The following is a 56,293-nucleotide window of genomic DNA, read 5'->3' as shown; positions in this document are numbered from 1 at the left end:
TTATAGCGGAAGCCGTCTGCTCCTTAATTAAGTATCCGGCGTAAAATAAGGGGAGATTTTCCCGCTAATTGCAAATTTCAGCTCATATAGGAGTAAATAGAGGGAGTTTTTCCCCTTATATGTGAAAAAACAGCTATTTTCAAATGTTTTAATGTATATAAGGGGAATTTTTCCCTCTATTTAAGCTATTTCAGTGATCTCTATAGTAAATAAGGGTAATTATTCCTTCTATTTCTTAAAATCCATTGTCCCTTGCTGATAAGTGCCTCTGATTACTATTCCTTTCCAGACTTTCAGTGCCCGTGGAACAGCCTGGGTCATTTTTTTACAAGAGTGCCAAGCGGAAAAGAGGTGACAAACGATCAGCCAGAGAATAGTCATAAACAATACTTACCTTGAAGTACGGTATGAAGGCGGCGATGGCCCCCTGGTCGTAATTCTGACAGGGATGGGCTGCTCCTTTGAAGAGTGGCACGACATTATCGAAACCCTGCTGCCGACGAACCGAATACTGACTTTTCACAGGCAGGGACTGGGCCAAAGTGATATTGGCGAAGGAGTATGCAGCACAGAATCGGCGGTTCGGGACTTAAATGAACTTCTCTCCTATTTTAAAATTGAAGAACCGTTTTATCTGGTGGGCCATTCTTATGGCGGACTGTGTGCCCAGCATTTTGCAAAGGTGTTTCCCGAGCGGTTAGCGGGAGTGATACTGGTGGACTCCACGTCCGTTGATTTGAAGGAATTGGATGCGCTGGATACACCCGTCCTGAATGAAGAGTCCGATGAAGCCTGGATTGGAAAGTGCTTGGATTATGCCCAAAAAGACAAGGAGGAATTACGGGAAATCATGAAGCCTGCCCTGTCTGAACAGCACCTTCAATTCCCGACGTATGTTCAAGAGAGGTTAATAGACTTTCAAATTACCTCGACCCTTTATAAAGCGATGGCTTCTGAAATCCAGCAATGGAAGAATGATGCCGAGGTGATAAAGGAGTTAGGGGGATTTCCAGATGTTCCGTTAATGGTCATTGGCAGGGATTCAGAGTTTACAATAAATGCTGAGTTGAATTCCGGGATACCCTTAGAGGAATTAAGAAGATTTGAGGAAAAATGGAGAGAACTTATTAGTATTCAAGGCAGCCTGTCTCCAAAGAGTGAAGTGATTTTTGCGGGTAACTCCGGACATTCTGTCTATCTTGACCGGCCGGATCTTATCGTGGAGTGTATCCATAGAATGATTTCCTGTGGAAAGCCAAGTAAATAAACCTTCAATACATGGAGGGATAAAATGTTCGTAAAAGTATATCAATATCACATCCAGAAAAACAAAGAGAAAGAATATATCAGAGTTCAAAAAAAGCCGCAGAAATTTATAAACGCTACATAAGCTTTGAAACCACCTATCTTAAAAGGTGCGACGATGGGACGAAATGGATGGAAATCACGAAATATAAAAGCGAAGAGGAGTATCAGAGAAGTATTGGTCTCATTAATGAAGAGGAAGAGATACAAGAACTTTTTGAAGAGTTGCAATCTCTTCTAGTCAGCGGGAAAGAGGAAATCACGGAAGAGAATTTTACTGAAAGATTATTTTAATAGAATTTGGCTGTACCTGGGGCTGCCAACTCTGTTGAAAGTGAAAAGGTGAGGAAGATGATGGCGGATAAGTCAAGTAAAATCATAATGACAGGTATTTTGATATGTTTAATTATAATAGCTTTTAAACCAGTTCCATCCTTTCAATCGAACATGCCGGCGTCGCTGGATGTGTCGAATGGGGAAGCTGTCGTACAACTGGGGGAAAATAGAATTGCCGTTGTGGACACCAATTTAAACTCTGGCATGCGTGGAGAGGTTTTCGCGCTTGAGTTCAATGAGGAAGAGGAAACCTTTGACCTGATAGGAAGATACAACTACGTTGACTTCTTCCATAACCCCCAAAATTATGATCAGTAGCAGATGGACATAGTAGTACAAGGCTTGGTTCTTAATGGACCGGGCCTGTTTTTTTGAAAAAACAATGTGTTTCCCGATAGGAAAGGGAGCAGGTTAGACAGGCGTGCATCTGGGTAAAATTAACTTTTCTTAATTTTATGATAATATAAGAGAGGGAAGGGGGACGTGATCTTGAATCCAAAGTGGCTGGAATGGGCTCAGAAAATTCAATCGCTGTCGCAGGCCGGCTTGGCATTTTCGAAAGATGCTTATGACCTGGAGCGGTATGAAGAATTGAGGAGCCTCAGTATAGAAATTATGTCAGAGTATACAACTGTTGAAAAAGAAAAAATCAAAGACTTGTTCTCACATGAAAAGGGCTATCAGACTCCCAAGGCAGATGTAAGGGGAGCGGTGTTCGAGGATAATAAAATCCTTCTAGTTAAAGAAAAAATCAATAATAAGTGGTCCTTGCCGGGAGGGTTTTGCGATGTAGGATTGTCTCCCGCAGAAAATGTCATCAAGGAAATCAGGGAAGAGTCGGGATACGAGGTTACATATAAGAAACTGCTTGCCCTGCTGGATTATCATAAGCACCCTCATCCGCCTCAGCCTTTCCATTATTATAAAATTTTCATTCAATGCGACATCATCGCAGGGAATCCGAAAAGTGGCCTTGAAACGAGTGATGTCAGATTCTTTGAAGAAAACCACCTGCCTGAATTATCTCAAGGGCGCAACACAGAATCCCAGATCCGCCTTCTATTTGAATTTCTGAAGAATCCCAAGAAGGAAACGGTGTGTGACTAATAAAGAGTAATCGACAAAAACCGGGGCGTGACTGTCACGCCCCGAATCCAAAGGAGAAGAAAAGCATGCTTGATATGTTTCGATACAATTGGCAGGTAAGGCAGGACTGGTTTGAGTGGTGCAGAGAACTGCCGCAAGAGGAGCTGGCGAAAGAGCGGATCGGTGGCATGGGCAGCATTCTAGCTACACTGTTTCATGTCGCAAATGGTGAACAGATTTGGATTAATTCGATGCAGGGAACACCAGTCATTATCAAAGAAGGCGTAACCTCACTTGAGGAAGCGGTAGAGTTCACGGAATTGACCAAGCCCATTACAGAGCCGTTCCTTCAATCTTGGAACGACGAACTTGCCGTGAAGACGCTGACCAAGAAGCGCAGAGATGGCAGCGAGATTACCTTCACCTATGAAAAAATCATCAAGCATCTGATTGCACACGAGATTCATCATATCGGCCAGCTTTCTATTTGGTCCCGAGAGATTGGCCTCAAACCGGTATCAAGCGACTTGATTTTCAGGGACTATTAGTTTCTTGCTTGGAAATTTGTGCAGATATATCCGGTTGGGTCAGGGGAGACACTTAGAGCTAAAAAATAGAGGGAATAATTCCCCTTATTAGATAAGTAGCAGGGGAAAACAGCATAAATAGAGGGAAAATTTCCCCTTATTTGACTAAAATCACTAGTAAAGAGGTTCTTTAATTTGAATAAGGGGAAAAACTCCCTCTATTCACTAACAAAATGAGTTGAAATCTGCAAATAAGGGGAAAAACTCCCCTTATTTTTCCCGAGAGTCACTCAATCAAGAACATGACTCTTAATTTCGCCTGTTTCTAAAGTGTGCCGCACAAAGATCAATCGACATATTTCGGGGCGTGACTGTCACCACCCGAAACGAAAGGAGTACACCACCTTGAAGCGTTACTTTATTGAAAACGGCACGATGCCAATACATATTACAGAATGGGGCAGCGAGAATGAGCCGGTCATTTTCTGCCTGCATGGACTGGGCAGCACGAGCCTGAGTTTCATTGATGCAGTGGAAGAACTGAAGGATGGATACCGGATTATTTCCGTGGATGCACCCGGTCACGGTAAGACGCCGCCTTTTGCAGATAGGGAAGATTACGAGATGCCGAGGATGGCTGAGTGGATCAATGATATTATCGATCTGCTTAATATCGAGCAATTCTATTTTCTATCCCATTCATGGGGAAGCTTCGTCCATCTTTTTTACCTGAAGAAATACGGCCATAGAGTCAAAGGATCCATCCTCATAGACGGAGGCTACCAGAGCAAGAGGCATTCGGGCAAATCAGCCCAAGAAGAAATGGACTACTATAGAGAAGATTTCGAACAGACGTGGGCCACTTGGGAGGAATTTCGGGAACTTGTTAAGAGTGAAACACTGGTATGGACACCGCCCAAGGAAAAAGCTGCCGAGGACCTCGCGTTGAAAAAGGACAACCGCTATTACTGGCATGCGCGGGGAACGACCGGAGCAAATATCATCAGAGCGATGCACAAAGATGATGTGGAAGACATTTTTGACAGCATGCCGCCGAGTATTCTCCTATTAAGGGCAACACTGCCGGAAACGATGGAAGAGGACCGCAGCCTCCAGACAGAACGATTTCAGCAGAAAACCGGGGCCGAAGTGATCTTGGTGCCCGAGGCCAGCCACCTTCTTCATTGGGATAAGCCGGAAGTTGTGATAGAAGAAGTGGAAAAACGGTGGAAGACAGAGAAATAAAGAGCCTCATGCACCAGCCGGCCGTTAAAAAATAAGCCTGTATTTTTCAGAGGGCACTGGCCTCAAATCAATGGTTTTTCTGAAACTTAAAGCCCCCCTGCCTCGTCTACACATTAAGAAACAGAGGGGGAACAAAAATGAAGCGATTCGCACTTATATTGATATTTTCTAGTATGTATCTGCTGGCAGGTTGTTCTGCAGAGGAGACCAATGGTGAAAAGAAAGAGGAAGCCACCATGCAGTCCACGGAAGCTGCCAAGATGAAGAGTGCCGATATGGGTGCTCAGAAAGCAGCTCCCGTCGAGTTCTCAGAAAATGACCAGACATTCCGCATTCTTTCTATTCATGATGAAATTCTTGAATACACGGATACTGTCCTCGAGGATTCTTCTTTAGTGAAAAAAGACGTCTACACGGATAAGGTCGTCATACCGCTTGAACAAAAACTTTCAGACGTAGATGCCAATCTCTACACGGATTACTATACGTTTTTATCACCCAATACCAACATCGAAAAGCTGCAGGCATCGGCTGCCGAGATGAAGGAGCAGCAAGAAAGAATCAATGGATTGGTTAAGGAAGCGGCAGGGGCTGCAACGGGCCTTTTGGCAGGCACAGATAAAACAATCCTAGTAATACCGGCGGATCCCACGAATGTTTTCGTGGTGGATAAGATGGAGGGGGTCACAGGCGGAGCATTATCTGAAAACCTAATCCTGTTACAAATAGATCCTTCCTTCAATGAAGATATTCTCAAATATGCAGTGGCTAAGTTCTATTTATATGCTACGCAAATGGAGTATGGGGCCAACTACAGTGAAAACCTAGTGGAGGCATTTGTGGCGGATGGAAAAGGTGATGCATTTGCTTCACTCGTCTATCCCGGCGTATCCCCAGCCTGGACGGAGCCTTTATCACGAAGGATGAAGGATAAAGCCTTCGAAGAGTTAAAAGAGAGTGAAAATGAGTTTACGGATGGGCTGTACGCGGAATTTAACGGGTTTGCCAGAAGAGGTATCCCGTTATGGACCAACTTCAAGCTCGGTCTTGAAATCACACAGAGTTACCTGGAAAATCACCAGGATATGTCCATTGAGGAATGGACACAGCTGCCGCCGGGAGACATTATTGCGGGCAGTGATTTTACAGAGGAATATAAGGATCTGCAAAACATTACAGACTAGTGTTTCAGCGAGTTGGAGGGGGCAGCATGAAGACATCCAGTTTCATCGGCCGCTTCCACTTTTGCAGCAACGAAAAAGGTAAAACAGAATGATACGCTCATTGAGCAGAACAAGGAAATCATCTCTCGTTTGGATGACATCAAGAACAAGTAACTGTCTTAAACAATCGTTTGGTTAAAAATTGAGAGGGGAGTCCTGCAATGGCGATTCAATCAGAAAGGCTGGTATCCCGTCCCTATACAGATAAGGATTTCAATTTTCTGGTCACGTTATTGTCCGACCCTGAAATGATGAGGTTCATTGGGAACGGAAGTACAAGGGACGACCAGGGCAGCAAGGAATTTCTCGCTTGGATTTATCGTACATATGAAGCAGGAGAGAGTCTGGGCTTACAGGTTTTAGTACGGAAAGAAGACGGAGTGCCAATTGGTCATGCAGGGCTGGTTCCGCAGAAGATTGAAGGAGAGAACGAGCTTGAAATCGGCTACTGGATCGCCAGGAAGTACTGGGGAAATGGCTATGCCACAGAAGCCGCAGCGGCTCTTCTGGAACACGGCCGCAGCACCCTGGGAATCCAGCGCTTCATCTCGCTGATTCAGCCGGGCAACGCAGCTTCTGCGCAAGTTGCACAAAAAATAGGCATGCTTCTGGAAAAGAGGATTGTGCTCGGTGGAAAAGATGTGAATGTTTTCTCTATAACTTGAAACAGGAAAGCCGCCCATCCAACTTAATGGCTTCCGTTTTCGAGTGCTTTATTGTGCACAACTGACCTATGGATTGGCTGCTCTATATCATTATTAGTAATTATCCGGTAAGGGTGGGCAAAAAAGGAAGCTGCTGCCCTTTATTTATATAAGTTGTCCTAATCACCTTTATGTCTATGACGTTAAGCAAGGGGGAGAGATTTTGACAAAAAATAAAATGATGATACTTGCTGTTTTTTCAATAGGCTGTATATTACTTCTTGCTTATAAAGTCATTAGCAATCAGGATTATTCCTACTTAATAGGAGTGGTTAGCATAGTTGTTATCTTCTTTATCAAGAAGAGAGGGCCCGATAGGAAAACTGAACGTTTAGATTAAAGAAAGTTTTTGCTGAACAAGCAGACGCCTTTTGTTAAAGTAGTGGGCAGGTTATAGATGAAATTGTTATTTCTAAAGGTGAGGTGAAGAAATGACTATATGGAAAGCGTATTTAGTTACAATAATTGAAATTATTCTATTTCTAGTTTTTGGATTTTTACTAACTGAAAATTTTCTAAAAAATATTTATGAAGGTGCTGGAATAAGATTTATAGGCAATGTTTGGGTTGTATGGTTTGGTTTATCTTTTATGCTTTTTGGATTATATACAATCATACTCTCCTCTGTAGCAAAAGAAAGTCGATTATTGAAGGAAAGGTTAACCTCAAAAACATTTTGGGTAATAGTAATTGCATCTGCTATTGGGGTATTTGTTCCATTTTTTTTAGGAGAAATTCCTTTTTAAGTCTTCATCAGACGTGGGCGTTGGAGATAGTAAAAATGAAAGAACATATTCACTGAGCGGTTGCTATTATGCAATTCGCTTTTTTAATTTGAAAAGTAGAGTATTGGGAATGATATTGTATAAACATTATAAGAGAAACGAGGTAGTTTGATGAAACTTATTTCAAGTTTATTGCTAATTTTATTTTTCAGTACTGTTTTCTCCTCAATAGCCTTAGCTAAAGAAATTAAATATAACCACAATAGCATCTCAGTAGCTGAAGTACAGGAAGAATTGAATTTTAAAGTGCTCGTTCCAAAAGAAATTCCTGAAGAGTGGACTTTGGAAATAAAAATTCGCAATAACAAGGAGGAAAATTCAAACGGCATTAAATTGCATTATATGGATGAAAATGATGAAAATTTAATACTGGGAATAGAAGAAAAAAAGATCTCCAAAAGCGCGATCAGTAAATTGGAAGAAGAGTTTTCAATGAGAGATAGAATAAAAGTAAATGATGCCCCAGCTTATTATCAAGAATGGGCTAACAGTGGAAATAGTTAAATGGAAAGATAATAAGCGGGGGACTTTTAACTTGGATACAAGATGAGACATATGTGCAAATGGACAGTTCTTCTCTATCGAAAGATGAAATGGTTGAGATTGCAAGAACTATCAGGTGAACCGCACTTGTATCTTCCGCTAAAGAGGGCTTTAAAGGGAGATCCCTCAATACAAGCAAAAGACTCGTCAAATAACGAGTCTTTTTAGCTTCTATCTGCTGCCAAATAAGGTGTCAAATTCATGGCCTTATAGCTTTAATGTTTAATTTTAGCCCCTCAAAACCAAATGACAGCCTTTCCGTTACTCAATAATCAGCTTCCAATAGTACTTCCCTATTCTTACTGTAAATGACAATCGTATAAGGGTCATCCCCAACGGCTTCTTTTGCTTCCTCTGATTGGATGAATTCATTAACCGTTTTTTCTGTTCTTTCTGCCAACTCTTTTGCATCGCTGTCAGAAGCAGGTAGCTGGAGAGTGATGAAGATCGTCATTGGCTCTGGATGGTTGGAGTATCCGACCCCTTTGACCTTATAATCTTTTCGGCCCATCAGGCCATCAGAGATGGTGGTGATGACCGGCTGCCATCGGCCTTCCTGCTCCTGTTTGTCCATATCACTTTTGGTAAGAGTAAGTTGCACGGGTTCCAGACCTGCCTCTTGAATCAGGTTATCCACGATGGATTTCAACTCTTCTGTTCTAGTTTCTGTCTCGGGGATCTGGAGTTCGAGCGTTTTTCGCTCGTTTGTATAGGATCCCCCAACTGAAAGGATGTTAAAATCGGATTCTTCCAAGCCATCATGGATGACGTTCAGCAGGTTCCTTGTCATCTTTTCATCCTGTTCCTGTTCGGGTGTGGGCACGAAAGGTTTTTGATGGTACACATCGATTGTAAGAGCATCGTATCCATGAGCGGCGAGCAAGTCTTCCACCCGCTCTTCGATTTCTCCTTTTACACTTTTGTAGTAATCTTCAGACCCTGTAACAGCCACTGTGAACTCTTTCTTTGGATGATAACTCATTCCTGTGGCGTCTACTTTGTATTCTTTCCTCAATTCTTCGCTAATCGTCAGAAAGGCCGGTTCCGATTCGAAAATCTGGTTCAAAAACGGAATCTTCGATGCAACTTCGGCCATGGCTGGTGAGACAAAGGCAGAACCTATGAACAAGCAGAAGAGAGCGGCAGCTGTACCTGCAGAATAAGCAGATTTTCGCGCGAAACTCCTCCTCTTCTTTTTTCCGCGCCGGATGGCCGAATGGATTGCCGCGTCCAGTTTTTGCTCGGGAACAGCTATTTGCTCAACTTCATTTTTAAAGGACTCTTTCATTACATACACTCCTCTCTTAAATCGATTCTCAGTTTGTTGATTGCCCGATGCAGGTTCGTCTTGACCGTTCCTTCAGGACAATCCAGCATGTTCGCAATTTCATTGACCTGCAGGCCCTTGTAATAGCGAAGGATGATGACGGTTTTATACTTTTCCTCCAGGCGGTCCAGGGCATCTACCAGATCAAGGTTTTCCGCGATAGGCACCTTTTCATTGGTTTCATAACGCTCGATTTCCTCAAACGGAATGATGTTCTTGTTTTTCTTGATGTAGTTGAGTGCAGTATTAATGAGGATCTTGGTCAGCCAGGTGGTGAAATAATCTGGTTCCTTCAATTTTTTAATTGAGACGTAAGCTTTATAAATCGTTTCATGAACAATATCAATGGCATCATTTTCATTTTTCACATAGAGATAAGCCATTCGGTAGAGCTTGTTCTTTTCCTCTTCAACAAGTTCCTGGAATGCTTTATCATTGCCTCTTTTGGCCTTTTTGACTTTTGAAAGCTGCGGCATTTCAAGTTTCCCCCTCTCTTTACAACCGTTAGACATCAATTCTATGTAAAACGTTTCAAAGAATTTTTTTTATGTAAAAAAGGCATATCGTGATAAAAGCTCGAATAGTAGTTTTATCACTTATTTTACATGGAGAGGTGCCTTTTTGGTGGATTCATTTGTGAAAACTGATCGTGAGAGTCGTGCAGCCCCAATTAGTGGCAGTTGGCTGTAGATGGTTTTTAAAAAGGCGTTTTCTCATAGATTGTGGCTGTTTAAAAGGAACGGATTTCCGCTCCAATCCTTCTACGTAAAAAAATTAAATATAAAAAAGAGTAATTACAGAGAAAAAGGAGAAACGAATATGAAACCTAACACTTTACCAAAAGTAAATCTGAGAGAATTATCAAAAGAAGACGTGGAGGACCGCTATCAGTGGTGCCTTGATGTGAGTGTGACGCGCCACCTGAACATGCCCAACAAGTATCCGCCGTTCACCAGGGAGGAAACCCGGCAGTGGATCGATATGTGCATCAGCCGCAGCAACGGCTATGAACAAATGGCGATCGAGACCGGGGACGGGATCCATATCGGCTGGGTCGACTTAAAGAACATTGATAAGCTCAATAAGCATGGAGAGCTGGGGATTGCCATCGGTGATAAAAAGTATTGGGGAAAAGGATACGGAATGGCGTCGATGAAAGCCATGCTGGAGTATGGATTCACCAAGCTGGGTCTCAACAAAATCTGGCTCCGTGTGGAGGTCGATAACGAAAAGGCGATAGAGTCCTACAGGAGAATGGGGTTTGTCGAGGAAGGCATCCTTAGGGAGGACCGCCTTAGGAGTGATGGGTATGTGGACAGGCTCAGGCTGAGTATCCTGAAGTCTGAGTTCCAAGCATAACAGATTCTAATGCCCGGTCATTAGAATTCGGTCATTAACTCTTTATCCTGTAATGGTTACAATAGCATGTGAGGAGGGATTTCAATGAATCTTACATTCAGAGAAGCCGGGGAACAGGACGTCGACACGATTGTGAAAATGCTTTCTGATGACATCTTGGGCAGCAAGAGGGAGCGTTATGAACATCCGCTTCCGGACAGTTACATACAAGCCTTCAAAGCGATTGATAAGGATCCCAATAATGAATTGATTGTGGCTTGCCTTGAGGGGGAAGTCATTGGCGTCCAGCAAATTACTTTTACACCATACCTGACTCACCAGGGCGGCTGGCGGGCAACGATTGAGGGAGTAAGAACTTCCTCGAGGGTCCGCGGTCTGGGAGCAGGGACGGAAATGATGGAGTGGGCGATTCAGAGGGCAGAAGAAAGAGGCTGTCATCTGATCCAGCTGACCACAGACAAACAGCGTCCCGAAGCGCTCCGCTTCTATGAAAAAATAGGATTTGAAGCAACGCATGAAGGGATGAAACTGAAGCTGAAGTAACTGCTGTTTTCGAATTTTATTGTAAATTCCTGGAGCAGGTTTTTTCCGGGAATCTGTCTTAAAAATTCATATTAAATAGCAGAAAAGTTTACGAAAAGAGCTTACATAAAAGGGGAAATAGTTATGATACATATTTTAAAAGCGGAGCCGGAGCATGTGGAGGGAATTGTAAAAGTCTGTTCAGACGCGAACCGCGCAACCTATAAAGATATCTATAGTGAAGAATACATCGAGCGGGTGATCAAACAGTACTACACGTCTGAGAGAATTCTGGAGGAAGTCAGTGGTTCAAGCAGAAATTGGGGAGGCTACTTTGTGGCTCTCGATGAAGGTGAAGTGGTCGGCGCAGGCGGCGGCGGAATGACCGGTGATACGACAGGAGAGATTTATGTTCTGTACATGGCTCCCGACAGGCGGGGTGAAGGCATTGGAACTCAGCTGCTAGAAGCAATTACGAGGCAGCAGAAGGAAGAGTTCCAAGCCGGGGAACAATGGGTTTCCGTCCAGCAAGGAAACACGAAAGGAATCCCTTTCTATGAGGCAAAAGGCTTCACCTTTAAACATGAGGAGCCCGGTCATGGGAATGAAGAAGCAGAAAACTATATTTCCTTGAGGTTCAGCCGGAAGATTTAAAGGGGTGGGAAGCTAGATGGAATTGTTAAAGAAGACCCATCGGGAATTTGGAGTTTATGCCATTTGTTCGGAAGGTGATAAGTTATTGGTCATCAACAAAAGCAGAGGTCCCTATATCCATGGTTTGATCTTCCGGGTGGAAGCCTTGAAGCGTGAGTTTACAGAGGAAACAGGGCTTACGGCTAAAATCAAGGAGCAGATAGGCGTACAGGATTTTATATTTCCTTGTGAATGGAAGGAATTCAGCCATGTTCATCACATTGCGGTATTCTATTTAGTGGAGAGGACCGGAGGCGAGTTAGCAGAGCCCGAACAATTTGACGGACAGGATTCATCAGGGGCGGAATGGATCTCCAAAGAAGAGGTAACGGCTGAGAATTCGTCACCGTTAGTCGTAAAAGCTATGGAATGGCTGCGGAACAGAGAAATAGACATGGAGACACAGCATTTTGAAACCTGGGAAATCCAAAACTCTAAGTCAGAATGAAATATGTTCGAATCAAAGCAAGCTCAGGAAAGCCTGAGCTTGCTTTTTTCATCCTCTTTTATCTAACCGCCTGACATTAGCGGGAGACGTTGGGCCTGTTGGAGTAGTACTCGAGGAAGGAAGATACTCGCCGGCTACGTAAGGACCGGCCGGAAGTTGATAATAGGGGTATTTTTGTTTGACTTTATCGATATCCAGGAACTTCTGTAAAAAGTAGTACTTATAGATATGAGGAGGAATGTAAGGCGGGAAATAGGGCGGGTAAAAAAACACTCTCACGGCAAGTCGCTCCATTCTTTTTTACCAGTATATTTCGAGGCTTTGAAAAGGCATGGACGGATGCCCGTGCTGAGTGTATAGCCTTTCTGCCCTTTAGACAACATAAGGGGAAAAGGAGTGGATGATTTGAGACATTTAAAAGCTTTTTTTGTAAAATTTACTGCCTGTTTTGCCCTTCTTGCACTCATCCTAGGTGGAATTTATGGTGTTACTCTTGGCGAGGTGTTTATGATTTCAGTGGTCCTTGGAGCAATTGGCTATGCAGCGGGAGATTTATTTTTGCTGCCGAGGTCAAATAATAGAACAGCTTCACTAGCCGACTTTGGTCTCGCGTTTGTCGTGATTTGGGCAATGCTGGCCAACATGACACCTGTTGAAAATGTGCTGCTTCCGTCACTGCTGGCTGCTGCAGGCGTGGCGGTTTTTGAGTACTTTTATCACAAGTATCTGTACCGGAGTGTGCTGGGAGACCGCATTGACACTGCTGATCGAGCTCAGGGGAATCTTCAATTACAGACAGAGACTTCGGAAGAACTGACACCGGACAAGCGGGATATCCGGAATGATGAAGGAGATAAATAAGCAGGGGGCCTCTCTGAAGAAACACCGTATAACAAATAATGGAAACTGTAAAACAGAGTTTGAAATATCAAAATACTGGGAACATATCTCTCAAAGCAGAAGCACTTTTTAAACTAAGAGTGCCAAGCTTGAGATTTTAGAAGCAAACCGACTGTCAGATAGAGTGCACATTGTTGTCAATGCCAAGGTCACACTAATGAACAGAAAGGGTGAAAAGTCATGAAGGAAAGAAACCCGATCAGCAGCACAGAGGTACCGCAAAATCGCGATGAGCTATTCGGACTTGATAAGCAGGAAAGCCTGCAATCCGCTAACTTTGCCACCAACGAGAATTCCTACCTGAATGAGAATTATCAGGACGAGCTCGAGGAGTAAGCTATATGTGAAAAGGACGGCTCTTTCAAAGAATCGTCCTTTTTTTGGTCAGGCGCTTTACTGCTTCACCGCACGACCAGGGACAGTCACTTTTCGCGCGGTGAAGCAATAAAACGATTAATTGATGAAATGAGTGAGAGTATGGCTGAAAGAAAGAAAAGAAAAAGAAAATTGATACAGGCACCGTCGCACCGTCAATTAAGTGCCTGCAATTGGTCGCCGGTCCTGGTCAAGGCCAAGCCGTTGAGGACTGAATCCATGCGGACAGAAAGGGCGCCCCGCATTTCCCGGCACTGAGCCTCTATGGTAAAGTTAAGAATAGAATCAGAGAGACAGTGAAAGGGATGAGAGAACCTTGTATATCGTACACTCAACATTTGTCGTGCCGGATGAAAAGGCGGATGAAGTCATTTCGATCTACCATTCGCGTTCCCGTTTAGTGGATGAAGCGGATGGATTTCAGCGTTTCCTGCTGCTGCAGAATGAAAAGAAGCCGGGCGAAATCACCGTTCATATGGAGTGGGATTCCAAGGAGCAGTTCATGACCTGGATCCAAAGTGAGGACTACAAGCGGATTCATGATCTCGAAAAGAAATATCCTGATCAAGAGCTCGCCTCCATCATTCCATCCATCCACAAGTTCAAGGTGGTCGCAGTATGAGCGATATCGGAAAGAAATACGACGAGGTCATCAGCCGCTCAGTGAAAGAAATTTATGTGAAGTACCCTGAACTGGATGAAAAATTTGGTGAGCGGGGCCGCCAAAAGTGCTATGAGGACAATGTGTATCATTTTCAGTACTTGGAAACCTCGGCCGGACTCGATTCCGCTAAAGTATTTACAGACTATGCACTGTGGCTCAACAGCGTCCTGGTCAGTCGCGGCATGTCAACTGACCATCTTATTGATAACTTCCGCAGCATTATCACCGCGCTTGAAACTTCTCCTGAAGTCGAGAATGGCGATAAGTTCACTGACCACCTTCACCAGGCCATCTATGCACTCGAAGAAAGTGATGGAACGGAAGAAGTGGACCGTCCCAGTTTGTAAAACTACATATATTGATACAGACACTGAATCCCTTTTGGATTTAGTGTTTTTTTGTCCTCAGGCTATCCGCCGGTTAAAGCCTCTTCACCGATAATAGTCCAAATCTCGCTGATAAAAAGCAGAAACCGTTACCGCGATAAATCCCATAAAGCCGCCGATAAACACCGCTCCCTAACTCTGCCGCATCATCCCGCATAACCTGCCCAAACGCCAAAAATAAAAACCTTTTACCAAAATAACCCTTGCCAAATCCTGAGAAATAGAATATAGTACATTACATCAGTAATGCACTAAGGAACGTGAGAAAGAGGAGGTGCTCGTTTGATCCTGAATTCTGATAGCATCAAACCAATCTACATCCAGATTGCCGAGTGGCTGGAGACGGAGATCCTCGGAGGAAGTATTGAAGAGGACGCGAAAGTTCACTCTCAGTATCAATTGGCAGAAATGCTCAACATCAATCCGGCGACTGCGGCCAAGGGCCTGAACCTGCTCGCTGATGATGGAATCCTATATAAGAAGCGGGGGCTTGGCATGTTTGTATCGACAGAGGCGAAAAGCATCATCCTTTCAAAACGGAAAACCAAACATTGGCGAGATTGGTGGAGGAATTGGTCAAAGAGGCTGAGCACCTGCATGTCGGTGAAGATGAACTGGTCGAGATGATCAGGAGCACCAAGAGCAAATTAAAGGGGGAAGGAAAATGAATGTAGTAGAGTGCCGGGGACTTGTGAAACAGTATGGACGGAAGAAGGCATTAAAGGACGTCTCTTTCATTCTTGGAAAAGATAAAATCACAGGGTTGATCGGACGCAACGGTGCAGGCAAAACTACGCTCTTGAAAGTGATTGCCGGATACATTAGAGAATCTTCAGGAGAAGTTCTCGTTTTTGAAGAAAAACCATTCAATAACCTGAAAGTGTCGGCAAACATGATTTTCGTTGATGACGAAATGAATCTTCCCCCGACCATGACCCTGGAGGAAATCCTGGAGACAGCAGAAGATTTCTATCCTAATTGGGACAGGGATCTGGCCGGCCGGTTGTTTGACTATTTTTCCTTCCAGCCCTATCAGTACCATAATGGCCTTTCGAAGGGAATGAGGAGCACGTTCAATATGATTCTTGGACTCTCTGCCCGAACACCTCTCACAATTTTCGATGAACCGACAACTGGGATGGATGCGGGTGTACGGAAGGATTTTTATCGTGCCCTTCTCAAGGATTATCTTGCTCATCCGAGGACGATCATCCTGTCGAGTCATCTCCTGAACGAAATGGAGGACATCCTTGAAGACATTTTATTAATAAAAGAGGGAGAAAAATTTCTGCACATGCCGGTCGAAGAGCTGAGGGAATACGCAATTGGCGTCAAAGGAAAAGACGCTGCCATGCGGGAATGGCTGGAGAATAAAGAAATCATCCATGAAACGAGCCAGAGTATGGCCGGGACCTTTGCGGTGGTCCGCAACAATTTTTCAGCCGGTGAATTTGAAACAGCGAGACATGCGGGCCTGGAATTTTCGCCAGTCACGGCAGATGAAATTTGTACATTCCTGACCAGCTCTACAAAAGGGGGAATCGATGATGTATTCAACTGAGGTTAGTATGTGGGATGTTGTGAAAAAGCAATTCCGCTTTAAGTGGAAGTCGTTTCGGGGGATGTTTACCTCGCTTATCGTGCTGGAACTCATCGGTATTTTACTCTCCTTTAATGGTGATGGGATGAGCGGAGGAGGATCGAATTATTTCGATCACACCTTAACGTATTATAGCGGCAATATCCTATTCGGCTTCGTGATGATATGGGCATTCATTTCTGCCATCCTCATGACTACCAGAGGATATCGTTACGATGATTATTCCTTCGTGACCGACAAATTGACCAGCCATTTTTCCAATATCTTATTTTTGCTGGCCGCAAGCTTCCTGGCGGGATTTACTGTACTGCTTGCCAATCGTGTTGTGATTCTGATTGTCTATTTTTACCAGGATGAAGTGAGTATGACCGGACAGCCGCTGACCGTCGAAGGAGCTGTTTCCGGAATGATGGGCATTACTTTATATATCTTCATGCTCGGTTCTTTAGGATATCTGGCAGGCAGCCTGGTTCAAGTCAGCAAAACATTTATCCTGATTTTGCCGGCTGTGATTATCGGAGGGATATTCTATGAAGCAGCCCTTACCCGTAATCAAACGCTGGTGCCAAATGTTTTCAGCTTCTTTGGGATGGAAAATTCGATTATGTTGTTTTTGCTGAAGGTCCTGCTGGTCTCCGGGCTCAGTTGGCTTGCGGCCATTGTGACTTCTATGAGATTGGAGGTGAAGTAGGATGTTTTTTTCCTCACTAATGTCCATCTTATTTATCGCCGGCATCCTTGTTTTGGTTTTCTTTTTGGCTAAACCTGCTTCAAAGATATTTCTTAAGGGCAGAAGGGGCAACTGGGTGTTTGGCAGTTATATGGCGCTCCTTTTTATAGGAGCTGTCATATCCTATCTGGTTCCGAACAATCCTTATGGAAGTGAACCTTTAACAGAGGAAGAGATGAAGGTTCAAGAGAAGAATAATGAAGAGCTTTATAGTCTGGTATGGAAAGGCAGAATAGATGAAGCTAAGGGAGCTGTTCTGCATAAAGATTGGGAGCTGAAGTATGAGGGGGATGAGTTGATGGTCCCTTATGAAGATGGAAATTATTATCTTCGTGTGCTTGTTGAAAGGACCGATCGAGGCGACGGAGTCATTCAAGCCGGCCACTATTCCGGCACAACATTCATTGATAATATAGACGTCACCTCGAAGGTGCCTTCGCCAGAGCTGAGAATTGTTGATGGCAACCTGCAGATCATTCCTCCTGCTCGAGTGGAGGCGAAGGTTGCCAAAACTGGTTATCCTTATCCTTTCCATCAATTTGCAGACGGCTATAGAATGTTTGAAGATAACCGGGGTTCCTTCTATGGAAGTGAGATTCTTTACTTGCGTGTCCCTTCAAATGTGAAGGTGAATGGGGAAGTGGAGTATGTTGGGAGTTAGTTAGTCAGTTGGTGCGATTTTTAAAACTGGCTCTTTTCGCAAAGATTATGGTTGTTTAAAAATAATGGACTTCCGCTCCAATCCTCTTAGGTAAAAGGCTGGAGGGCAAATTAGCTTTATTAAAAATAATCTTTCAGGAAAGAGTCTCAAAAAAAGAGACTCCAAAATTTTATATAGATGAAATGACAAAGATTATCATTTATAAAAAAGGTGATATCCAAAAGAGAATGGTTCCACACTTCTAAAAAGAAGAGGAGGGGCCATTCTTTTTTAGTATGATAAATAAAGAAGGTGCAACTTTTTCCAGTCTTTAGCCGTTATTTAAGTGAAAGGAGGGGAGATATGGATATTCAACAACTGTATAAGCTGTATATTCAGGATGTGTATCGATATCTTCTCTCCTTGTGCAGGGACAAGAGCCTGGCAGAAGATCTTACGCAGGATACATTCGTAAAAGCTTATACTGCCTTGGAAAATATCGAGCCGGATGCAATGAAATCCTGGCTGCTGAAAATCGCATACCATACGTTCATCGATTACGTCAGGAGGAGCAAGAAAGTGACCTTTGAAGAGCCGGACTATTTTACAGGTTTTTCAGAAGGAGGTTCGGCTGAAGATGAGTTCCAGAAGATAGCTGACAAAGAGGATCTTTATCAAAAGCTGGACCGTCTTAAGCCGCTGCAAAAGAAAGCCATCATCCTCTGTGATATACAAGGGTATTCCTATAAAGAGGCAGCAGCCGCGCTCTCCATAAAACAAAATACCTTGAAATCCCACATTTTCCGCGGAAGAAGCCGGTTGAAGCTGTTTTATAAGAAGGGAAGTGACGAAGAATGAGTGAAGAATGGAAGAAGAAACTGAAAGCTTATTATGATGGAAATCTATCAGAAGAAGAAGCCGATGAGATGGAAAAAGAATTAGAGAAATTGGATATGTACCAGGAAGTCATCTCAGAAGAGGTAGGGGGCGAAACGGAGAAGGAGGGCCTGCCTCCCGAGAAGGTCAGCGAAATCCTGAAAGAAAGCGTCCGGAATGCACGGTTCTCTCTCATTTCTTATGTGACCATGATCATTCTTCTGATTCTCCCGATTATGACGATGGCAAGCTATATTTATTATGGATGGGGAAATCGAGCGAACGAGTTGATCGATGTAGCGGCCCAAACCATCTATATAACAGAGCCTAATGTCAGCCTTGAAGAAATGGACATTGAGGAAAAAGTGGGTTTGTTCACCCTGGATGTCAGCATGGACCTTTATAAAAGAGTAGGGAAAAATGATATAAAGCTTGGTGACTGGGTTGTCTCCTATGACCTGGATAAGCCGGAGTTTCCGGAGAGAAATTACATCATCGAGAACCCGCCGGAAGAAATTCCTTATTTTGATGATAAAAAACTGTATCACCCTGATGCGGTAGTGACTAACAGTGAGAATGATCCTTGGGGGACTCTGGAAAAATTGCCTGAAGGGACAGTGGCGGAAGTATATGTATCGTTACGGGAACTTAGGGAGCCTCAACAAATGGCTGATCTAACGGAGGACCTTGATGTGGAATGGAGATGGTATGCCATTGATACCGGCCTTGAAGCGGAAGGCAAAAGTCTCGAAGGCGGATACCTGCCTCCCATCGGATTTCCGGCGCAGACAGACCCTGATGCTTGGTCGCCTTATCATAACCAGCAGCCGAATGAAGAACAATTCATGCAGAGTCTGAAATTCCTCGAAAAATATGAGGAGCAGGCGGTAAGAATCTCCCATGCCAAGTGGCTCGACCTGGACTACCGCATTGATCACATTGAAAAAGAAGGCCTGTATTCCTATGGAGGTGTCCTCACCGGACCGGTCAAGGAAATCTTAAAGATGAAAGACAATGAATCTGTGCGCCAGATACAAATAGGAGAGGTGAGCTTATGGAACTGGTAAAAAAGAAAACGTCAAAGACGAAAGAAACCAGGCTCGGTGTCTATTCATTTGTCTGCGCGTTAATGTCCCTTGCCTACCTGAACATATTCCTCATAAGAATGGATGAAATGGGAGCGCTGTTTAACTTCTTCTTCATGTACCTTCCTATAATTGGAGCAGGGCTGGCCCTGTTCAGTTTTATCAGGATTCGCTACAAAAAAACCTTTGCACTGTGGGCGCTCGGATTATATGCTTTCATTTTCATCTGCATTGTGGTGATTTTCTTTTTCGGCTTCACCATCAATGCCAAACCATAAAAACTCGCCTCTCCGGCGAGTTTTTACTCATTTTTGTCGGTATGATCCTTTAATTTAGCCAGGTTGGCTATCAGGCCGACCAGCCCGGCAACCGCGAAGATCAGCGGCAATGCCGTAAACTCCTCTGTCCGCTCCTCAAATCCCAGACGGTAAACGCCATACGAAAAGATGATGAAGCTCCCAATTAACGCTATGCTGAGTTTCTTCTTGGTGTTCACACCATCACTCCCGATAGTAGTAATGAGGTCATTTTAACATTATATGGGGATGCGGGCAGATTTGAGGTTTTTATGTTAATCAAACGTTTGATTAATATTGGATGGCAGCATTGCTGCGTAGGTATTGTGGAGATTTGGAGCTTATCCGCCGATTTATGTACCCGCCGCGGAAGAGTGGATACATATCTAAGTGGAACCTGGTCCACTCATGTACCCACCCGGTAAGAGTAGATACATATCTAAGGGAAAAACGGTCGACATATGTATCCACCGCCGAAGAGTGGGTACATATCTAAGGAGAAACGGGTCCACTTATGTACCCACCCGGTAAGAGTAGGTACATATCTAAGGAGAAACCGGTCCACTCATGTATCCACTGGGGCAGAGTGGGTACATATCTAAGGAGAAATTGATTCACTCATGTATCCACCCAGGAAGAGTAGGTACATATCTAAGGAGAAGCGGGCCCACTCATGTATCCACCCAGAAAGAGTAGGTACATATCTAAGGGGAAACGGGCCCACTTATGTACCCACCCGGTAAGAGTAGATACATATCTAAGGGAAAAACGGTCGACATATGTATCCACCGCCGAAGAGTAGGTACATATCTAAGGAGAAACGGGCCCAGTTATGTACCCACCCGGTAAGAGTAGATACATATCTAAGGGAAAAACGGTCGACATATGTATCCACCGCCGAAGAGTGGGTACATATCTAAGGAGAAACCGGTCCACTCATGTATCCACCGGGGAAGAGTAGCTGCATATCTAAGAAAAAACCGGCCCACTCATGTATCCACCGAGGAAGGGTAGATACATAACTAAGGGGAAACCGTTCCACCCATGTATCCACCGCTGAAGAGTGGCTACAAAACTAAGGGAGAACCCGTCCACTCATGTATCCACCATCCTGGAAGCACTCAGCTAAACTAAACCAAAAACATTTTCACTAAAAATAATGATAAAGCTGTGTCATATATAAATTCCAAAGAGAATGGGCTGCAATTGCAGGTATGAGCGACTTTGTTTTATAGACTGTATAAGTTAAAAGAAGTCCACCGATCAAAATGAAGATCCAGGTAGCTGAAAAATGAATGAATGCGAATAAGACGGCGGTGATGCTGATGGCCCAGATTGGCTTCAGTTTTTTTAGCAAAATCGTCAGCAAAATTCCCCTGAACAAAATCTCCTCCCATATAGGAGTAAGTAATGTGGTATAAAGGGTGGATCCTAAGCTGAAGGCTTCAACCCGCGGGTTGGTTAAGTAATAGATGTTCACTCTGTCCAGCACCACCTCATAGTGGATACAAAATTTTAAAAGCAGATAGGGGGTCAAAAAAGTAAGCAGTATAAGAAGATAGCTCTCGGGCTCTTTCATCGCCCTGAAGTTAACCAAGGGAGCAATGAGCTGCCGAACCGGTTTAATAGATAACGTAACGGCCATGAAACAGGCGAACCAAATGAATCCTTGAGCTCCATTGAAAAGGTTACTTGGCAATGACAGCTGGCTGATGAAGTAGCCCGTGGCTGCAAGAATTAACAGGTAAAGGATCAATGTTAAAGGCTTTAGTGAGGAATTCCCTTTTATGAGGGATGTTTCTTTGTTTGCCTGTAATGGGACAGACATAAGTACTCTCCTCCTTTGTGGTAAAATAATACAATTTAAGTTTACCATAAATTTAGGAGGTGTTAGGTGTTTCATAGAGATCCTGACGGGAAAACAGATAAAAAGTCAGGAGGGATGTTCCATGTCAGGTAAAGAAGAAAAGAATGAAAACCTACGAGATGTAGAACGTGACTTTCAAGAAGAAAAGAAGAATGAAAGTATAGCAGACCAGAGCAGGAAGCCTGATCAGCAGAATCGTCTGAAGGATCAGGAAAACTTAAGAAGATAGAATCGAAAAAGGAGATAAAGCCAAGCCGGTTTTATCTCCTTTTTAATGATAGAAAAGTATAGTATCATAAAGGAGCCTGGCCATCAGGCAATCTTTGTTAAGGGAGGCGTTCAGTATGATGAAAAATAACTATGTATTCAACAATTGTAAACACAAGGGGATCACGCCTCATTAACAAAGATTAAGAAGCGCTCCCCAAAATCGGAAGGGGAAAAATAAGATGAATGTAAGAATCGAAGAAATCAATGCAGAAAACTGGTATGACTGCTGCAAGCTTGATTTGACTGAAGAACAGGCAAGCTACATGGAATCCAATGCGATTTCCATCGCCCAGACAAAATTTGAACCATCATTGAAAGCCTATGCCATTTTCTATGACGAGAGAGCTGCTGGTTTTCTCATGTACAACTCTGTCAAAGAAGAACTCGAGGGGTATTGGATCTATAGGAGCATGGTGGATAAAGCATACCAAGGAAAAGGGATAGGGAAAACAGCTACCGAGCTTATGCTGGATGAAATGGCGAAGCTGCCGGACGCAGATAAGGTTGTTGTCGGCTATCATCCGGATAACAAGGGAGCGGATGCCCTTTACAAGAGCCTTGGCTTTGTGGACAACGGAGATCGATTTGGCAGGGAAATGGCTGTTGTAAAATATTTATAAATAGCGAATGAAGGACGGCTCTTATCTCCAGGGCCGTCCTTTTTTCTTTAGAAACGGATGGTTGACCACATCCGCTTTGTAATCCAGGCGCGTATCCCTATCTACTTCAATGACCTCCAGAAAATCATTCGCCCTTAGATTATTGAGCATTCGTTTGCTTCCGCCAAATAAGGAAAAGTCCAAATCAGGATCTGTATACAGGCACCAGTCCCTGTTTTCATTCCACCAATAACTCGGGGAGCCGACATGTTCACTGCTCTCATATAAATTCAATACGCCATCCAGATCACCGTAGAATAGATAGCCGTTTCCATGAGACTCGTTATAATAGGCAGCTGCAAGCAAGCTGTACTGAAAATAGCAGGAATCAGATGTGAAAGATTTTATCAAGGGGATAATTTCCTCTAAGGTTTCCTTATCCATGGTCCCTTCATGAGGAAAGAGCAAATACTGAGGTCCGCTGCCGCCATGAAGGTGAACAATAGAATGAGAGCTAATTTCTTTTGTGTATATTAAATTGTATTTTAAGGCTAGATCTTTAAACCATATCCTTTCTCCTGTCTCAACTTCAATATCTTCACCGGGAACACATTCACTCCATAAGAGTTTTTCATCTGCTATTTTCAGGTTTCGGTAAAAAGGATGCATGATTTTACAATAATGACTGAATCTATTGGGAATGAAATTAAGGACACGGCTGCCATTCCATTTGTCAAAGTCTACGGGTTCTGTCTCAGCGGCTATCCAGTGAAAAGGAGCAAAATCAGATAGTTTTTTCATTGAAACCTTCTTCCTCTGCAGGGAGATTCATGTTTTTACCTCACCATAAAATTTACCAGTTGGGCGGAACTTACAGCTTTTCGCAATCAACGGTTCAATTATGGTACAATCAGTTACGACAAAATGAGCGAAGGAAGTAATACGATGAGCAAAAGAGCACCCGTTAACAAAAACGATTATATAGAGGATGCCTATTTCGAGGACCTGACCCACGACGGAAACGGGGTCACGAAAGTCGACGGCTATCCATTGTTTGTACCGAATGCCCTCCCTGGTGAGCGAGGAAAAGTGAAAGTCGTGAAGGCCAGCAAAAACTATGGCTTCGGCAAATTAGTCGAGCTTCATGAGGAAAGCCAGTACCGTCAAGAGCCGCCATGCCCGATTTATCATCAATGCGGAGGCTGCCAGGTTCAGCATATCTCCTACGAAGGCCAGCTGAAGGCAAAAGAAAAGCATGTCCGCGACGTCATGGCTCGTATCGGCAAGCTTCCGGAAGTGCCGGTCCACCCGACACTGGGAATGGAAGATCCATGGAGATACCGCAACAAAGCAGCCGTTCCGGTAGGAGAAAGAGAAGGCGGTCTGGTTGCTGGTTTCTACCAGCAGCGCAGCCACGAAATCATCGACATGGACCGCTGCATCATCCAGCATGAAAAAAATGACGAGATCGTCCAAAAGGTAAAAGAAATCTGCCAGAAATACGGAATCCGTCCATATAATGAAGAAAAGCACCGTGGAACACTAAGACACATCATGTCCCGTTACGGATACCAGACAGGCGAAGTCATGGTGGTTCTAGTGACACGCACTGCAGACCTTCCGAATAAAGATAGAATCGTCGAAGAAATCGTGGGCTCCATTGAAGGAGTAAAGTCGGTCATCCAAAACGTGAATTCTAAGAAAACAAACGTCATCATGGGAGACCAGACGGATGTCCTTTGGGGAGAAGAAGTCATCTATGATTACATCGGAGACGTCAAGTTCGCGATTTCAGCTCGTTCCTTCTATCAGGTCAACCCTGATCAAACAAAAGTGCTCTATGAAAAGGCGCTGGAATATGCCGACTTGAGCGGAGATGAAAATGTTATCGACGCCTACTGCGGAATCGGAACCATCTCTCTGTTCCTTGCTCAAAAAGCAAAAAAGGTATACGGAGTCGAAATCGTCCCGCAGGCGATAGAAGACGCGAAGAAAAACGCTGAACTGAACGGCTTCACCAACACCGAATTCGAAGCAGGGCCGGCAGAAGTGGTTATCCCACGATGGTACGACGAAGGAATCAAAGCAGACGTCCTTGTTGTCGATCCACCGCGGAAAGGCTGCGATGAAGCCCTGCTAAACACGATTTTAGAAATGAAGCCGCGTAAGGTTGTGTATGTATCATGCAATCCGGCGACTCTCGCACGCGATTTGCGAGTACTGGAAGACGGCGGGTATAAGACGCTGGAAGTGCAGCCGGTGGATATGTTTCCGCAGACGATGCATGTGGAGTGTGTGGCGCAGTTGATACTGAGATAAATATATTAAAAAGGGACAAGGTGCTGCCTTGTCCCTTTTCGTGTATCCAGGATAACATCTCTGCCTCGCCCCCTTGACATCCCCCAAATTTAAATAAATGATAGGGTTAATAAATATAAGGGTGATTCCAATGAAAGAGTCCATAAATATCTTAATAATCGAAGACGACGAGGACATCAACCGCCTGCTGTGCAATATTGTGAGGAAGAGCGGCTATTCGTCAAAGCCCGCCTATTCCGGTACGGAGGCAATGATCTATCTGGACAGTGGGAAGTGGGACATGGTCCTGATTGATCTGATGCTCCCGGGGTTGTCTGGGGAAGAGATATTGAAAAAGGTAACGAGTGAGAGCAATATTCCTGTCATCATCATTTCGGCGAAGCTTGAGACTCAATCCAAAATTAGTGCGTTAAGATCGGGTGCTGATGACTACATAACAAAGCCCTTTGATATTGAAGAGGTATCTGCCAGGATTGATTCATGTCTCAGAAGATATCGTGATCTTACAGGTACGCCGATGACGAATCAATTGACCCATAAAGATATTGTTTTGGATATGGAAACGAAGATCGTGACTGTAAACGGAACTCAACTTAAGTTGACTGCGCGGGAATATGAAATTTTACTTCTGATGATGTCTTCTCCTAATAAGGTTTTTTCCAAGGCGAATCTGTTTGAGAGCGTGTGGAATGAAAAATTCTACGGAGATGACAATACGATCAATGTCCATTTGAGTAATATCAGGAGCAAGCTGGCGAAAGCTAATGGAGATGAAGAGTACATTGAGACGATCTGGGGAATGGGCTATAAACTCAAATCTTAAGGTTTTCTTAAGAATTCACTTAAGAGTTTCTTATGTTTTCCTTCTTATAGTATAGAAGTGTTGGAAGTTGAATTATGACGTAAGGAGGAAACTCTGAATGAATGAGTATGTATTGACAACGGGCCAGTTGTCGAAAAAATATCAAAAGAAGATGGCGCTTGATAAAGTCAGTGTAAAGATAGAAAAAGGCTCTATTTATGGGTTCATCGGTCAGAACGGTGCCGGGAAATCAACGCTGATCCGGGTGGTAACCGGGCTTGCGTATCCAACCTCGGGGACATTTGAATTGTTTGGAAAAAATAGTGAACGGGATATCATCGATGCCAGAAAGAGAATCGGCACCATCATTGAAGGTCCTGCTTTATATCCTCAGATGACGGCCAAGGAGAACCTGGAGGCACACCGTCTTTTGAGGGGAATACCAGGTAAAGAGTGTATCGACAAAACGCTTAAGCTGGTAGGCTTGCAGGATACTGGGAAAAAGAAAGCCAAGAATTTTTCTTTAGGAATGAAGCAGCGTCTCGGCTTGGCGATTGCGTTATTGGGTGATCCCGAGTTTCTAATCCTGGATGAACCCATTAATGGATTGGATCCTATGGGGGTTGTGGAAGTCCGCGAACTGTTGAAGAAGCTAAACAAAGAATATGGCATCACGATTTTGATTTCGAGCCATATTTTAAGTGAGCTTCATTTATTGGCCACCCACTATGGAATCATCCATAAAGGAGAGCTGCTGGAACAGTTATCTGCTAAAGAGCTTCATGAAAAATGCCAGCAGTACTTGCATATCAAAGTAGATGATCCAAGCAAGGCTGCGACTATAATAGAAAGCCGTTTAGCAACACAGGAATTTGAAGTGATGCCGAATGGCACGATCAAGCTGTTTGCCTCAGTAGATTCACCAGGAAAGGTCTCTAAGATCTTAACTAATGAAGGCTTGGTCATCGAAGAATTCATGCCTATGGGTGAAGATTTGGAAAGCTATTTCAGCCGCCGAATCGGGGGTGTGCATCATGGGTAACTTACTGAGAGCAGAGTGGTATAAGTTAAAGAAAGATCGATCATTCCGATTCTTGACATGGATGCTGCTAGCTGCTGCGGTGCTGTTTCCTCTTATAGAATTTGATAATGGTTCTGCAGGCCTGCCAGCAGTTAACGATTACTATATTGAAAGTATTCTTGGTCCTCATGCTAATATCGTAAAACTTATCCCGAGTATACTCGCCGGGTTCTTTATTACAAGTGAATACTCCACGGGGACGATGAAAAGTATTGTGTCGTCAGGTAAAAGCAGGCTGCGTATCTACTCAGCAAAGCTGATTGTGTTTTCACTTGGAACAGTTATCATTTCATTGGTGCTGCCAATTGTGATGACAGCGGCAAGTGCGGTCTACTTTGGTTTTGAAGGCATGCCGGAAATGGCCTATTATCTCCAAACAATAGGATTGATTATTTTGTATGGAGCTGCCTTTGCATCCATCATGGCGATTTTTTCGATTCTGTTTACCGACAGCGGAAAAACGATCGGGTTTCTTCTGATGTTCTTTATATTTGCCGATTGGCCGCTCCAAATGCTGGCAGCCAAAGTCCCAGCGTTTGAACCGATCATCAGTCATTCTGTTTTTAAACTGATTTACGACATCAGCATTGTGAACAGCTTGAACAGCAGCGACATGGTTTTCATAGTAGTGATTCCCATTCTTACGTTCCTAGTATTTTGGGGTGTAGGAGTCTTTATTTTTAAAAGAAAAGAAATTAAGTAACCAAGAAAGCGGGTGAGGTCAAATGCTCTACGTATTCATAATCGTCATGATAGCTTTCTCGTTTGTCCTCACCCGTTTCTATCTGCTGAAAAAAGAGATTAAGCATACAACTCGGCAACTTAGGGATTTAAACCAAAATAAAACGGCCAAGAAGGTCGATATCAGCTATAATGATTCCCATTTTGAAGAACTGGCGAAGGAAATCAATAACCAGATTGACCTGACGAAGCAGGCGGAGGCAGTCAAGCGTTCCACGGAAAACGAGTTGAAGCAGGCTATCTCTCATATTTCACATGATATCCGCACTCCCATGACATCGATCTTGGGGTATATTCAGTTTTTGGAATCTGATGAAATTAGCTCTGAGTTGAAGAAGGAATACATCGAAACGATAAAAAATAGCGCAGGAAGATTGAAGATCCTTCTTGAAGATTTTTTCGAGCTGTCAATTATTGAACAAGCGGACTATCCGTTGAGAATGGAGAGAGTCCGATTCAACGATTTGATTTTAGAGACGCTGCTCGGCTTTTATGAAGAATTCAAGAAGAGAGACATAGAGCCGGAAATCCATATTCCAGACGATGATATTATGGTGATGGCCGATTCCTCTGCTGTTAAAAGAGTTGTGGAAAACCTGGCAGTCAATGCGATCCGATACTCAACCGGTCATGTAAACATCAGGCTTGAAAAAATAGATGCAGCGGTTCAGCTGAGGATTTCCAACTCCGTCGATAAACTTAGTGAAAAAGACGTCACCCACCTGTTCGACCGTTTTTATAAAGCTGATCAGACCCGGACAGGAAAAGGCACCGGACTTGGACTACCGATTGCGAAAAGCTTGATGGAGAAAATGAACGGAAGTATTTCAGCTGATTTAGAGGATTATCAATTGACCATGGTCTGTGAATGGAAAGGTGAAAGCCATCAATAAAGTAATGGATTACACAAAAAGGGACAAGCCCGCCGGCTTGTTCCTTTTTCATTATTTGGAGCGAGGTACCTGTCCCTCAGTTCCGCTATGTTGGAAAGTAAAATTATGAAGCTGAGCATCAAAAAACAAGCCTAGTGCTTGGCTGTTTTTTATCACGAAATGCACGAAGTTTCCTAAGCGAAAACCAACCTAATCAGGGTGCAGACACGCGTTGCGGAATTGAACAAAACTACATTTTAACCTGCGTTAAAATACGTTGTCAAGAATAAATTTGTGTTTTTACCTAAAAAATGTTATAATTGGCTCTAAGTTGTTTTTTTAAAGCGATCGTTCTTAAATATCTTTATTAAAACCGAAAAGAAATTCAAACAGTTTTGTGAGCTTTTAAGGTAATAGTACCCGAGTTATTACACAAGGAGGACTAGTATATTGAATTTAATCGATAAGAAAGTTACACATAAGCGGTTTGGCATGGGGAGTATCGTTAAACATAATGATACGGTCATTGAAATACATTTCGCATCGGAGAATAAAAAGTTTGTCTACCCTGATGTGTTTGGGGAGCATCTGCAACTGCATGATAAAAGTGCAGCTAATTCACTTGAAAAAATTATAGAAGAGAAAGAAACGGAACAGAAAGAGATTGAAATGAAGAAGGAAGAAGAGAAGGAAATTCAACGGAGATATCAGGAGCTTCGTATGGGACATGAAAAGCTTATGAGAAACCATAAACTTCATCCTGAATCCCAAATGGTGACCTGGTGTGACGAAGAAGAACAGAACACTGTCTTTTCTGATTGGAAGGTTTCCTCTGGTGCAATAAAAAGCGGTGCTAACAAGGGCAAGCCCAACAAACCGATCCGCTTGCATCAAAACAGCGCTGTCCTGCTGACAGAGATAGATTCCAGTAAACCAGAACAAGACAGACGGATTCTTGGTGTCTTCATGGTGAAAGATGGTTTCATCGGTAAGCTGTGTGAAGATGGATCGATTCCTGCTCATGAGGAATACAGACTGCAGCTGACAGAACAAGAAGCGGATCAGATGCTGTTCTGGAAATACTATGTCAATGAAAAATCTCCTGATAAAATGACATGGAATACAGGGAAGTACCGTTATTTTAATAATGTATGGATGGCTCAGATCCTGAATGATATCGTGTCATTGAAAAGTGACCCGGAAGAACAGAAGCAGGCACAGCAATTCCTGGACCATTTCTGCAGAATGAATCAGATTGTGGAGCAGGATCTGCCGAAGCCTAATGGTGCATTGGTGCGAGCTGAATAAAAAGACAAAGGATACCGCTCTTTTGGAGTGGTATCCTTTTGTTAATATTTAATTTTCCTCGTTCTCCTGCATCTCCTCATGTGTAATGCCAAAAGGAGCGCCGCCCTCGGTGTATCCCGCGATAAAAGCAAATGTTTCATCAGAATCAATTAAATCCTGCAGTTCACGCGCTTCCTTTTTCCTCTTTTTGTTTTCTCTTTGCTGTTTTTGAATATCTATTAATCTTTTTATTTGCGCTCTCTCTTCACTGCTTATGGTAAAACCAAAACTCGTCAGTTCCTTGAGCGAGCTCTTCAAGTTAAGGCGAAACTTCTTAGAGTAGGCCTTTACAATATTGTCTCCTTCATACTCGCGCACCCAGGAGCTCGCTATCTCTTGTCGTTCGTCCTTCGTTAGCCCCCAATTTTGTTTTTTCTTGCTTTTGCGTTTCATTTTTTTAGCCATATTTCATTCCCTCGTTAAAGGATTTCTCCCTATAAAAGCTAATAAGAATAATAGTAATGGGAGAGTGTTTAATGGTTAATTATAAATTGAAATCTCACCTATTGGAAGTGGTGGTTAATCAGTTGACGATGAATGACCCAATGTCAGCAGGTTTTGAAATCAATGAGTCAAAAGAAATGATTGCCAGTGTTCTGACTGAAGAAATGTCTTACATGATGAAAAATGAAGAAGTCTTTGATGAAGAACGCTACGCAGAATAACTGTCGAGGCTGCCGGGTCTTCTCAAAGGATATTATGACAGGGAAGCAGCTGATGGTCCGAAACCTGAAAGAATTGGACCATCAGATGGCAGGAATGAACCCTGTCCATGCGGCAGCGGGAAGAAGTACAAAAAGTGCTGCGAGAATTAGGGAGGCGTTGCAGCTCCTGAACATTTTCTTATAATGAAAATCAAAGGAAAACCCGGGATAGGATGCAGATACCTAGTTCCGGGTTTTTGGTGTCTGAAAAGTTTTTTGTTAATATGTCTTCCGATTAAACTTGCATAGACATTTAAGATACACATTACTGCACAAAATAAGGCAACCAACACCATACACTTCATAAATGCGGGGTGTAACTAGTATGAAAGTTGCAAATGCACACATAGAAAAGAGAAATATTGTCTTAGATTACAATTATTAAATCAAATACTCATCCCTCTGTCCCACTATCATGGGTATGCATTTATCATTAAGGAATTCATCCTACTATTTTCACCCATTCTATTATTATCACCAATGTTAAAGTTATGTTATTGGGTATTCTTTTAGGCATATTCCTCCAGGAATATTATCCATAATAAGGAAATAATTGAAATGTTGAGAAACACTAACCAGCCATTACACCGCTTGCATTCTTGAAGCATATCCAAATTTTGTATGTAATATTACTATTTGTAGTAATAACTATTTGTAACTTAATAGTAATCATTCTTTAACCATAAGTTAATATAATTGTAATATTCAAGGGTGAATATTACAAGCTCGGTTAACAGTTGGAAAAATTTATGTGTTATTCTTTTTGTGATTACACAAGAAGGGGGGATTGAGGCTAATGTCTGATATGACTTTGGAAGGTGTCTCTGAATTGCTGGAAGAAATTGAAGCGATTGAAGTGATGGAAGTTTCAGAATCTATGATGTTATCAGAAACTGGCGCAACAAGTGGTTCAAGCTCATCTGGAAGCACATCTTGCTGCGGATCTTGTTCATGTGTCAGCTGCGGCGGATGTACAAGCTGCGGTTAATGGAAAACTGAAAAAAATTATTGAGGGAAAGAGGCCTAATCATGAGTAATGTGTCTTTGGATAATTTACTTGAAGAAATTGAATCAATCGAAGTAATGGAAGTTTCAGAATCCATGCTGTTGTCAGAAACAGGAGCCACAAGCGGATCCAGTTCATCGGGAAGTACATCCTGCTGTGGCTCATGTTCATGTGTTAGCTGCGGCGCTTGCGCAAGCTGCGGCGGTTAATGCCTTGAAAGGTAAAGCTGTTAAGCCCCTACGCTTAATGGCTTTATCTCCTTAATGGCTTTCTTCAACAAGAGAGTCCATACAGCATCCTATTCCGCACTTACCCATTATATGCCCTCTGACCAAAAGTTACAAACGTACTGGATGAAAACGTTAATAGAAAGAGGTGCATTACATGATTTTCCCATGGTACTTGATTAGAAAGAACACCATATCTTACTCTGAATTTAATCCTTTGCGTGATCCCCGGCTGGTTGATGGGATCAGACTTTACCTTGGTAAAGCGCAGGCTTTTGAAAAGACGAGAAATGAAATAGTTTCTGCTCTTGAATCAGAATTCTCCACATCCAAAGACAATAAAATTCTCAATTACAAACGTAAAATATTTAACAATAAAAAATTAATCTAGATGATGCTCCTGCTTCCATCGAATCTGATCTGCAGAGATACATATCTGAATATAACCAGCTTCAAGAACTGCAAAACTCAAATGTAACTCTTTTCAATGATCTTGAAAATAACAATAGAAGGGATATCTGGAATATCTTCAATCAAAAGGACGTACTGACGAACCCTCTCCCTCTTGTTAATTATAAAATGCATAGTAAGTTAAGCAAATTCCAGACGGAAGACCCTGATTTGCATAAAGCGAAAACAAAAAAATGGACAGTACGCTGCTTAGAATACTGACCAGGTCTGCCTTTAAAACTAGTCCTTTCAGCTCTTTCACGAGCATTGAGTTTAAAAAAATCAGCGAAGAAAAAGCAGAAGGACAAACCATCCAATCTGAATATAGTATCGAATTAAACTATTACATACTGCAAAAGATCCTCCAGTTAATCAGTGTTGATCCGGAATTCATGCCGCATCTGAAATACGCTTATTCGGGCAGTTCTTACGAAAATGGCGAAGTCGTGGAGTTTACGGTGAGATATGACATCAATAGAGGGAAAATATTCAATAATATTGAGAATCACTTCCTAGCCAAAAACAACCCAATATTTCAGGCGCTTTCTATATTTAACGGAGTGTTGAGCTATCATGAGGTCCTTGAGGTACTATTAAGATTTACTGATAAACAAAAGGCGCAAACCTTTTTTGTGGACGGTCTGATCAAAAAGGGAATCCTTTATCCTAATATTGAGCTTGATGAATATTCCCCCAATATTTTAAAGAGTTTTTATCAAATTGTAAAAGGTTTTGATTTCGTATCTGCCAAGAAGGATGTCATCATCGAAACCTTGGATAATATAACTATTCTGCTTGAAAAATACAAGATAGCAGGATCTCAAAAACGCTTTGGTCTTTATTCTGAAATTATAGATGAACTAAGCAAGATTGAAAAAGAATTTAATTATACGTTCACAAAGGAAAACATCTTCTACGAGGATTATGTTGTATCTCAATCCGGAGAGGAGTTTGTGCCTGAGGAGGATTTTCAATCCGATGTTCACTACGTTCAAAAACTTGCCGTATTGACCAATATTCCTTTGCAGTTTAAATACGAATTTGCCCACCGATTTCAAGAGAGATACAGTGGCAGCCTGAGGCCGATAGGATCTAAAGAAATCAGGGATTTGTATATGGAAGAAGTTATGAAGTTTACGAATTGGACTAATGTCATTTTACCAGTTGAAGGACTTGTATCGAATGGTGCGCGGGTGTTAGAGGAGATTAAAGGGGAACTGAGGCAAATGTTCCGGCACTTGAAAAGCGAGAGTGGTACTGCTGCCATCCCTAAAGAAACCGTCGATGAGCTATACAGAAAGTTCATTCTCCAGACAGGATTCGATAAGAAACATTTATCCTCTACTTTTTTGTTTCAAAAATGCGGAGATTCGTATATTTTAAATAAATTGTACGCAGGGCATTTAAAGTTGTTCATCCGATATTTTCAATATCTTCCAGAGTTATACGATGATCCAGATTTCAAGCAATATATTTCAGATTCGTTTCCTGAAGACATATATGAGATTCGGGAAGGTTTTGGTTTCAATGCCAACTACCACCGGAAGTTCTTAAAAAACAGACTTTTGATTCCTTACAGTAAGGTCAATGCCGATGATGAAGGAACAAGCTGGAGTAAAGACCTTCTCTATAAATATAACAATCGTACACAGTTGGTAGACATTATTAATCCTGATAATCCGGACATTCCAATGGATATCGATTACATTGGGAGTCTCGTAGACTACATGATGCCGCCGAGTATCAGGATGCTGACCACTTCAATTGCACCACGGTTTGATGCGGGGCTGTTTCTCCTCTGGGAGGAGGATGCCATGGATCAAGGAGCTTTGGTGGAAGATCATACTCCCCGTATGAAACTGGGAAAGGTAGTCCTTTTCAGGGAGAAATGGCTGATCAATTGCAGTGGATTGATTTCAGATTCTGTTAATTCTTCCTATAAGGAGTATATGGAGGTAATTGAAAAGTTTGAACAGCATGGACTGCCCATGGAATTCTTCATCAACAGAATTGTTGACCCGGAATCATATGACTTTGAGAATTCTAATCGTTCAGATATGAAACCTCAATACATTAATCTATATTCCCCAATGATGTTTAGAGAGTTCAAGAAGTTTATCAAGGCGGAGAAGAGGGTTGTAATTGAGGAATTATTTCCTAATGGCAGCGGTGATGCATTCAATACTGAATATCAGCTGGAGGTGAACATGCCAAATGAATAAGCTTGAGGATATAGTTGAATTGAGGCTTTATTTCTTTGGGACGGAACAACAGAAGAAGGCAGTCTTCTTTGAGTTCATCATTCCCTTCTTCGACAAGATGAAAATACCATACTACGCGGAGAGAGATTGGTTTGGAGGTCCTTGCTATAGAATAATCCACGAATACCCTGAAATGGATATAGGTTGGGTGGAGAAGGAATTCGCTGCCTTTTGCGAAGGGATTGCAGGAAGTTTAACAAAGGAAGCGTTAGAACAGAACTTAAAAGCTTACAAAACTAATACCCCGGCGATTGCTCAAATGGAAAGAAGGGAATACCGGGAAGTTAAAGTGGACAACCATTTGTCAGTGGAATCTGACAAGATAGATGCGGAATATGTAAAGAAGCGTTTTAATTCCTTTCAGCATCTAAAAGTCCATATTCAATCTCTCTTTCATATACAGTCCTTTATGAGCGGAAATCTGGAAAGCCTAAAATCCCTCTCTTCAGGAGAAAGAATTAAATACACCGCCAGGTTCTACCGGGATGTGCTCCAATACTCACAATATGAAGAGAAATACTCTGTATTGGTTTATGTGTCTAATATCGAAGGTGTACTAGCGATTGCAGATACTAGAGGGAAGAAAGAGGCATACATTCAAACTTATGAAAAAGTTTATGACTTCTTGAATCCTGAACAGTTTTTTCAGGAGGAGGACTATGAAGATAAGTTTGGCAGACAGTGGAAACAAACGCTCACTGCCATTTACAGTTTGATCACTGATAATTTAGACATTCTTTTGCACCAGCATGATGAAGGATACTTCTCACCGGAGGAACAAAATGCACTTCTTAAACAGAACATCAGTCAAATCGAAAGCGGATTCCACGATGAACTTCTCAACAATAGCATTGATGATCTTTTAAAACACAGGGAACATTCCATCTTTAAGTATCTAATCAACATCATTTATAAGTTCATTCATATGCTGGGCATTCCATTTAACGAAAAGAATGCAGCGTGTTACATCGTTTGCAAGTACATATTGGATAAAAGAGGAACAACCTGGAAACAAATCTTGGATGAACGGGGGGAGAGCTTTGCTCGTTAAAACAAGAACAAACTTCTTTCCGAAATATCTTCGTGAAGAAAGGCTGCTTTTCATCCAAAAGAATGGCCAATCTCTCAAAGTGAAGATGGATAACCAAATGTATTCTATCCTTCTGGATATTTTTGCAGAGTATGAAAATGGAAAGGTTCTGGATTTTAATGACAGGACCTTAGATTATAAGAAGGGTTTGAAATTCGCGGTATCACAGGGATTGATTGACCAGCCGGCACCAAGCGGAAACCTCTCCGATTATATATACCATTATATAGAAAACTCTTACGACCAATACAAGGAGGTTGTGGGGAATATTAGCTCAACTCATGTGAATTTACTTAACTTCCCATCAGATCACACTGGGTTTTTCTATGAAAATGGCTTGGTGAACCCGGGGGCACCTATAGTCCAGAATGTCGTATGGATAGATGAAAACGTCATTCCCGATGTTGTTGAGGGAGATCTCTGCGTTCTTAATGTAAATCAAAACTTTGCGCTTTTTCATTGGCGGGATGAACATGACTTTGAACAGGTGAAAAGCCTTTTGAGAAATAAAACAACCCAAGAAAATGGCTTCATACTGGGGAAAAAGATTTTACCTATGAAAATCCTGATAAAGATGTTGAATGGGGATAAAATGACCAACACCGTCACCTTGCTATATGAAAATGGAAGGGATGAAACGGCTAGCACAAGGAAATTCACCGAAACCTTACAGCATTATGAGCGGACATTTCCTGATCAGTCTGAAGGTGAACCGATTGAATTCATACAAAAATTAGAAAGTAAGCTGCTTCAATGGAATATTCTTCCGGTGTATATTAACCAGCAGGATAAGGATTTGCCGGTCAGTCTGAATGTTTCTCATTATGAAATTAGTTATGGAGACCACTTCAGCTACAGGGTGTTTGATTACGATTATAAGAAGGCTGCAGTCCATGCACTGACCTGTGGGATTCAGGCTTTCTTGGAAAGTGAGGACAAAGGGGATGGCAAATGGGTTTCAGCTGCTGCGAGGGACCTGTTTTTATCAAAGGCCTTTCCGCATTTCATAAAGAAGAAGCCGCCTATTACCAGAAGATCTCCATGCCACGGGAAATCTGTGAAAAAATCAATTATATTCTGGGGATTACAGAGAGGGTTTCAGAGATAAAGGTGGTCACCAATTATATCTTTTCGAGGGACGTCTTTTATTTATATCTTCTAAATGAACAGAACCAAATTCTTTACAAAAGTGATCCCTCCATTCAGCTAAAAGAAGAAATACTGAGAGGGCTGGCAAAAATCACGGGATTTATAATAAACGATATAAAGTTTCCAAAGGAGTATTTAGACCAGCCGCTGGAATCGATGCATTATCCGGGTGCTTTACGAGCACAGGGTGACATTCTTAAAGATCTGGCGGAAGCCTCAAAAGAAATGGAAATTTATGAGCTTCCTTGGATTCATCAGCCTGATTTCGAATCTCAGGGGTTATATGTTGGTAAGTTTTATAAGAATGGTGTGAGTTAAATGAATTTGACAACTGTCCAGCATTCAAGAAAGGAAAGAACCCAATCTGCCAAAGAAGTAGGCGTATTAGAGAAAGCATCACATGTTTTCATTGGCCCTTACATCAAAGATAAGATGAACGGATGCTTTCAATGTTTTTATCATATTTTAGAGAGTAATGACAGTAATTATAAAGAAATAATCGACTTTGGTCCAAGCTTTGCGCATACAAGCCTCACGGAGAGTGTGCTCAGAGAGATGGCACCAGAAACTTTCGTGAATAAGGTTCTGATCATCAATAAGAAAACGTTCGAGTTCGAATGGAAGAACATCAGGAAAAGCCCTTTTTGCAAAACGTGCAGCGGCTACCTGGAGCCTGCAGGCGGGGAAAGTACAGTATTTAAGGATTCTAGTGTATATCGGGTGAAATCAAGTCAGGAAATTTCAAATTTGATAGAAGCATACCAAGATGAAATCATCGATTGGGATACAGGTATTGGAAAAACCATTTTCCGGGATGCGGAGTCCAATATTATACCGATGTATGCCATTGAAGCGAATATCGGCAATAGAAAATATTATTCATACGGCAGAACAGTCAATTTGACTAGGTCCCGCAATGCAGCCATTTTAGAACTTCTGGAAAGATATTCATCCATGCTGCCTCGTTTCAAGGAGACTATTTATGATTCATATGCAAATCTGATTCTTAAAGGAAGACATGTTCTTCATCCTTCAAAGTATATTCTCCGCCATAATCAAGTGTTCAAAGAGGATGCGGGTATGTATTGGAGTGTATGTATAGAACAGGGATCGGGAAAGAAGGTTCTCGTTCCGGAGCAGATGATGTACTTTGACAACCAGCTTCTTCGAGGAGAGGAGCGATTCCTATATGAAACTTCAAACGGAACCGCCCTTGGCGGGACCCCGGAAGAAGCATTGGTGTATGCAGCGTTAGAGGCTGTTGAGCGGGATTGCTTCCTGGTCCACTGGTATACAAAAAAACTTCCGAAACTGGTGGAACAATCGAGTATTAAAGACCCTAAAGTAAAACGTGTACTCGAAACTCTTTATGGCTTAGGGTACGATATCCATTTATTTGATATATCGCTTGAAACCGAAATTCCTGCGATTTGGATTTTGATCAGAAATCAAAATGAAGATGCCAACATTCATATTTATAATGCGGCTGGCTCCCATTATGAGCCAGAAGCAGCCATATTTGCTGCTTTGGTGGAAGCTGCAACTTCTATCATCGTCTATGAAGAAAAGCTTGGGAAGGAAAAAGAAGGGCTTAAACACCTTATTGCGAATCCCGAGGGTGTAAGGAAAATGGAAGATCACGTTAATTATTACGCCTTCAAAGAAAATGCGGGAGCCTTTGATTACTTGCTCGATAATCTGTCAGATCTTGAGAGGACTACCACTACAGCCATGGAGCCGTCTTTTCCTTTTTCCTTCACGAATATCTTAGGGAAAATACTGAATCATCACCCCGAAATATATTTTTGTAATATGCCAAATGATCTTATTGAAGAGATGGACCTTCATGTTGTAAAAGTGTTCATCCCAACATTGCAGCCTATGACCTTTGGCAAGCAGAATGAAAGAATTAACGCTGATAGGCTGAGCAGGTACGGGAGGGAAAAGAATATATTCGAGAAAGAGCCGCATCCTTTCCCATGATTGATTTGTTCGGGCGTTACACGAGAGATAGATATGAAAGTAATCGAAAGGTGCATTCATTGCAGCATGTACCTCCGGCATCAACTATATTCAATTACAGCGCCCAAGAAAGGAAAGAGGAGGTCCAAGGGCTATCTTCTTTAATCAAAGCGGTTATCCGAAGTGTTTTTTCGTACCAAACATACAGTCAGGGGAATCCTTACTTATTTCGTAAGGCTGTTCCGTCACCAAGAAGTATCCACCCTTTTTTCCCGGTTTATCTGAATAAAGGCCACTGCTACTTATATGATAGCGGAAAGGATGAATTCGCTTATCTGGGATTTTGTCCTTCAAACTCCCGAACTACTGAACTGGTTATATGCTCGGATATGTGGAGAGTCTGTTCAATTTATGGGGAGTTCGGCTTTGCTTTGTGTCTGCTCGAAGCGGGACATATTATGGCGGCATTGAACCTTGCATTTGACATACATGGCGAGAAGGCTGAAGGTGCCCATTTTACTTTTCAAAAATATAACGAAGCCTTTAACGAAGCAAGCATAAAGAATGGTGATGACTGTTATACCTTTTTCTCAATGCTGTTGAAAGAAGATGAATCAAGCTGTAAAGGAGAAAAGCTGCGGAATTCTGTGACAGTTAAGAAGAAATATAATTATTCCAATGAGTTATCCTGGCTTGGAATCGATCTGCTGTTAAAAGAGGCAAAGCCTAAAGAAATAAGGGTTTCCCCAAGAAACTACCCAATGATTGCAGATCTGAACGATAAATGGGGAAAGCGGAACTCGATGAATACTAAATTCGGCTTGTACAGTTCCGGTCACCCATTTCCAAAAGAATCATTCCAGCAATTTCTCCGGTATCTTCGGAAGCTAACCTTGTCCTTACCAGATTATAAACTGAAATTATATGTGGTAATCCAGAGTGTGGAAGGTTTCCTTGAAGGTGGATATAAATATACAGACGGGGAATTAGAGCTGCTGGATGACAAGATACAAATTTCTTCCTTTAGCAAAGGCGGAGAAGATTTCACGAATATCCCTTTCTTATTGGCCATGTCTATTGAAAGCCAGGAAGATGACCTTGAGAGATTCATAGAGAGCCATATACAGGCAGCGGAAATCATCCATGTCCTGTCCGTTTATTTTGCAAGCGGCCATTCATTTTCCAGGCCGTTTAAGAGTTTGAACGACATCTATCTTCAGGAGCTATTCAAAACTGGCATGCAGGAGTATTTTCTGTATGGGTGCCTCTTCGGGCATGCGAATATCCCTGTGGAATATACATTGAGGTGATTATTAATGGAATGGAATTCAAGGCATATTTTCATTCACGATATGACCTATCACGACTTATTTCTGAAAGAGTACTTGATCCCTTTTTTAGATGAAAAGAAGAATGCTGTTGACCGTTCCTTCTTTATTCGGTACTGGCAGGGAGGCCCACATATCCGCTTCCGGTATCAATCAAGTGATCCTGAGTTAGTGGATGTGTCACTAGAGAACACCCTGAAGTTATTTAAAAAAAGATACCAACCGCAATTTAAGCTATCGAAAGAAGCATATTATCAGGAGCACTCATTTGACGGCGGGCGTCCCCCTGAGGAAGAACTGTACTGGATTGAAGATATGTCAATCAAGGAAATTCCGTATAAGCCTGAATACGAGAGGTATGGGGGAAAGGAAATCATGGCATTTTCTGAATCCATTTTCCATCAGACGAGTAAAATGGCGCTGTATAAATTAAGAGAAACAAAAGGTCCCATTTCCTTATCTTCCAAGCTCTTGCTGGCCTGTGATTTCTTTTTAATGATGTTGGACTATTTGACTGAAAAGGAGCAGGAGGAGCTTCTGGTGCAATACGAACTTTTTTGGAGCAGGTTCGATAAAAAAGGCCAAATCAGGCAGGAACAGATACAGAAATTCCGGACATTATTCTGGAAACAGAAGAGTATTTCCAACAGCAGTGTCTTCAATAGATTTGAAAGGGAAATGGAAGAAATAAACAAAAACGTGGCAAGTATCATCGATGCAGGGAAGCGGGACAAGCTTCCATACTTAATATTTTCCTATATCCATATGTACAACAACCGTATCGGTCTTCCTCCTAACCTGGAAAGTTCAGCGGCCAAGATTCTTAAGAAAACAAAGGAAGGGGTGGAGAGCTGATGAAGTGGAACTTTTCGTTTGACCTGCAAGGGACCAAGAGAAAATACGAGGAACTTCACAAGGTTTCAAGGCATGCGCCCAGGATTCAAATGCGGAAAGCACCCAGAAAGGAATACACAGTTAAGAATCTGGATTCGATAGGGAAAAGAATAAAGTTTAAAATGGACCCTGATTTATTTGAAAAATCGTCAGGAAAGTCTTTCGTTCAGGTGTTAAAGCAAAGAAGAACATCATGGATTTTCAAAGGAGAAGATTTAGGAGCAGAAGATTTCAAAGAAATCCTCCTCTACAGCTTTGGCATCAGTGAGCAAGATGAGCGGAAACGGACTTACCCTTCCGGAGGGCAATTCTATTCAATCGAAGTTTATATACTGCCGACCCGGCGTTCTGTGAATAGCGGCCTGTTGGAAGAGAAGGTGTATAAGTTCAATGTAAACAGCAATGAAGTAGTTGAAATGGAAAATATCGACCTCACTTATATCGATGGAATCAGTGCCTCTACTGATGTGGGCTTCTTTTCATTGGAAGATGCTCAGTTTGCAGTCGTACTGGTTGGAAACGATAAGGATTTGGCTGAAAAGTATATGGAGCTTTCCTATCGCATAATGCTGCTGGAGGCAGGTCATATGGCGCAGAATCTATTATTAACCTGTACTTATAAAGGGATCTCCAGCGTACCCCTTGGAGGGTTTCATGAGAATCAAATAAAAAAATTGCTGCATCTTCCAAAAGAAAAAATGGTATTTTACACAATTTTAGGGGGGTGAAAGATATGATGGAAGACCAGGCAATAAGGTTGAGAGAAGACTTTCTTATCTTGCTCAATCCAAGGATTAAGAATGAAGTGATTGTCCTTGATAAAAACGAGGAGAAAATCATCCTGAAGTTTAAGGTGAATGAATCATTTTTACGGTATTCACTGGATTTTGAATCAGTCATTCGGCATTTCACAACAATCCAGGAACTATCCGGAAGATTGGAAGGAAGACTGGTACTGAAATTGCTTTCAAATTATCCGCACCTCTTTGAGACCAGGGATTTCGATGATCAGGATGTAAAGAAAGATTTTATCCAATATGAATTTGACCGCACAATCGATATGCAGACACTTTTTGAAACGTACCGAGATCATCGAGGAGAAAGATGCATCTATATTATCTGGGGAATCAATGAAACCAGTCTTGCGCTGATTCGAGCCCTTGAAAAAGCAGACATGGAGGTTAAAATTATGCCTCCAACCAAAGAAGAGGCTGAAGATTTACAATTTAAGAAGCTGTTAAGCATGAACGGCTCAGGAAATGAAGGTACAGAGGATTTTGTTCAATCATTAATTTCCTCTGAGAACATTGAAGAGTACTTGGAAGAACTCCACAGTGGACATAAAGTTTTCATTCTTGACAACCGCTTGCTTGATCAAGGAATCATTACAGGTGAGGAATATAGTAAGGCTGCAGGGGAAGGTCTGGTTATCCATTATGGATTCTACTCAGACGAATTTCTAATCGGTCCTTTGGTGATTAATGAAGAAAGCTGCGATTACGGAGATTTTAAAAGGAATTTCAAAGGTGTAACTGCATTGCCGGCACTTCCGCAAACATTGGTGACAGCAGGCCTTATCAGCCGCATTCTGTACTACTTGGAGAAAGATACATTGAAATACCTGGCAGAGGACGTCCAGCTGCCAATCAACCAGGTTTTTGCATTCAACAATTACAGCTTCAATTCAACTATTATCAATATTGAGGGTGAATAGAAATGATACTGACAGTAAAGAACCTAAAAAAACCTACGGAACCAAACAAGTCTTAAAGGGAATATCATTTGATGTTACAGAAAGTAAAATTTTGGCCGTGATGGGACCCAATGGAGTAGGTAAAACAACCCTTCTTGAAACCCTTATGACATTGAAGAAATGGGACTCGGGAGAAGTAAGCGTTCTGGGTATGGATCTGAAAAAGTCATCCAACCTTTCTAAAATCCGGTCCAATATCGGTGTGGTTTTCCAAGAAGGAGGAATGTACGCCTATCTGAAGATCAAGGAGATCCTGGATCTGTTTGCCTCCTTCCATAACATCAGCAAAGCGAGGGTGAACGAAGTAATCAAGACTTTCTCCCTGGATTCCCACCTCAATGTAAAGTTCGAAAAGTTATCCGGAGGGTGGAAAAAGAGAACGCTGCTGGCGTGTGCATTTCTCAATTCCCCAAAGCTCCTCTTCCTGGACGAGCCCACGACCGGTCTTGATCCTGAAGCGACAAATGACCTGTGGGAGAGTATCAAAATAGCTAAAGAACAAGGAGCGACTATCATTCTTTCGACGCATTCATTGGAAGAAGTCGATCTTTACGCTGATGAAGTTATGATATTAAATAATGGAAAGATTGTTGAACAAGGAAAGCCTAAGGCGCTTAAAGTAAAACACCAAACTCTTTATTTTAAAGAAGCTTACTTTAATATCATTAAAGAGAGGAAAGTGGCAAATGAATAAATCAATCTTGAAGCTGAGCAGGTATGACTTTTTAGTTTTCTTCAGAGAACCTTTTTTTGCCCTTCCAATTATGATTCTTCCTGGTATATTCTTCTTCGTTTTCATGAAGATATTCAGCGCACAGATAGGCGGGGCTGAGAATTTTGGACCGTACATACCCATTTATGGTCTGCTGATCTCTTTCTTGGTTCTATTTTTTAATATCGGCCTTCAATATGTTACCGAGAAAGAACGAGGAATCCATAAAAGGATGGTGCTGTCATCTATAAGCATCTATCAAATTGTCTTTACCTACATCATTAGGGGTGTGTTTCTATCACTTTTGGGATTTGCCCAAATTCTGGCGATTGGTGTGTTTGTATTCAAGACAAATATTACAGACCATATGTTTATTTTCATTCTTACCTTTATAGCAATTATTGGAGTTACATTGCTCTTCAGTTTATCGACACATAATCTGTTCAAAAACTCAAGGCAAGTACTGCCTTATACAATTATCATGTTCCAATATGTACTGTTCGGGTCTGGACTTATGTTCCCTGTGGAACAGCTTCCAAGCTATTTGAAGGTTTTTGTAGATATTAATCCGTTTTATCACATGAAGGAAATTCTTCTGGGTGTATGGAACTGGACAGGAATTGAGCTGGTTAATGTCCTTTATCTGATATTCATCATCTTCTTATGCATAGGGTTGATTTTTATTAAGTCCCGATCCAAAGACTATTAATGGAGGAGAAGCCTTGGGGAAGAATATTCAGAGATTGATAGTGGATAAAAATTTGAATCAATATACTAAACAGGTCCAGACTAAAGATACCCCAAACATTGTTCAACGCCTTGAAAAGCATTCTAGAGGTAAATATGACTGAGATAAAACCGGGAAGTCTAACTTATTGAGGCTTACCGGTTTTTTCTTATAACCAGTAATCTATATTTTTAATTGAGGTTGGAGCAATTGAAAGAAATGAATTCGTTCTAGGCAAATTACTGCGCGGTTTGGCCTTTTCGGATTTTCCTGAAAGGCTCTTTTCGTAAACGTTGATAAGGACAGATTATTAAAACCGGATTTTTCTGCAAGTTTATGAGGTTCCGGATCTCTGTGGTCAAACCGGATGGCGGGGCGTTCTTGGCATTGATCTGACAAGCCCTAGGTCTTGAATATCTCTTAAGCCCTTATGGATGTGGCTATATCTATGATATAAGAATATATGAAAAGAGGACAAATCCCAGCCTTGTCCTCTTTTCATATAGATGGAACACCGTCCTGCCCCTCTGACTCGAGATGCTTTTCATCGAAGCGGGCAGTTTCCGCAATAGGGCTGCTCCTGTCCTTCTTTTAATTGGTAAAGACGGCAGCAAGTCTCCCGGACAGGAACGATCCCCCAATCTTCAGGTCTCTGCAGATATTTTGAGAAAGGATTTTCGCTGCAGCCTGTCCAATTTGCTTCAGGGTCCGTCATTATATTGAACAGTTCCTGAAGCTGAGAATCGGGAAATTGTGATGCTTTTTTTCGAAAAACAGACTGCAAACGAACAGCGATATTTTCCCACAAAATCTTTTGAGGAATTCTGCAAGTCTTTGAAAACTGTTCAACCATTGGAGTAAGGTGATGAGCAAATACGGTTGTTTTCCAGTCCTCGTTAAGCGTTGGGTGATGATCATCCACCAGCAGTGCAAAGCGATCAAAATGGAATTCCGCATTTTTCAACCAGTTTTTGTCTTGTTTACGAAGCCCGTAGTACTCAAGAGAAGCAGCAGCAACTAAAACGGCATATCGCTTGATTACCAGCGATGCGGCTGTAGATTCCAGTTTTATGCCGCTTACCTTGGCATAGCGGCCGACGATCTCGGCGATAGTTTCAGGGTCTCTCAATTGCTCCGCCGGCACGCCTTCTCTGCCTTCTTTCTTCTCGACTCCGTATTGTTGTAAAACGTCCATGCTCTGTCTCCTTTTAATCCGATTTATGAGTTGAGTTACTGATTTCGATACCGAAACAATAGATAGAGGAAAAATGGTGCTCCGATTGCTGCTGTAAAGACGCCTGCAGGTATATCAAGCGGCAGGAAAAGCGTCCGGGCAGCAAGATCTGCTATTAGCACAAGAAACGCTCCAATAAGAGCTGTAACGACAGCCAGCCCCGGGAATGAACGGTGGACCAAGCGCCTTGCAATATGCGGTGCCATCAGCCCGACAAATTCAATTCCTCCCGCATAGGCTGCCGCAGTCCCTGCGAGCATGACGCTGCACATGAGAAAGATAAACTGCTGAAGCTGTACGCGGATCCCGACACTGACAGAAAAATCCTCTCCGATTTCGGTCAAATTCAATCCTCTTCCAAATATAAGCATTAGGGGAATTGGAATGAGAAGCCACCAAATCATTGAGGTCACATCGCTCCATGAAGCTCCATATATACTCCCCGTCAGCCAGATGTAGGATTTTGTGGTCGTAGCGGTTTCACTCATCACCAGCATAAAAGTAACACATGCCTTCATTATCGCAGACAGCCCGACACCGATAAGCACCAGCGTGATGGGCGTTACTCCTTTGTTCCAGGAAATCAGATAGATTAATAGTGCGGCGAGAAATGCCCCAAGAATTGCAGCAAGCGGCAGAAACTGCATGCTGATCACACCAGCTCCGAAAGAAATAAATGTGACAGCACCAAAAGAGGCACCGCTTGTGATTCCAATTATATCCGGTGAAGCAAGGGGATTTCTTACAAGACTCTGCAAGATCAGGCCAGCTACACCAAGTGCTGCACCTACTAACAATGCAAGCAGTGCCCTCGGGAGGCGCAGGGTTTCCACCACAAACGCATGCTGATCAAATTGGCCCGTGATTTGCTTAAACACTTCTGTAAGGGGAATCCAGCTGCTCCCTGAGGAGAGACTTAATAAGAAGACAGCTCCAACCACTGCTGACCAGATTGCGACTGTGAGAAGCCAGCGCATTGACAATTGAATAGAGATACGGTTATTAAAAAGACGGAATGTCCAGTATTTCATTTTTTCGACACTCCTTTTTTAGCGAGGTATATAAAGAAAGGCCCGCCGATTATTGCTGTCATAACTCCAATTGGTACTTCCTGCGGGGCAATGATGATACGGGCCGCTACATCTGCCGACAATAAAATAGCTGCTCCTAACAGACCGCTATATGGCAGGACCCAGCGATAATCAGTACCCACCAGGCTTTTCGCCATATGAGGGACGATCAGGCCTATAAATCCAATTGAACCCACAACAGCCACAGAACTGCCAGCCAGCACAATAACTAAAAGTCCCAGTGTCAGCTTAAGCAAACCTACTTTCTGTCCGAGTCCCTTCGCCACATCATCACCCGAAGAAAAAATCCCCATTGGACGCGCCATAAAGAAGCTTACTATAAGCGCACTCACCAAAAACGGCAGGACGGACATCAGGAGATCCATATCACGTCCTGCGACTGAGCCTGCAATCCAAAAAAGGACTGTTTGGATGGATTGTTCATCTATAACAAGCATCCCTTGCGTAAATGAAACAAACAAGGCCGTTAGTGCAACACCGGCAAGAAGGACTTTGATGGGGGTGAGGCCATCCCGGCCAAGGCTTCCAAGAAAAACACTGTTCCCCCTGCAACAGCAGCTCCCAGAAAAGCAAACCACATATACCCGGAAAGCGAGGATACTTCAAGCCAGGTAATGGCAAAGACAATAAAGAAAATCGCTCCTGCATTAATCCCTAAAAGATCAGGTGCGGCAAGCGGATTTCTAGTTAATGCCTGCACAAATACACCTGCCAATGCGAGGTTCATACCAATGACAATGGATATGACTGCCCTCGACAGCCGCGAGGTGCCAATAATTAAATGGTTTGTGTTGTCAGGGTCATATTGGATCAGCGCCTCCCAGGTTTCCGAAAGAGGAATGGAGGTCTGTCCCACGGCAAGACTTGATAAAAACAATAGGATTACAGCCATTATTAAACTGATCAGTCCGATAAATTTATATAGGGGAGAATGCAACATATAAACGCCTCTTCTTTCATGATAAAAAGGGGACGCATGATGCTTCCCCTTCAGTCATTCTTATTGCTCAACCTCGAAATACTCATAAATATCATCAAGCATCAGATTTGCTGCCTGTAATCCTCCAGCCATATTCCATGAGACCTCATCAACGGTATAAACATTATCATTTTTTACGGCCTCAAGATTTTGATATAGCGGGTGGGCTGTCCACTCTTCAAAGTTCTTCTGTACGTCGGGAGTCTCCTCCATGAATTGGAAGAATACATCTGCGTTCATTTGCGGAATGGCTTCTTTATCATTCAGCATGACAATTTCTTCATTCTTTCCCTGAAGCTCGATTGGTTCTTTAAACCCAAGCTCCTGGAGAATGGACCCTGCAAATCCTGTCACGTAAATACGTGCATGATCGGGGCGGTAGTTCAGTACCGCAGCACTCATAGGCCAGCTCTCTTCTGAGCCGATTTTCTCTTGAAAATCAGCAACACGGCCATCCCACTCAGCTAAGAGACTCTCAGCTTTTTCTTCTTCCCCGAGCGCTTGACCGATCAGGTTCGTTGTTTCTTTAAAGTCATAGATCGTTTCATTGACAATCGTAGGTGCAATTTGGGTCAGCTGATCGTATATCTCTTCATGACGGATTTTAGAGGCAAAAATGATATCTGGCTTCAAAGCGGAGATTTCTTCCAGATTGGGTTGTGTTTCCTGTCCAAGATAGGTAACTTCCTGCAAATCATCTTTTATGTAATCGTACATCGGCAGTTCCACCCATGATTCAACGACTCCAACTGGTGTAACATCAAAAGCTAATATTGTATCTGTTGCTCCCTGGTAAAGTGAAACTACACGCAAAGGCTTTTCTTCAATCGTCGTTGTGCCCATGGCATGAGTAACTTCAATAGCTTCCGTTTCTTCTGCAGTGTTTGAACTGTCATCAGATTCATTTACCTCTGAACCTGCTTCCTCATTGTTTCCACATGCTGCTAGGACCAGAACAGAGAGCATACATGCAACGATAAATAGTAATAATTTCTTATTCATGACTCCAATCTCCTTTTAGTGATAATGATTTTCATTCGCAACATGATTATATTATACTAGCATTTACAAAGCAACTACTAATTGAGAATTATTTTCAACTATTTTGCTTATCTAATGAGAGTGTGTATTAGCATAATTAGTAATATGTATAGGAAAAGGGGCTTTAATCATCGATAAAGATGACTAAAGCCCCTTTTAAAAAGTTTTTGGCTAATCGATTCTTATATGAAATAAGGTCCACCTGTCACAAAAATCATTTCTCCAAAAAATGTTGAGAAATAAATTCGCGGTAAGAATTCAAGCTTGGATATCCCGAGAAATTAGACAGCATCCCCTGAATGACCGGTCCTCTGGGAGTTTCCTTCCCGAGTTCCTCTTTTAACACTTGAAGGGTAACCGTCAGTTCGTCTGCTCCCAGTTTTTCGATTTCGTCTTCCAGGTCTTTCATGACAGTGGCCAGTTTCGGCTGGTCGGAAAACAAGAAATTGGCTAAAACCGTTTCGGCCTTTTCTTTTGTAAAGAAAGGCTTGTCTTTATGGATGTCCTTGACGATGCTGTCAAGTCTGTTCAGCATGTATTCTGTTAAGCTTCTCAGGTCAAAATCCTGGGTGGAAAACATCAGGACGCTCATATAGGATTTGATGATTCCTTCAAAGATGAGGGTAAGATCCCAGGAGAACGGTTCGATTTCAGGACCGTAAATGTCTATGATGCTTTTTCGATATTCCAGTTGCCTTTCCATCTTTTTTTCAAATATGAGCTGCTTAACAGTCTCATTTCTGGGGATTGCCTGCTCTTTGGCAAGCATGACGAGAAGGTCGCGATGGGTGATGAAATGGGAGTAAATCGCCATTTGTTCTCTTATTAGTCTTTCGCGAGGGTCTTCTATATCTTTTGTTTCATCGCTGACTGCTTTGTTAATCATGTCAAAGTGATATTGTAAAATACCTAGTAATAGATCATCTTTTGTTTTGAAGTGTAAGTAAAATGCGCCTTTTGAAATCCCGCTTTCTGTGGCGATTTCCTGGACCGAGGTGGTTGAAAATCCCTTGCTGGCAAAAAGCCTCATTCCCACTTCAATTATCTGCATCTCTTTTTCCTTCATAATATCCCCCCGGAAGGCCAAGTTCGAATTTATAGTATATCCCAAATGTGAAACTTTTGTTAACAGGATCCGTAAATAAACGTGTGAATAGTAATAAAGTCATTGACGTCTGACTGGTCGGTCAGTTATATTTGATTTATTGAAAATAAGGTTATGACTAACCGGTCATTTACATTATATCAAAGGTGTCAACCTTATTCAAAAGGGAAGAGGAAGGTGCTTTTATTGAAAAGTTTAGTGAATTTTGTCCTGAGAAATAAACTTGCTGTATGGTTATTGACGATTATCATTACAGTTTCTGGTTTATATTCCGGCACACAGATGAAAATGGAAAGTATACCGGATGTATCGATTCCGTACTTAATTGTTATGGATGTGTATCCAGGTGCCACAGCTGAGCAGGTCATGGATGATATATCCATGCCTATGGAGCAGTCGATTGAAGGTCTAGAAGATGTTAAGGCTGTTTATTCGAATTCTTCAGCTAACGTGTCACAGGTTCAGATCGAATATGAATATGGCGTCGATATGGACGAGAAGAAACGTGAACTGGAATCAGCCATAGATAATATTTCATTGCCGGAAGGTGCGGAGGAGCCATCAATCATGGCACTCAGTATGAACATGATGCCGGTAGTGGCATTATCCGTCAGCAGTACAGAGGGAGATATTGTTGATCTTTCCACAACTGTTGAAGAATCAATTTTACCGGAAATCGATAAGATCGAAGGAGTAGGATCAACAACGATTACCGGCCAGCATTTGGAAGAAGTAGAGTTTACCTATGACCAAGAGAAGATGGCATCTCTAGGGCTGACCGAAGATACGGTCAAGCAGATGGTCCAGGCGAGCGACATGGCTCTGTCCCTTGGATTGCAGGAATTTGAAGACGGTGAAGAAGCTCTTGCGATTGACGGTGACATTAAAACCATCGATCAATTGAAAGAACTGCAGATCCCTGTTACTCCGTCAGAGGCAAACCAAACCCCATTTGTTACATTAGGGGAAATTGCCGAGATTGAAACAGTCGGCCGCGTACAATCCATTTCCCGTACAAATGGAGAAGAAGCGATTGCTATCCAAGTAACAAAGGGGCAGGAAGCGAATACAGTAGATGTCGTGAATGCTGTTAAAGATGCAGTAGCCCAACAAGAAGAGGATATGGACGGTTTGGTCATTGATGTTACTCTGGACCAGGCAGAACCGATTGAAGACTCTGTTTTCACAATGGTGGAAAAAGCATTGTTTGGCGGCTTGTTCGCAGTCATCATCATTCTGTTATTCCTTCGTGACTTCAAGTCAACAATCATTTCCATTATATCCATCCCAGTTTCAATCTTTATGGCATTCCTGCTGTTGAACTGGCTTGATATCACATTAAACATCATGACATTGGGTGCGATAACGGTGGCGATCGGCCGTGTTATCGATGACTCGATTGTTGTAGTGGAAAATATATATAGACGTATGCACCTGCAGGAAGAGAAGCTGCGCGGGCGTGCCTTGATCCGTGAAGCGACAATCGAAATGTTTAAGCCGATTTTATCTTCAACGCTGGTAACGGTAGCCGTGTTCGCGCCGCTGATGTTTGTCGGCGGGATGGTTGGCGAGCTGTTCAGACCATTCGCCTTGACGATGGCATTTGCTCTTGGCGCCTCACTGCTTGTAGCGATTACCATCGTTCCGGCGCTGTCTCACTTCTTATTCCGCAAGTCATTATACGGAGAGAAAAAGACATCGAAGCATGAAGAGGTTGGAAGACTTGCAAAGTGGTATAGAGGTGTATTGATAAAAGTACTGAACCACAAAATCATCACATCCATCTTAGCGGTTGTTCTGCTGGCGGGTTCACTTGCTTTAACTCCTTTTATAGGTTTCAGCTTTATGGGATCTGAAGAGGAAAAACAATCTATTTGACGTACACACCAGCTGCTGGTGAACTTGAGGATGAAACGTTAGAAAATCTTGAAGAAGTTGAACAGGAACTAATGCAGCGTGAAGATCTGGAAACTGTTCAGTTATCATTCAACAACAGCAATACGGCAGATGCCTCTTCTATGATGATGGGCGGAAGCAACGGAGCGCTCTTGTATCTCTTCTTTGATGAGGATACGGAAAACTTCTCTGACGTCAAAGAGGAAGTTGAAGAGTATGTCTTTAACATCGGCCAATCAGGTGAATGGAAATCACAGGACATGATGGGCGGAGGAGGAATCTCTTCTAATGAAGTCAGCTACACATTGTACAGTGAAGATTTAGAGGATCTAAATACTGCTGTTAACGAAATAGAAGACACCTTGAACGATGTGGAAAACCTGGAAGATGTGTCATCTGATATGGAAAATCCGTATGTGGAGCATGTCTTGAAGGTCGATCACGAGAATGTGATGCAATATGGACTGACGACAGGACAAATCGTTGGCGCACTAACTGCTTCCGGTTCAGAAGAAGTACTGACAACGGTTGAAAATGATGGTGAAGAACTTGACGTCATCGTTCAGCGCGAAGAAAAAACGGACGCAGCATCCATTGATGAACTTCTCGAGACAGAAATTCCTACTGCAACTGGTTCGACTATGCCGCTATCCGAGCTGGTAACGACAGAAGAGGGTACGACCTATAACACTCTTTCCCGCAGTGAAGGTGAATATTACGCAACAGTTTCAGGTACTGTAACGACAGACGACGTATCTGCCGCAACCGCTCAAGCTGAAGAGGGAATTGATGAGCTTGACCTGCCGGATACTGTAGAAATTGGAGTAGCTGGTGTGGCTGCCGATATGGAAGAAACATTCACACAGCTTGGAATTGCCATGCTAGCGGCTGTACTGATTGTGTACTTCATCCTGGTTGTAACATTTGGTGAAGGTTTGGCCCCATTCGCGATCTTATTCTCCTTGCCATTTGCTGTGATCGGTTCCTTCGTGGGACTTTGGATCGCTGGAGAAACCATCTCCGTATCCGTCATGATGGGTCTCCTGATGTTGATCGGGATCGTCGTGACAAATGCGATTGTCCTTGTGGACCGAATCATCCATATGGAACGCGATGGAATGCCGCTGCGTGATGCGATTGTTGAAGCCGGAACAACAAGGCTTCGTCCAATCCTGATGACGGCGATTGCCACAATTGGCGCGATGTCACCAATGGTGCTTGGCGGTGCCGGATCTGCCTTGATTTCCAAAGGGCTTGCCATTACTGTAATCGGCGGTCTGACATCATCGACAATCCTGACATTATTGATTGTGCCGATCGTGTATGAAGTACTTTCTAAAATGTTGAAGAAGAACCGTAAAGAAATTGAAGAGAATTAAGATTAGATAATTAAAACCCTCTCGATCCTTTGTGATTGAGGGGGTTTTTGTTTTGGGTGGGAATTGCCGGTCAAGTTACTTTAAGGAGAATTTATGTTTGGTGCGGTTGAAAGTAATGGTTGTTCCGTTAAAGGGCCATTTAATGGAATAACGGTGTTGCTTGAAATTAGGAAAAAATGGGATAATTGAGATAGTTTAGTTAGATACATTTATTATGCGCATTTTCTTATGACAATTGACGGATTCGGGTCTTGTTTGATGAGCTATTTCATACAAAATAGGTGATATTATGGAAGATATTAAGCTTTTTAAAGATGATTATATTGTGAAGTATCGAGCGGAAGAAATTCAATTTTTAAGAAAGGAATTCCAACTGTTTGAATGCTTATTTAGGAATCCATCTCGAGTCTTTACGAGGGCAGAACTCCTGGAAGTAGTATGGACGCAAGAGGAACCAACTGATAGGACAGTTGATGACCATATTTACCGGGTTAGAAAGAAGTTAAATCCAATATCTCCTATAATTAGTATCGAGACTTTAAGAGGCATAGGTTACCGGCTGAAGATAAGAAAGCAGGAAGATGTCAGTCCATTGAAACAAGATGATGATGTATCTTCTAGTATGAATATGCTATTTAATAAATATCAGTTATATGGTCAGGGTGATGCCTTAAATCTCCTTGAGGAAAATCAATCTGTTCTAGGCTTTGAACTCAATCTGCAAAGCCGTCTATATATCAATTTTATGAAGGGCAATTTCAGATGGATAGCTGAAGCAACTGAAATTTCATTTTGGGATAGATGCTTTTACTTACTTCACATATACTCATACATTGAGCAAGATAAGAAGAAATGCCTGGATTATTTTAAAAGAGCATTGTTGTCCGATAAAGTTCCAGAAGAACATCGATTTGAAATGGAATGGTTAAATCAATTGACACTCCTTGCTTTTACTGGGAAGTGGGAGGAAGCAAAAGACCATTTGAAACAATCTGTAAAAGTAATTCATGAAAAGAAGGTAGATGGATTCATACCAAACCTTTACTTTATAGAGCTGTACTTAATTTTTTGCAAAAAGATAGTGAGTGGGCTAAGAAAAGGTTAAAAGAAATTGAGGTAGAACTCGAAGCTTACCCTTTTTCAAGGGAGCAGGCCAGCTTTATAGTCATTAAGGGGATAGAGTCGCTGTACAATGATGACGAAGCACAAGCAAAGTATTGTTTTGATCGAAGTCTGGAACAGTTTAAAAAAGCTAGGTACATACCCGGATTGTTTATTAGCTTGAATATCATTCTTTTCTTTATATCTGATTTTGAGAAGTATTATGAACTAAACCAAACATATAAAAGTCGATTAAAGCAATATGAATTGGAATACAAGTTGACTGGATTAGAATTTATCATTAGTCGTGAACTTGACGCTTTGCTCTGATACTCCTCTGACATTCATTCATTATTATTTGTTAAAGAATGAATGTGGAGGTATTAAATATGGAGGAAAAGAGTTCGATATGGAGACATCAGGATTTTATCAAGTTTTTTTCAGCCAATGCTCTTTCTAATCTTGGAAACTGGTTTGACTTCATCGCCGTACTTATTTTATTTAGGTATACATGGAACGCTGAACCAATGTTAATTGCTTTGATTCCAGTTATGTACGCCATACCAAGTACATTATTTGGCCAGTTAGCAGGAGTGTTTTCTGACAGAAAGGATAAGTTGAGAATCCTTATCTATTCTGATTGGATCAGGGGTGCCCTAACCATATTACTTGTGTTGGTATCTTCACCATTATTGGCTTTGCTGGTTCTTTTCCTCCGAAATACTGTTGGTGTGGTAGGTCTTCCTGCCCAACAAGGGCTTATGCGCAACATTGTAGATGAAGAGAATATAATGAAAGCTGTAACCATCAATGGCAGCCTGCTACAATTGGTGAAAGTTGTTGGTCCACTAATAGGGGGATCGGTTTCAGGTGTATTCACTCCCGACATTTCAATTATTGTTAACGCTGCCTCCTTCTTCATTTCAGGTATTATTTTTTCAAGAATAACAATAAGAAATAACTCTTTACCTGAAGGAATTCGTGAGGAAACTAATCCGACATTCTTTAGTACCTGGAAAGAAGGTTGGGAACTAGTTTTTAAGAGCAGAATCTTATTGGTAAGTATCCTTTACGGAATGATCATAACCCTAACCATTCAAATGGTTGATGCTCAGTTTGTAACACTATTTAGCAATTTGTTTCCTGAAAAGCCAGAGATGACAGGCTGGGCAATTTCAGCAATTGGATGCGGTGCACTGTTAGTTATTTTAGTACTTACAAAGATAGAGACTATAAATAGATATGGATGGTTTTTCGGAAGTGGTAGTTTGATGATCGGTGTAATGGCAGGTGGATTGGGTTTTTTAAATAATCAAAGCCCTCTTATCATAGCACTATTTTTTGCATTTATAGGTGGTATTGGTACAGGGCTAACACTAACCGCTGTGAATTACATGATACAGAAAGAGCCTCCAAGAGAAGCTATAGGCAGGATATCCGGCATAGTGGATTCTATGTTAAGTATCTTGTTTATTGCCGGGCCGCTCCTTGGTGGCTTACTGATTCAACAACTTGGAGTGATTCTAGTATTTAGGGGTATCGGAGTAGTTCTTTTCTTCACAGGTATGGTGGGTATTATATTTCAGCAAGTTATCTGGAAAAAGAAAGAGTCTTTAGTATGTCAGACGCAAAGAGGCAATTAAAAAGGGAAGTAGATTAAGGTAGGACTAAGTAAATGCTGTTATTCCATAAACGGGCAGCATTGTTGAGTAAGAGACCTGCGGGATAGAAGACACCTTTGACTCAAAAAGCTACACAAAAAAGAAAGCTTCAATAGATTAACCACTTTCTTTTTTGGTTAATTTTTCAAGTATTTCGTGATTTAACTTTATCAGATATTCCTGTTCCTTTTTAATTTGATGTTGGGTGTATATGAGAATTATCAAAAGTGTAAGGCAGGCGGTAGCAAATAAAACCCAAAATAAATCAACAAAGAAATCCAACTGAGAACCTCCAAACGTAAAATTCTATTTTACAAATTAATTTTAATTATAACAAATTATATTAGTTGGTGAACTATTCGAAGAAATGCATTCATCTTATTTAACTGTTATTTAACAAACGGAGGCGTATTCTGAACTAGCAGCCGCCTCCCTTCAACTATGCCAGCAATCGTTAGCATCTTCGGCTAACGGGGCAGGTTAGTTGTGCGAAATGTTTCTACTACAGCTGAGAGTGGTTACACATTACTCAGGTAAAAGGTAGACAATTCCTTATGGAATTGAAGGATTATATCGAAGAATCAAATGAAGAGGTAACGCTTGGAAGGGTTCTCTCTTAGTCGATTAGCACTGGATTTAGTAAGAAAGATAGTGTTAAGAGCTCGGTGAAAAGGCGTAAGAATTTACCGTATCAGCTAAAATGAGCTGACGAAAGCCTACCCGCGGGGGTGGTGTAAATCATGATGCTTGGGTTGATTGAATATGGTGAGAATGCTTAAATGACCTAAAGAAAAGGTTAAGCTGACAAACTTCTGGATGTACGGGTCTATACCTGCGATACATAGAAATGTGTATATCACCAAATTGTGAGGTTAGATATGGGTGAGTAAGATTAATTAATATTAAAATCCATGATACGTTACAGGCGTATGAATGCTAACAGGCTTACAGGAAGCACCTAAGTTCAATCTATAATAGATATAATTCAAC

At 42.1% G+C, this 56,293-nt stretch carries 63 protein-coding genes and 2 pseudogenes; 54 read left to right on the top strand and 11 right to left on the bottom strand.

The window, feature by feature from the left end:
• Positions 1 to 361 precede the first annotated feature (361 nt).
• The 11 genes from B9Z54_RS14495 to B9Z54_RS14450 all read left to right on the top strand — a co-directional run bounded on the left by B9Z54_RS14495 (position 362) and on the right by B9Z54_RS14450 (position 7,715).
• Positions 362 to 1,267, top strand: coding sequence for an alpha/beta hydrolase (locus tag B9Z54_RS14495; RefSeq protein ID WP_345840738.1), 906 nt, complete (start codon positions 362 to 364; stop codon positions 1,265 to 1,267).
• Positions 1,268 to 1,437: 170 nt separating this feature from the next.
• Positions 1,438 to 1,599: a hypothetical protein gene (locus tag B9Z54_RS25770; protein WP_240189932.1), complete on the top strand. Its 162-nt coding sequence runs from the start codon at positions 1,438 to 1,440 to the stop codon at positions 1,597 to 1,599.
• A gap of 6 nt (positions 1,600 to 1,605) precedes the next feature.
• Positions 1,606 to 1,959, top strand: coding sequence for a hypothetical protein (locus B9Z54_RS14485; protein ID WP_162785230.1), 354 nt, complete (start codon positions 1,606 to 1,608; stop codon positions 1,957 to 1,959).
• A gap of 171 nt (positions 1,960 to 2,130) precedes the next feature.
• The gene (locus B9Z54_RS14480) at positions 2,131 to 2,748 is read left to right on the top strand and encodes an NUDIX hydrolase (protein WP_113929068.1); all 618 of its coding nucleotides are present in this window, start codon (positions 2,131 to 2,133) and stop codon (positions 2,746 to 2,748) included.
• Between the two features lie 65 nt (positions 2,749 to 2,813).
• Entirely contained in the window at positions 2,814 to 3,275 is a 462-nt protein-coding gene (locus B9Z54_RS14475; protein WP_113929067.1) for a DinB family protein, read from the top strand.
• 384 nt (positions 3,276 to 3,659) lie between these two features.
• Positions 3,660 to 4,499 (top strand): alpha/beta fold hydrolase, encoded by an 840-nt coding sequence (locus B9Z54_RS14470; protein ID WP_113929066.1) that lies wholly within the window; start codon positions 3,660 to 3,662, stop codon positions 4,497 to 4,499.
• Positions 4,500 to 4,636: 137 nt separating this feature from the next.
• The gene (locus B9Z54_RS14465) at positions 4,637 to 5,683 is read left to right on the top strand and encodes a DUF2268 domain-containing putative Zn-dependent protease (protein WP_113929065.1); all 1,047 of its coding nucleotides are present in this window, start codon (positions 4,637 to 4,639) and stop codon (positions 5,681 to 5,683) included.
• 200 nt (positions 5,684 to 5,883) lie between these two features.
• The gene (locus B9Z54_RS14460; protein ID WP_113929064.1) at positions 5,884 to 6,387 is read left to right on the top strand and encodes a GNAT family N-acetyltransferase; all 504 of its coding nucleotides are present in this window, start codon (positions 5,884 to 5,886) and stop codon (positions 6,385 to 6,387) included.
• A 202-nt stretch (positions 6,388 to 6,589) separates the two neighbouring features.
• Positions 6,590 to 6,766 carry a hypothetical protein gene (locus tag B9Z54_RS24890; protein ID WP_162785229.1) on the top strand — a complete coding sequence of 59 codons (177 nt, stop codon included), beginning with the start codon at positions 6,590 to 6,592 and terminating at the stop codon, positions 6,764 to 6,766.
• A gap of 91 nt (positions 6,767 to 6,857) precedes the next feature.
• Entirely contained in the window at positions 6,858 to 7,172 is a 315-nt protein-coding gene (locus B9Z54_RS14455; RefSeq protein ID WP_113929063.1) for a hypothetical protein, read from the top strand.
• 150 nt (positions 7,173 to 7,322) lie between these two features.
• Positions 7,323 to 7,715: a DUF4367 domain-containing protein gene (locus B9Z54_RS14450; protein WP_113929062.1), complete on the top strand. Its 393-nt coding sequence runs from the start codon at positions 7,323 to 7,325 to the stop codon at positions 7,713 to 7,715.
• A 304-nt stretch (positions 7,716 to 8,019) separates the two neighbouring features.
• Here the strand turns inward: B9Z54_RS14450 and B9Z54_RS14445 are convergent, their stop codons facing one another.
• Entirely contained in the window at positions 8,020 to 9,042 is a 1,023-nt protein-coding gene (locus tag B9Z54_RS14445; protein ID WP_113929061.1) for a DUF4030 domain-containing protein, read from the bottom strand.
• Positions 9,042 to 9,557: a sigma-70 family RNA polymerase sigma factor gene (locus tag B9Z54_RS14440; protein ID WP_113929060.1), complete on the bottom strand. Its 516-nt coding sequence runs from the start codon at positions 9,555 to 9,557 to the stop codon at positions 9,042 to 9,044. Before B9Z54_RS14440 ends, B9Z54_RS14445 begins: the two co-directional genes overlap by 1 nt.
• A gap of 343 nt (positions 9,558 to 9,900) precedes the next feature.
• Between B9Z54_RS14440 and B9Z54_RS14435 the strand changes: the two genes are divergently transcribed.
• The 15 genes from B9Z54_RS14435 to B9Z54_RS14370 all read left to right on the top strand — a co-directional run bounded on the left by B9Z54_RS14435 (position 9,901) and on the right by B9Z54_RS14370 (position 19,637).
• Positions 9,901 to 10,440 carry a GNAT family N-acetyltransferase gene (locus B9Z54_RS14435; RefSeq protein ID WP_113929059.1) on the top strand — a complete coding sequence of 180 codons (540 nt, stop codon included), beginning with the start codon at positions 9,901 to 9,903 and terminating at the stop codon, positions 10,438 to 10,440.
• An 84-nt stretch (positions 10,441 to 10,524) separates the two neighbouring features.
• Positions 10,525 to 10,983, top strand: a complete 459-nt coding sequence (locus B9Z54_RS14430) for a GNAT family N-acetyltransferase (protein WP_113929058.1) — start codon at positions 10,525 to 10,527, stop codon at positions 10,981 to 10,983.
• Positions 10,984 to 11,106: 123 nt separating this feature from the next.
• Positions 11,107 to 11,616, top strand: coding sequence for a GNAT family N-acetyltransferase (locus tag B9Z54_RS14425; protein ID WP_113929057.1), 510 nt, complete (start codon positions 11,107 to 11,109; stop codon positions 11,614 to 11,616).
• Positions 11,617 to 11,632: 16 nt separating this feature from the next.
• Positions 11,633 to 12,103, top strand: a complete 471-nt coding sequence (locus B9Z54_RS14420) for an NUDIX hydrolase (protein ID WP_113929056.1) — start codon at positions 11,633 to 11,635, stop codon at positions 12,101 to 12,103.
• Between the two features lie 405 nt (positions 12,104 to 12,508).
• Positions 12,509 to 12,964, top strand: a complete 456-nt coding sequence (locus B9Z54_RS14415) for a YndM family protein (protein ID WP_113929089.1) — start codon at positions 12,509 to 12,511, stop codon at positions 12,962 to 12,964.
• Positions 12,965 to 13,183: 219 nt separating this feature from the next.
• Positions 13,184 to 13,339: a hypothetical protein gene (locus B9Z54_RS25280; protein WP_187444428.1), complete on the top strand. Its 156-nt coding sequence runs from the start codon at positions 13,184 to 13,186 to the stop codon at positions 13,337 to 13,339.
• 355 nt (positions 13,340 to 13,694) lie between these two features.
• Entirely contained in the window at positions 13,695 to 14,000 is a 306-nt protein-coding gene (locus tag B9Z54_RS14410) for an antibiotic biosynthesis monooxygenase family protein (RefSeq protein WP_113929055.1), read from the top strand.
• Positions 13,997 to 14,389 (top strand): hypothetical protein, encoded by a 393-nt coding sequence (locus tag B9Z54_RS14405; protein WP_113929054.1) that lies wholly within the window; start codon positions 13,997 to 13,999, stop codon positions 14,387 to 14,389. Before B9Z54_RS14410 ends, B9Z54_RS14405 begins: the two co-directional genes overlap by 4 nt.
• Before the next feature lie 321 nt (positions 14,390 to 14,710).
• Positions 14,711 to 15,055 carry a GntR family transcriptional regulator gene (locus B9Z54_RS14400; RefSeq protein WP_481747797.1) on the top strand — a complete coding sequence of 115 codons (345 nt, stop codon included), beginning with the start codon at positions 14,711 to 14,713 and terminating at the stop codon, positions 15,053 to 15,055.
• Positions 15,056 to 15,092: 37 nt separating this feature from the next.
• A complete protein-coding gene (locus B9Z54_RS14395; RefSeq protein WP_113929053.1) occupies positions 15,093 to 15,989 on the top strand; it encodes an ABC transporter ATP-binding protein in 897 nt (298 codons plus the stop codon).
• Entirely contained in the window at positions 15,976 to 16,719 is a 744-nt protein-coding gene (locus B9Z54_RS14390) for a hypothetical protein (protein WP_113929052.1), read from the top strand. The genes B9Z54_RS14395 and B9Z54_RS14390 overlap by 14 nt, the downstream gene beginning before the upstream one ends.
• Position 16,720: 1 nt before the next feature.
• Positions 16,721 to 17,419 (top strand): hypothetical protein, encoded by a 699-nt coding sequence (locus B9Z54_RS14385; protein ID WP_113929051.1) that lies wholly within the window; start codon positions 16,721 to 16,723, stop codon positions 17,417 to 17,419.
• Positions 17,420 to 17,761: 342 nt separating this feature from the next.
• Entirely contained in the window at positions 17,762 to 18,256 is a 495-nt protein-coding gene (locus tag B9Z54_RS14380) for a sigma-70 family RNA polymerase sigma factor (RefSeq protein WP_113929050.1), read from the top strand.
• Positions 18,253 to 19,341, top strand: coding sequence for an anti-sigma factor (locus tag B9Z54_RS14375; RefSeq protein WP_113929049.1), 1,089 nt, complete (start codon positions 18,253 to 18,255; stop codon positions 19,339 to 19,341). The genes B9Z54_RS14380 and B9Z54_RS14375 overlap by 4 nt, the downstream gene beginning before the upstream one ends.
• A complete protein-coding gene (locus tag B9Z54_RS14370; RefSeq protein ID WP_113929048.1) occupies positions 19,329 to 19,637 on the top strand; it encodes a hypothetical protein in 309 nt (102 codons plus the stop codon). The genes B9Z54_RS14375 and B9Z54_RS14370 overlap by 13 nt, the downstream gene beginning before the upstream one ends.
• A gap of 23 nt (positions 19,638 to 19,660) precedes the next feature.
• On the opposite strand, the gene B9Z54_RS14365 is transcribed toward B9Z54_RS14370, so the two are convergent.
• Both B9Z54_RS14365 and B9Z54_RS14360 read right to left on the bottom strand, forming a co-directional pair.
• On the bottom strand, positions 19,661 to 19,855 hold the full coding sequence (locus B9Z54_RS14365) for a hypothetical protein (RefSeq protein WP_113929047.1): 195 nt from the start codon (positions 19,853 to 19,855) through the stop codon (positions 19,661 to 19,663).
• A 950-nt stretch (positions 19,856 to 20,805) separates the two neighbouring features.
• Entirely contained in the window at positions 20,806 to 21,483 is a 678-nt protein-coding gene (locus B9Z54_RS14360) for a CPBP family intramembrane glutamic endopeptidase (RefSeq protein WP_162785228.1), read from the bottom strand.
• Between the two features lie 121 nt (positions 21,484 to 21,604).
• Between B9Z54_RS14360 and B9Z54_RS24885 the strand changes: the two genes are divergently transcribed.
• Together B9Z54_RS24885 and B9Z54_RS14355 are read left to right on the top strand one after the other, a co-directional pair.
• Entirely contained in the window at positions 21,605 to 21,751 is a 147-nt protein-coding gene (locus tag B9Z54_RS24885; protein WP_162785227.1) for a hypothetical protein, read from the top strand.
• Positions 21,752 to 21,971: 220 nt separating this feature from the next.
• The gene (locus tag B9Z54_RS14355) at positions 21,972 to 22,412 is read left to right on the top strand and encodes a GNAT family N-acetyltransferase (RefSeq protein WP_113929045.1); all 441 of its coding nucleotides are present in this window, start codon (positions 21,972 to 21,974) and stop codon (positions 22,410 to 22,412) included.
• A 21-nt stretch (positions 22,413 to 22,433) separates the two neighbouring features.
• Here B9Z54_RS14355 and B9Z54_RS14350 read toward each other — a convergent pair whose 3' ends face one another.
• Positions 22,434 to 23,192 carry a hypothetical protein gene (locus tag B9Z54_RS14350; protein WP_113929044.1) on the bottom strand — a complete coding sequence of 253 codons (759 nt, stop codon included), beginning with the start codon at positions 23,190 to 23,192 and terminating at the stop codon, positions 22,434 to 22,436.
• A 144-nt stretch (positions 23,193 to 23,336) separates the two neighbouring features.
• Here B9Z54_RS14350 and rlmD point away from each other — a divergent pair, with 144 nt between their 5' ends.
• The 6 genes from rlmD (at position 23,337) to B9Z54_RS14320 (ending at position 29,514) form a co-directional block, all read left to right on the top strand.
• Positions 23,337 to 24,710 (top strand): 23S rRNA (uracil(1939)-C(5))-methyltransferase RlmD, encoded by a 1,374-nt coding sequence (rlmD, locus tag B9Z54_RS14345; protein ID WP_113929043.1) that lies wholly within the window; start codon positions 23,337 to 23,339, stop codon positions 24,708 to 24,710.
• Positions 24,711 to 24,840: 130 nt separating this feature from the next.
• Positions 24,841 to 25,533, top strand: a complete 693-nt coding sequence (locus B9Z54_RS14340) for a response regulator transcription factor (protein ID WP_113929042.1) — start codon at positions 24,841 to 24,843, stop codon at positions 25,531 to 25,533.
• A gap of 97 nt (positions 25,534 to 25,630) precedes the next feature.
• A complete protein-coding gene (locus B9Z54_RS14335; protein WP_113929041.1) occupies positions 25,631 to 26,554 on the top strand; it encodes an ABC transporter ATP-binding protein in 924 nt (307 codons plus the stop codon).
• Positions 26,547 to 27,296 carry an ABC transporter permease gene (locus B9Z54_RS14330; RefSeq protein WP_113929040.1) on the top strand — a complete coding sequence of 250 codons (750 nt, stop codon included), beginning with the start codon at positions 26,547 to 26,549 and terminating at the stop codon, positions 27,294 to 27,296. The genes B9Z54_RS14335 and B9Z54_RS14330 overlap by 8 nt, the downstream gene beginning before the upstream one ends.
• Positions 27,297 to 27,318: 22 nt before the next feature.
• Positions 27,319 to 28,227, top strand: a complete 909-nt coding sequence (locus B9Z54_RS14325; protein ID WP_113929039.1) for a sensor histidine kinase — start codon at positions 27,319 to 27,321, stop codon at positions 28,225 to 28,227.
• 429 nt (positions 28,228 to 28,656) lie between these two features.
• The gene (locus tag B9Z54_RS14320; RefSeq protein ID WP_113929038.1) at positions 28,657 to 29,514 is read left to right on the top strand and encodes a malate synthase; all 858 of its coding nucleotides are present in this window, start codon (positions 28,657 to 28,659) and stop codon (positions 29,512 to 29,514) included.
• A 48-nt stretch (positions 29,515 to 29,562) separates the two neighbouring features.
• Here B9Z54_RS14320 and B9Z54_RS14315 read toward each other — a convergent pair whose 3' ends face one another.
• Positions 29,563 to 29,958, bottom strand: coding sequence for a hypothetical protein (locus B9Z54_RS14315; RefSeq protein ID WP_113929037.1), 396 nt, complete (start codon positions 29,956 to 29,958; stop codon positions 29,563 to 29,565).
• 71 nt (positions 29,959 to 30,029) lie between these two features.
• On the opposite strand from B9Z54_RS14315, the gene B9Z54_RS14310 reads away from it, so the two are divergent.
• From B9Z54_RS14310 to B9Z54_RS14235, 16 genes are all read left to right on the top strand, one after another.
• Positions 30,030 to 30,218 (top strand): hypothetical protein, encoded by a 189-nt coding sequence (locus B9Z54_RS14310; RefSeq protein ID WP_113929036.1) that lies wholly within the window; start codon positions 30,030 to 30,032, stop codon positions 30,216 to 30,218.
• Positions 30,196 to 30,402 carry a hypothetical protein gene (locus B9Z54_RS14305; RefSeq protein ID WP_240189931.1) on the top strand — a complete coding sequence of 69 codons (207 nt, stop codon included), beginning with the start codon at positions 30,196 to 30,198 and terminating at the stop codon, positions 30,400 to 30,402. Before B9Z54_RS14310 ends, B9Z54_RS14305 begins: the two co-directional genes overlap by 23 nt.
• A gap of 651 nt (positions 30,403 to 31,053) precedes the next feature.
• Positions 31,054 to 31,245 carry a thiazolylpeptide-type bacteriocin gene (locus B9Z54_RS14300; RefSeq protein WP_113929035.1) on the top strand — a complete coding sequence of 64 codons (192 nt, stop codon included), beginning with the start codon at positions 31,054 to 31,056 and terminating at the stop codon, positions 31,243 to 31,245.
• A gap of 41 nt (positions 31,246 to 31,286) precedes the next feature.
• Entirely contained in the window at positions 31,287 to 31,472 is a 186-nt protein-coding gene (locus B9Z54_RS14295; protein WP_113929034.1) for a thiazolylpeptide-type bacteriocin, read from the top strand.
• A 175-nt stretch (positions 31,473 to 31,647) separates the two neighbouring features.
• A complete protein-coding gene (locus B9Z54_RS14290; RefSeq protein WP_113929033.1) occupies positions 31,648 to 31,881 on the top strand; it encodes a hypothetical protein in 234 nt (77 codons plus the stop codon).
• A 253-nt stretch (positions 31,882 to 32,134) separates the two neighbouring features.
• A complete protein-coding gene (locus B9Z54_RS14285; RefSeq protein ID WP_113929032.1) occupies positions 32,135 to 34,162 on the top strand; it encodes a lantibiotic dehydratase in 2,028 nt (675 codons plus the stop codon).
• Entirely contained in the window at positions 34,155 to 35,252 is a 1,098-nt protein-coding gene (locus B9Z54_RS14280; RefSeq protein ID WP_113929031.1) for a hypothetical protein, read from the top strand. Before B9Z54_RS14285 ends, B9Z54_RS14280 begins: the two co-directional genes overlap by 8 nt.
• Complete coding sequence (locus B9Z54_RS14275) at positions 35,224 to 36,399, top strand: hypothetical protein (protein ID WP_162785226.1); 1,176 nt, start codon at positions 35,224 to 35,226, stop codon at positions 36,397 to 36,399. Before B9Z54_RS14280 ends, B9Z54_RS14275 begins: the two co-directional genes overlap by 29 nt.
• On the top strand, positions 36,333 to 36,758 hold the full coding sequence (locus B9Z54_RS14270; RefSeq protein WP_162785225.1) for a hypothetical protein: 426 nt from the start codon (positions 36,333 to 36,335) through the stop codon (positions 36,756 to 36,758). Before B9Z54_RS14275 ends, B9Z54_RS14270 begins: the two co-directional genes overlap by 67 nt.
• Positions 36,759 to 38,423 (top strand): YcaO-like family protein, encoded by a 1,665-nt coding sequence (locus tag B9Z54_RS14265; protein ID WP_113929028.1) that lies wholly within the window; start codon positions 36,759 to 36,761, stop codon positions 38,421 to 38,423.
• A 437-nt stretch (positions 38,424 to 38,860) separates the two neighbouring features.
• Positions 38,861 to 39,712, top strand: coding sequence for a hypothetical protein (locus B9Z54_RS14260; RefSeq protein WP_162785224.1), 852 nt, complete (start codon positions 38,861 to 38,863; stop codon positions 39,710 to 39,712).
• Positions 39,713 to 39,718: 6 nt separating this feature from the next.
• Entirely contained in the window at positions 39,719 to 40,585 is an 867-nt protein-coding gene (locus B9Z54_RS14255; protein WP_113929026.1) for a thiopeptide-type bacteriocin biosynthesis protein, read from the top strand.
• Positions 40,585 to 41,352, top strand: a complete 768-nt coding sequence (locus tag B9Z54_RS14250) for a SagB/ThcOx family dehydrogenase (RefSeq protein WP_113929025.1) — start codon at positions 40,585 to 40,587, stop codon at positions 41,350 to 41,352. Before B9Z54_RS14255 ends, B9Z54_RS14250 begins: the two co-directional genes overlap by 1 nt.
• Before the next feature lie 5 nt (positions 41,353 to 41,357).
• Positions 41,358 to 42,338 (top strand): hypothetical protein, encoded by a 981-nt coding sequence (locus B9Z54_RS14245; RefSeq protein WP_113929024.1) that lies wholly within the window; start codon positions 41,358 to 41,360, stop codon positions 42,336 to 42,338.
• Positions 42,331 to 43,071 (top strand): ABC transporter ATP-binding protein, encoded by a 741-nt coding sequence (locus B9Z54_RS14240; RefSeq protein ID WP_162785223.1) that lies wholly within the window; start codon positions 42,331 to 42,333, stop codon positions 43,069 to 43,071. The genes B9Z54_RS14245 and B9Z54_RS14240 overlap by 8 nt, the downstream gene beginning before the upstream one ends.
• Entirely contained in the window at positions 43,064 to 43,798 is a 735-nt protein-coding gene (locus B9Z54_RS14235; RefSeq protein WP_113929022.1) for an ABC transporter permease, read from the top strand. Before B9Z54_RS14240 ends, B9Z54_RS14235 begins: the two co-directional genes overlap by 8 nt.
• A 562-nt stretch (positions 43,799 to 44,360) precedes the next feature.
• On the opposite strand, the gene B9Z54_RS14230 is transcribed toward B9Z54_RS14235, so the two are convergent.
• The 5 genes and pseudogenes from B9Z54_RS14230 to B9Z54_RS14210 form a co-directional block, all read right to left on the bottom strand.
• A complete protein-coding gene (locus tag B9Z54_RS14230; protein ID WP_113929021.1) occupies positions 44,361 to 45,011 on the bottom strand; it encodes an IucA/IucC family C-terminal-domain containing protein in 651 nt (216 codons plus the stop codon).
• Between the two features lie 35 nt (positions 45,012 to 45,046).
• Positions 45,047 to 46,081 carry a FecCD family ABC transporter permease gene (locus B9Z54_RS14225; RefSeq protein ID WP_113929020.1) on the bottom strand — a complete coding sequence of 345 codons (1,035 nt, stop codon included), beginning with the start codon at positions 46,079 to 46,081 and terminating at the stop codon, positions 45,047 to 45,049.
• Positions 46,078 to 47,033: pseudogene (locus B9Z54_RS14220) on the bottom strand (FecCD family ABC transporter permease). The gene B9Z54_RS14225 and the pseudogene B9Z54_RS14220 overlap by 4 nt, the downstream one beginning before the upstream one ends.
• Positions 47,034 to 47,141: 108 nt before the next feature.
• On the bottom strand, positions 47,142 to 48,122 hold the full coding sequence (locus tag B9Z54_RS14215) for an ABC transporter substrate-binding protein (protein ID WP_113929019.1): 981 nt from the start codon (positions 48,120 to 48,122) through the stop codon (positions 47,142 to 47,144).
• A gap of 253 nt (positions 48,123 to 48,375) precedes the next feature.
• The gene (locus B9Z54_RS14210; RefSeq protein WP_113929018.1) at positions 48,376 to 49,227 is read right to left on the bottom strand and encodes a TetR/AcrR family transcriptional regulator; all 852 of its coding nucleotides are present in this window, start codon (positions 49,225 to 49,227) and stop codon (positions 48,376 to 48,378) included.
• A 225-nt stretch (positions 49,228 to 49,452) separates the two neighbouring features.
• Here B9Z54_RS14210 and B9Z54_RS14205 point away from each other — a divergent pair.
• From B9Z54_RS14205 to B9Z54_RS14190, 4 genes and pseudogenes are all read left to right on the top strand, one after another.
• Positions 49,453 to 52,541, top strand: a pseudogene (locus B9Z54_RS14205) (efflux RND transporter permease subunit).
• Between the two features lie 289 nt (positions 52,542 to 52,830).
• Positions 52,831 to 53,646, top strand: a complete 816-nt coding sequence (locus tag B9Z54_RS14200) for a winged helix-turn-helix domain-containing protein (RefSeq protein WP_113929017.1) — start codon at positions 52,831 to 52,833, stop codon at positions 53,644 to 53,646.
• A complete protein-coding gene (locus B9Z54_RS14195; protein WP_113929016.1) occupies positions 53,610 to 53,972 on the top strand; it encodes a hypothetical protein in 363 nt (120 codons plus the stop codon). The genes B9Z54_RS14200 and B9Z54_RS14195 overlap by 37 nt, the downstream gene beginning before the upstream one ends.
• A gap of 59 nt (positions 53,973 to 54,031) precedes the next feature.
• Positions 54,032 to 55,285, top strand: coding sequence for an MFS transporter (locus tag B9Z54_RS14190; RefSeq protein ID WP_162785222.1), 1,254 nt, complete (start codon positions 54,032 to 54,034; stop codon positions 55,283 to 55,285).
• Positions 55,286 to 56,293 lie beyond the last annotated feature (1,008 nt).

Source organism: Bacillus sp. P14.5 (assembly GCF_003316765.1).
GTDB lineage: Bacteria > Bacillota > Bacilli > Bacillales > Bacillaceae_B > Rossellomorea.
Note: the sequence above shows the minus strand (reverse complement) of the source record. Positions and strands in the feature narration are given on the sequence as shown.

What these genes read in the sequence shown, in the direction of transcription:
- B9Z54_RS14475 (WP_113929067.1), top strand. Translation starts at nt 2,814, where the DNA reads ATGCTTGATATGTTTCGATACAATTGGCAGGTAAGGCAGGACTGGTTT.
- B9Z54_RS14445 (WP_113929061.1), bottom strand. Translation starts at nt 9,042, where the DNA reads ATGAAAGAGTCCTTTAAAAATGAAGTTGAGCAAATAGCTGTTCCCGAG.
- B9Z54_RS14300 (WP_113929035.1), top strand. Translation starts at nt 31,054, where the DNA reads ATGTCTGATATGACTTTGGAAGGTGTCTCTGAATTGCTGGAAGAAATT.
- B9Z54_RS25280 (WP_187444428.1), top strand. Translation starts at nt 13,184, where the DNA reads ATGAAGGAAAGAAACCCGATCAGCAGCACAGAGGTACCGCAAAATCGC.
- B9Z54_RS14230 (WP_113929021.1), bottom strand. Translation starts at nt 45,011, where the DNA reads ATGGACGTTTTACAACAATACGGAGTCGAGAAGAAAGAAGGCAGAGAA.
- B9Z54_RS24885 (WP_162785227.1), top strand. Translation starts at nt 21,605, where the DNA reads ATGTCAGGTAAAGAAGAAAAGAATGAAAACCTACGAGATGTAGAACGT.
- B9Z54_RS14380 (WP_113929050.1), top strand. Translation starts at nt 17,762, where the DNA reads ATGGATATTCAACAACTGTATAAGCTGTATATTCAGGATGTGTATCGA.
- B9Z54_RS14200 (WP_113929017.1), top strand. Translation starts at nt 52,831, where the DNA reads ATGGAAGATATTAAGCTTTTTAAAGATGATTATATTGTGAAGTATCGA.
- B9Z54_RS14325 (WP_113929039.1), top strand. Translation starts at nt 27,319, where the DNA reads ATGCTCTACGTATTCATAATCGTCATGATAGCTTTCTCGTTTGTCCTC.
- B9Z54_RS14350 (WP_113929044.1), bottom strand. Translation starts at nt 23,192, where the DNA reads ATGAAAAAACTATCTGATTTTGCTCCTTTTCACTGGATAGCCGCTGAG.
- B9Z54_RS14335 (WP_113929041.1), top strand. Translation starts at nt 25,631, where the DNA reads ATGAATGAGTATGTATTGACAACGGGCCAGTTGTCGAAAAAATATCAA.
- B9Z54_RS14340 (WP_113929042.1), top strand. Translation starts at nt 24,841, where the DNA reads ATGAAAGAGTCCATAAATATCTTAATAATCGAAGACGACGAGGACATC.
- B9Z54_RS14285 (WP_113929032.1), top strand. Translation starts at nt 32,135, where the DNA reads ATGGACAGTACGCTGCTTAGAATACTGACCAGGTCTGCCTTTAAAACT.
- B9Z54_RS14275 (WP_162785226.1), top strand. Translation starts at nt 35,224, where the DNA reads ATGAACGGGGGGAGAGCTTTGCTCGTTAAAACAAGAACAAACTTCTTT.
- rlmD (WP_113929043.1), top strand. Translation starts at nt 23,337, where the DNA reads ATGAGCAAAAGAGCACCCGTTAACAAAAACGATTATATAGAGGATGCC.
- B9Z54_RS14315 (WP_113929037.1), bottom strand. Translation starts at nt 29,958, where the DNA reads ATGGCTAAAAAAATGAAACGCAAAAGCAAGAAAAAACAAAATTGGGGG.
- B9Z54_RS14360 (WP_162785228.1), bottom strand. Translation starts at nt 21,483, where the DNA reads ATGTCTGTCCCATTACAGGCAAACAAAGAAACATCCCTCATAAAAGGG.
- B9Z54_RS14295 (WP_113929034.1), top strand. Translation starts at nt 31,287, where the DNA reads ATGAGTAATGTGTCTTTGGATAATTTACTTGAAGAAATTGAATCAATC.
- B9Z54_RS14435 (WP_113929059.1), top strand. Translation starts at nt 9,901, where the DNA reads ATGAAACCTAACACTTTACCAAAAGTAAATCTGAGAGAATTATCAAAA.
- B9Z54_RS14215 (WP_113929019.1), bottom strand. Translation starts at nt 48,122, where the DNA reads ATGAATAAGAAATTATTACTATTTATCGTTGCATGTATGCTCTCTGTT.
- B9Z54_RS14420 (WP_113929056.1), top strand. Translation starts at nt 11,633, where the DNA reads ATGGAATTGTTAAAGAAGACCCATCGGGAATTTGGAGTTTATGCCATT.
- B9Z54_RS14260 (WP_162785224.1), top strand. Translation starts at nt 38,861, where the DNA reads ATGGCGGCATTGAACCTTGCATTTGACATACATGGCGAGAAGGCTGAA.
- B9Z54_RS14355 (WP_113929045.1), top strand. Translation starts at nt 21,972, where the DNA reads ATGAATGTAAGAATCGAAGAAATCAATGCAGAAAACTGGTATGACTGC.
- B9Z54_RS14210 (WP_113929018.1), bottom strand. Translation starts at nt 49,227, where the DNA reads ATGAAGGAAAAAGAGATGCAGATAATTGAAGTGGGAATGAGGCTTTTT.
- B9Z54_RS14460 (WP_113929064.1), top strand. Translation starts at nt 5,884, where the DNA reads ATGGCGATTCAATCAGAAAGGCTGGTATCCCGTCCCTATACAGATAAG.
- B9Z54_RS25770 (WP_240189932.1), top strand. Translation starts at nt 1,438, where the DNA reads ATGGAAATCACGAAATATAAAAGCGAAGAGGAGTATCAGAGAAGTATT.
- B9Z54_RS14280 (WP_113929031.1), top strand. Translation starts at nt 34,155, where the DNA reads ATGAATAAGCTTGAGGATATAGTTGAATTGAGGCTTTATTTCTTTGGG.
- B9Z54_RS14235 (WP_113929022.1), top strand. Translation starts at nt 43,064, where the DNA reads ATGAATAAATCAATCTTGAAGCTGAGCAGGTATGACTTTTTAGTTTTC.
- B9Z54_RS14455 (WP_113929063.1), top strand. Translation starts at nt 6,858, where the DNA reads ATGACTATATGGAAAGCGTATTTAGTTACAATAATTGAAATTATTCTA.
- B9Z54_RS14375 (WP_113929049.1), top strand. Translation starts at nt 18,253, where the DNA reads ATGAGTGAAGAATGGAAGAAGAAACTGAAAGCTTATTATGATGGAAAT.
- B9Z54_RS14465 (WP_113929065.1), top strand. Translation starts at nt 4,637, where the DNA reads ATGAAGCGATTCGCACTTATATTGATATTTTCTAGTATGTATCTGCTG.
- B9Z54_RS14390 (WP_113929052.1), top strand. Translation starts at nt 15,976, where the DNA reads ATGTATTCAACTGAGGTTAGTATGTGGGATGTTGTGAAAAAGCAATTC.
- B9Z54_RS14405 (WP_113929054.1), top strand. Translation starts at nt 13,997, where the DNA reads ATGAGCGATATCGGAAAGAAATACGACGAGGTCATCAGCCGCTCAGTG.
- B9Z54_RS14440 (WP_113929060.1), bottom strand. Translation starts at nt 9,557, where the DNA reads ATGCCGCAGCTTTCAAAAGTCAAAAAGGCCAAAAGAGGCAATGATAAA.
- B9Z54_RS14255 (WP_113929026.1), top strand. Translation starts at nt 39,719, where the DNA reads ATGGAATGGAATTCAAGGCATATTTTCATTCACGATATGACCTATCAC.
- B9Z54_RS14395 (WP_113929053.1), top strand. Translation starts at nt 15,093, where the DNA reads ATGAATGTAGTAGAGTGCCGGGGACTTGTGAAACAGTATGGACGGAAG.
- B9Z54_RS14430 (WP_113929058.1), top strand. Translation starts at nt 10,525, where the DNA reads ATGAATCTTACATTCAGAGAAGCCGGGGAACAGGACGTCGACACGATT.
- B9Z54_RS14225 (WP_113929020.1), bottom strand. Translation starts at nt 46,081, where the DNA reads ATGAAATACTGGACATTCCGTCTTTTTAATAACCGTATCTCTATTCAA.
- B9Z54_RS14385 (WP_113929051.1), top strand. Translation starts at nt 16,721, where the DNA reads ATGTTTTTTTCCTCACTAATGTCCATCTTATTTATCGCCGGCATCCTT.
- B9Z54_RS14310 (WP_113929036.1), top strand. Translation starts at nt 30,030, where the DNA reads ATGGTTAATTATAAATTGAAATCTCACCTATTGGAAGTGGTGGTTAAT.
- B9Z54_RS14250 (WP_113929025.1), top strand. Translation starts at nt 40,585, where the DNA reads ATGAAGTGGAACTTTTCGTTTGACCTGCAAGGGACCAAGAGAAAATAC.
- B9Z54_RS14190 (WP_162785222.1), top strand. Translation starts at nt 54,032, where the DNA reads ATGGAGGAAAAGAGTTCGATATGGAGACATCAGGATTTTATCAAGTTT.
- B9Z54_RS14450 (WP_113929062.1), top strand. Translation starts at nt 7,323, where the DNA reads ATGAAACTTATTTCAAGTTTATTGCTAATTTTATTTTTCAGTACTGTT.
- B9Z54_RS14370 (WP_113929048.1), top strand. Translation starts at nt 19,329, where the DNA reads ATGGAACTGGTAAAAAAGAAAACGTCAAAGACGAAAGAAACCAGGCTC.
- B9Z54_RS14270 (WP_162785225.1), top strand. Translation starts at nt 36,333, where the DNA reads ATGCCACGGGAAATCTGTGAAAAAATCAATTATATTCTGGGGATTACA.
- B9Z54_RS14330 (WP_113929040.1), top strand. Translation starts at nt 26,547, where the DNA reads ATGGGTAACTTACTGAGAGCAGAGTGGTATAAGTTAAAGAAAGATCGA.
- B9Z54_RS14425 (WP_113929057.1), top strand. Translation starts at nt 11,107, where the DNA reads ATGATACATATTTTAAAAGCGGAGCCGGAGCATGTGGAGGGAATTGTA.
- B9Z54_RS14245 (WP_113929024.1), top strand. Translation starts at nt 41,358, where the DNA reads ATGATGGAAGACCAGGCAATAAGGTTGAGAGAAGACTTTCTTATCTTG.
- B9Z54_RS14305 (WP_240189931.1), top strand. Translation starts at nt 30,196, where the DNA reads ATGAAGAACGCTACGCAGAATAACTGTCGAGGCTGCCGGGTCTTCTCA.
- B9Z54_RS14265 (WP_113929028.1), top strand. Translation starts at nt 36,759, where the DNA reads ATGAATTTGACAACTGTCCAGCATTCAAGAAAGGAAAGAACCCAATCT.
- B9Z54_RS14290 (WP_113929033.1), top strand. Translation starts at nt 31,648, where the DNA reads ATGATTTTCCCATGGTACTTGATTAGAAAGAACACCATATCTTACTCT.